At 58.9% G+C, this 56,282-nt stretch carries 57 protein-coding genes and 1 tRNA gene (1 of these 58 running past the window's edge); 27 read left to right on the forward strand and 31 right to left on the reverse strand.

What is annotated here, in order from left to right; all coding sequences use genetic code 11:
- Nucleotides 1-120 precede the first annotated feature (120 nt).
- The 3 genes from ACRER8_RS16585 to cmoB all read left to right on the forward strand — a co-directional run bounded on the left by ACRER8_RS16585 (nt 121) and on the right by cmoB (nt 2,321).
- Nucleotides 121-513, forward strand: a complete 393-nt coding sequence (locus ACRER8_RS16585; protein WP_431747311.1) for a protease inhibitor I42 family protein — start codon at nt 121-123, stop codon at nt 511-513.
- 108 nt (nt 514-621) lie between these two features.
- On the forward strand, nt 622-1,365 hold the full coding sequence (gene cmoA, locus ACRER8_RS16590) for a carboxy-S-adenosyl-L-methionine synthase CmoA (RefSeq protein WP_431747312.1): 744 nt from the start codon (nt 622-624) through the stop codon (nt 1,363-1,365).
- Entirely contained in the window at nt 1,362-2,321 is a 960-nt protein-coding gene (cmoB, locus tag ACRER8_RS16595; RefSeq protein WP_431747313.1) for a tRNA 5-methoxyuridine(34)/uridine 5-oxyacetic acid(34) synthase CmoB, read from the forward strand. Before cmoA ends, cmoB begins: the two co-directional genes overlap by 4 nt.
- Before the next feature lie 140 nt (nt 2,322-2,461).
- Here the strand turns inward: cmoB and pdxJ are convergent, their stop codons facing one another.
- The 12 genes from pdxJ to rpoE all read right to left on the reverse strand — a co-directional run bounded on the left by pdxJ (nt 2,462) and on the right by rpoE (nt 12,980).
- Entirely contained in the window at nt 2,462-3,208 is a 747-nt protein-coding gene (pdxJ, locus tag ACRER8_RS16600; RefSeq protein WP_431747314.1) for a pyridoxine 5'-phosphate synthase, read from the reverse strand.
- A gap of 70 nt (nt 3,209-3,278) precedes the next feature.
- On the reverse strand, nt 3,279-3,968 hold the full coding sequence (recO, locus tag ACRER8_RS16605) for a DNA repair protein RecO (protein WP_431747315.1): 690 nt from the start codon (nt 3,966-3,968) through the stop codon (nt 3,279-3,281).
- Between the two features lie 178 nt (nt 3,969-4,146).
- Complete coding sequence (gene era, locus ACRER8_RS16610) at nt 4,147-5,049, reverse strand: GTPase Era (RefSeq protein ID WP_431747316.1); 903 nt, start codon at nt 5,047-5,049, stop codon at nt 4,147-4,149.
- Nucleotides 5,042-5,731 (reverse strand): ribonuclease III, encoded by a 690-nt coding sequence (gene rnc, locus ACRER8_RS16615; protein WP_431747317.1) that lies wholly within the window; start codon nt 5,729-5,731, stop codon nt 5,042-5,044. The genes era and rnc overlap by 8 nt, the downstream gene beginning before the upstream one ends.
- Nucleotides 5,728-6,105: a DUF4845 domain-containing protein gene (locus tag ACRER8_RS16620; RefSeq protein ID WP_431747318.1), complete on the reverse strand. Its 378-nt coding sequence runs from the start codon at nt 6,103-6,105 to the stop codon at nt 5,728-5,730. Before ACRER8_RS16620 ends, rnc begins: the two co-directional genes overlap by 4 nt.
- 105 nt (nt 6,106-6,210) lie before the next feature.
- Nucleotides 6,211-7,065: a signal peptidase I gene (lepB, locus tag ACRER8_RS16625; protein ID WP_431747319.1), complete on the reverse strand. Its 855-nt coding sequence runs from the start codon at nt 7,063-7,065 to the stop codon at nt 6,211-6,213.
- Nucleotides 7,066-7,074: 9 nt separating this feature from the next.
- Entirely contained in the window at nt 7,075-8,871 is a 1,797-nt protein-coding gene (gene lepA, locus ACRER8_RS16630) for a translation elongation factor 4 (protein WP_431747320.1), read from the reverse strand.
- A 156-nt stretch (nt 8,872-9,027) separates the two neighbouring features.
- Nucleotides 9,028-10,428: a DegQ family serine endoprotease gene (locus ACRER8_RS16635; protein WP_431747452.1), complete on the reverse strand. Its 1,401-nt coding sequence runs from the start codon at nt 10,426-10,428 to the stop codon at nt 9,028-9,030.
- A gap of 149 nt (nt 10,429-10,577) precedes the next feature.
- Nucleotides 10,578-10,760, reverse strand: coding sequence for a hypothetical protein (locus tag ACRER8_RS16640; protein WP_431747321.1), 183 nt, complete (start codon nt 10,758-10,760; stop codon nt 10,578-10,580).
- A gap of 16 nt (nt 10,761-10,776) precedes the next feature.
- Nucleotides 10,777-11,766: a MucB/RseB C-terminal domain-containing protein gene (locus ACRER8_RS16645; protein WP_431747322.1), complete on the reverse strand. Its 990-nt coding sequence runs from the start codon at nt 11,764-11,766 to the stop codon at nt 10,777-10,779.
- Between the two features lie 8 nt (nt 11,767-11,774).
- Nucleotides 11,775-12,365, reverse strand: a complete 591-nt coding sequence (locus ACRER8_RS16650) for an anti sigma-E factor RseA C-terminal domain-containing protein (protein WP_431747323.1) — start codon at nt 12,363-12,365, stop codon at nt 11,775-11,777.
- A gap of 33 nt (nt 12,366-12,398) precedes the next feature.
- A complete protein-coding gene (gene rpoE / locus ACRER8_RS16655; RefSeq protein WP_037014368.1) occupies nt 12,399-12,980 on the reverse strand; it encodes an RNA polymerase sigma factor RpoE in 582 nt (193 codons plus the stop codon).
- A gap of 500 nt (nt 12,981-13,480) precedes the next feature.
- Here rpoE and nadB point away from each other — a divergent pair, with 500 nt between their 5' ends.
- Entirely contained in the window at nt 13,481-15,097 is a 1,617-nt protein-coding gene (gene nadB, locus ACRER8_RS16660) for an L-aspartate oxidase (RefSeq protein WP_431747324.1), read from the forward strand.
- On the opposite strand, the gene ACRER8_RS16665 is transcribed toward nadB, so the two are convergent.
- Complete coding sequence (locus tag ACRER8_RS16665; protein ID WP_431747325.1) at nt 15,066-15,533, reverse strand: protein YgfX; 468 nt, start codon at nt 15,531-15,533, stop codon at nt 15,066-15,068. The two genes, nadB and ACRER8_RS16665, sit on opposite strands and share 32 nt — an antisense overlap.
- Nucleotides 15,517-15,771 (reverse strand): succinate dehydrogenase assembly factor 2, encoded by a 255-nt coding sequence (locus ACRER8_RS16670; protein ID WP_431747326.1) that lies wholly within the window; start codon nt 15,769-15,771, stop codon nt 15,517-15,519. The genes ACRER8_RS16665 and ACRER8_RS16670 overlap by 17 nt, the downstream gene beginning before the upstream one ends.
- Nucleotides 15,772-15,937: 166 nt before the next feature.
- On the opposite strand from ACRER8_RS16670, the gene ACRER8_RS16675 reads away from it, so the two are divergent.
- Entirely contained in the window at nt 15,938-16,879 is a 942-nt protein-coding gene (locus tag ACRER8_RS16675; protein WP_431747327.1) for a YgfZ/GcvT domain-containing protein, read from the forward strand.
- Nucleotides 16,880-16,950: 71 nt separating this feature from the next.
- Nucleotides 16,951-17,772: an HDOD domain-containing protein gene (locus ACRER8_RS16680; RefSeq protein WP_431747328.1), complete on the forward strand. Its 822-nt coding sequence runs from the start codon at nt 16,951-16,953 to the stop codon at nt 17,770-17,772.
- 42 nt (nt 17,773-17,814) lie between these two features.
- On the opposite strand, the gene ACRER8_RS16685 is transcribed toward ACRER8_RS16680, so the two are convergent.
- Together ACRER8_RS16685 and ACRER8_RS16690 are read right to left on the reverse strand one after the other, a co-directional pair.
- Entirely contained in the window at nt 17,815-19,230 is a 1,416-nt protein-coding gene (locus ACRER8_RS16685) for a sensor histidine kinase (protein WP_431747329.1), read from the reverse strand.
- On the reverse strand, nt 19,223-19,894 hold the full coding sequence (locus ACRER8_RS16690) for a response regulator (protein WP_431747330.1): 672 nt from the start codon (nt 19,892-19,894) through the stop codon (nt 19,223-19,225). The genes ACRER8_RS16685 and ACRER8_RS16690 overlap by 8 nt, the downstream gene beginning before the upstream one ends.
- Before the next feature lie 465 nt (nt 19,895-20,359).
- Between ACRER8_RS16690 and ACRER8_RS16695 the strand changes: the two genes are divergently transcribed.
- From ACRER8_RS16695 to ACRER8_RS16710, 4 genes are all read left to right on the forward strand, one after another.
- Nucleotides 20,360-21,346 (forward strand): Bug family tripartite tricarboxylate transporter substrate binding protein, encoded by a 987-nt coding sequence (locus ACRER8_RS16695; protein ID WP_431747453.1) that lies wholly within the window; start codon nt 20,360-20,362, stop codon nt 21,344-21,346.
- Nucleotides 21,347-21,440: 94 nt separating this feature from the next.
- Nucleotides 21,441-21,899: a tripartite tricarboxylate transporter TctB family protein gene (locus tag ACRER8_RS16700; RefSeq protein ID WP_431747331.1), complete on the forward strand. Its 459-nt coding sequence runs from the start codon at nt 21,441-21,443 to the stop codon at nt 21,897-21,899.
- A 1-nt stretch (nt 21,900) separates the two neighbouring features.
- Entirely contained in the window at nt 21,901-23,415 is a 1,515-nt protein-coding gene (locus ACRER8_RS16705; protein WP_431747332.1) for a tripartite tricarboxylate transporter permease, read from the forward strand.
- Nucleotides 23,408-24,442, forward strand: a complete 1,035-nt coding sequence (locus tag ACRER8_RS16710; protein WP_431747454.1) for an AbrB family transcriptional regulator — start codon at nt 23,408-23,410, stop codon at nt 24,440-24,442. The genes ACRER8_RS16705 and ACRER8_RS16710 overlap by 8 nt, the downstream gene beginning before the upstream one ends.
- Nucleotides 24,443-24,734: 292 nt before the next feature.
- Here ACRER8_RS16710 and ung read toward each other — a convergent pair whose 3' ends face one another.
- Entirely contained in the window at nt 24,735-25,430 is a 696-nt protein-coding gene (gene ung / locus ACRER8_RS16715; RefSeq protein WP_431747333.1) for a uracil-DNA glycosylase, read from the reverse strand.
- Between the two features lie 169 nt (nt 25,431-25,599).
- Here ung and ACRER8_RS16720 point away from each other — a divergent pair, with 169 nt between their 5' ends.
- Nucleotides 25,600-26,712 (forward strand): enoyl-CoA hydratase/isomerase family protein, encoded by a 1,113-nt coding sequence (locus ACRER8_RS16720; RefSeq protein ID WP_431747334.1) that lies wholly within the window; start codon nt 25,600-25,602, stop codon nt 26,710-26,712.
- Between the two features lie 97 nt (nt 26,713-26,809).
- Here the strand turns inward: ACRER8_RS16720 and ACRER8_RS16725 are convergent, their stop codons facing one another.
- Nucleotides 26,810-27,331, reverse strand: a complete 522-nt coding sequence (locus tag ACRER8_RS16725; protein WP_431747335.1) for a hypothetical protein — start codon at nt 27,329-27,331, stop codon at nt 26,810-26,812.
- A gap of 469 nt (nt 27,332-27,800) precedes the next feature.
- Here ACRER8_RS16725 and ACRER8_RS16730 point away from each other — a divergent pair, with 469 nt between their 5' ends.
- The 6 genes from ACRER8_RS16730 (at nt 27,801) to ACRER8_RS16755 (ending at nt 33,480) form a co-directional block, all read left to right on the forward strand.
- Entirely contained in the window at nt 27,801-29,282 is a 1,482-nt protein-coding gene (locus tag ACRER8_RS16730) for a sensor domain-containing diguanylate cyclase (protein WP_431747336.1), read from the forward strand.
- Nucleotides 29,279-29,506 carry a cysteine-rich CWC family protein gene (locus ACRER8_RS16735; protein ID WP_431747337.1) on the forward strand — a complete coding sequence of 76 codons (228 nt, stop codon included), beginning with the start codon at nt 29,279-29,281 and terminating at the stop codon, nt 29,504-29,506. The genes ACRER8_RS16730 and ACRER8_RS16735 overlap by 4 nt, the downstream gene beginning before the upstream one ends.
- A gap of 188 nt (nt 29,507-29,694) precedes the next feature.
- Entirely contained in the window at nt 29,695-30,387 is a 693-nt protein-coding gene (locus ACRER8_RS16740) for a pseudouridine synthase (RefSeq protein WP_431747455.1), read from the forward strand.
- A 310-nt stretch (nt 30,388-30,697) separates the two neighbouring features.
- Entirely contained in the window at nt 30,698-31,582 is an 885-nt protein-coding gene (locus ACRER8_RS16745) for an alpha/beta fold hydrolase (protein ID WP_431747338.1), read from the forward strand.
- A gap of 166 nt (nt 31,583-31,748) precedes the next feature.
- A tRNA-Gly gene (locus ACRER8_RS16750) sits at nt 31,749-31,822 on the forward strand.
- 440 nt (nt 31,823-32,262) lie between these two features.
- Complete coding sequence (locus ACRER8_RS16755) at nt 32,263-33,480, forward strand: YbfB/YjiJ family MFS transporter (protein ID WP_431747339.1); 1,218 nt, start codon at nt 32,263-32,265, stop codon at nt 33,478-33,480.
- 1 nt (nt 33,481) lies between these two features.
- Here the strand turns inward: ACRER8_RS16755 and ACRER8_RS16760 are convergent, their stop codons facing one another.
- Both ACRER8_RS16760 and ACRER8_RS16765 read right to left on the reverse strand, forming a co-directional pair.
- Nucleotides 33,482-34,381 (reverse strand): LysR substrate-binding domain-containing protein, encoded by a 900-nt coding sequence (locus tag ACRER8_RS16760; RefSeq protein ID WP_431747340.1) that lies wholly within the window; start codon nt 34,379-34,381, stop codon nt 33,482-33,484.
- Between the two features lie 267 nt (nt 34,382-34,648).
- Nucleotides 34,649-34,891 carry a DUF2188 domain-containing protein gene (locus tag ACRER8_RS16765; RefSeq protein ID WP_431747341.1) on the reverse strand — a complete coding sequence of 81 codons (243 nt, stop codon included), beginning with the start codon at nt 34,889-34,891 and terminating at the stop codon, nt 34,649-34,651.
- A gap of 511 nt (nt 34,892-35,402) precedes the next feature.
- Here ACRER8_RS16765 and ACRER8_RS16770 point away from each other — a divergent pair.
- Complete coding sequence (locus tag ACRER8_RS16770; protein ID WP_431747342.1) at nt 35,403-36,434, forward strand: DUF4917 family protein; 1,032 nt, start codon at nt 35,403-35,405, stop codon at nt 36,432-36,434.
- Between the two features lie 216 nt (nt 36,435-36,650).
- On the opposite strand, the gene ACRER8_RS16775 is transcribed toward ACRER8_RS16770, so the two are convergent.
- Together ACRER8_RS16775 and ACRER8_RS16780 are read right to left on the reverse strand one after the other, a co-directional pair.
- Nucleotides 36,651-36,848, reverse strand: coding sequence for a type II toxin-antitoxin system PemK/MazF family toxin (locus tag ACRER8_RS16775; RefSeq protein ID WP_431747343.1), 198 nt, complete (start codon nt 36,846-36,848; stop codon nt 36,651-36,653).
- A gap of 355 nt (nt 36,849-37,203) precedes the next feature.
- Entirely contained in the window at nt 37,204-37,407 is a 204-nt protein-coding gene (locus tag ACRER8_RS16780) for a hypothetical protein (RefSeq protein WP_431747344.1), read from the reverse strand.
- Between ACRER8_RS16780 and ACRER8_RS16785 the strand changes: the two genes are divergently transcribed.
- The gene (locus ACRER8_RS16785; RefSeq protein ID WP_431747345.1) at nt 37,406-38,305 is read left to right on the forward strand and encodes a DMT family transporter; all 900 of its coding nucleotides are present in this window, start codon (nt 37,406-37,408) and stop codon (nt 38,303-38,305) included. The two genes, ACRER8_RS16780 and ACRER8_RS16785, sit on opposite strands and share 2 nt — an antisense overlap.
- Here the strand turns inward: ACRER8_RS16785 and ACRER8_RS16790 are convergent.
- From ACRER8_RS16790 to ACRER8_RS16810, 5 genes are all read right to left on the reverse strand, one after another.
- Entirely contained in the window at nt 38,302-39,519 is a 1,218-nt protein-coding gene (locus ACRER8_RS16790) for a class I SAM-dependent methyltransferase (RefSeq protein WP_431747346.1), read from the reverse strand. The genes ACRER8_RS16785 and ACRER8_RS16790 overlap by 4 nt on opposite strands.
- A 107-nt stretch (nt 39,520-39,626) precedes the next feature.
- Nucleotides 39,627-40,244 (reverse strand): TPM domain-containing protein, encoded by a 618-nt coding sequence (locus ACRER8_RS16795; protein ID WP_431747347.1) that lies wholly within the window; start codon nt 40,242-40,244, stop codon nt 39,627-39,629.
- Between the two features lie 27 nt (nt 40,245-40,271).
- Nucleotides 40,272-41,024 (reverse strand): TPM domain-containing protein, encoded by a 753-nt coding sequence (locus ACRER8_RS16800; RefSeq protein ID WP_431747348.1) that lies wholly within the window; start codon nt 41,022-41,024, stop codon nt 40,272-40,274.
- On the reverse strand, nt 41,024-41,647 hold the full coding sequence (locus ACRER8_RS16805; RefSeq protein ID WP_431747349.1) for a LemA family protein: 624 nt from the start codon (nt 41,645-41,647) through the stop codon (nt 41,024-41,026). Before ACRER8_RS16805 ends, ACRER8_RS16800 begins: the two co-directional genes overlap by 1 nt.
- A gap of 31 nt (nt 41,648-41,678) precedes the next feature.
- A complete protein-coding gene (locus tag ACRER8_RS16810) occupies nt 41,679-41,930 on the reverse strand; it encodes a hypothetical protein (protein ID WP_431747350.1) in 252 nt (83 codons plus the stop codon).
- Here ACRER8_RS16810 and bglX point away from each other — a divergent pair.
- From bglX to ACRER8_RS16845, 7 genes are all read left to right on the forward strand, one after another.
- The gene (gene bglX / locus ACRER8_RS16815; RefSeq protein WP_431747351.1) at nt 41,929-44,229 is read left to right on the forward strand and encodes a beta-glucosidase BglX; all 2,301 of its coding nucleotides are present in this window, start codon (nt 41,929-41,931) and stop codon (nt 44,227-44,229) included. The two genes, ACRER8_RS16810 and bglX, sit on opposite strands and share 2 nt — an antisense overlap.
- Before the next feature lie 161 nt (nt 44,230-44,390).
- Nucleotides 44,391-46,127, forward strand: coding sequence for a sensor histidine kinase (locus ACRER8_RS16820; protein WP_431747352.1), 1,737 nt, complete (start codon nt 44,391-44,393; stop codon nt 46,125-46,127).
- A 13-nt stretch (nt 46,128-46,140) separates the two neighbouring features.
- Nucleotides 46,141-47,481: a sigma-54-dependent transcriptional regulator gene (locus tag ACRER8_RS16825; RefSeq protein WP_431747353.1), complete on the forward strand. Its 1,341-nt coding sequence runs from the start codon at nt 46,141-46,143 to the stop codon at nt 47,479-47,481.
- 316 nt (nt 47,482-47,797) lie between these two features.
- Entirely contained in the window at nt 47,798-49,120 is a 1,323-nt protein-coding gene (locus ACRER8_RS16830) for an MFS transporter (protein ID WP_431747354.1), read from the forward strand.
- 239 nt (nt 49,121-49,359) lie between these two features.
- Complete coding sequence (locus tag ACRER8_RS16835) at nt 49,360-49,824, forward strand: hypothetical protein (RefSeq protein WP_431747355.1); 465 nt, start codon at nt 49,360-49,362, stop codon at nt 49,822-49,824.
- Between the two features lie 422 nt (nt 49,825-50,246).
- Entirely contained in the window at nt 50,247-50,648 is a 402-nt protein-coding gene (locus ACRER8_RS16840; protein ID WP_431747356.1) for a hypothetical protein, read from the forward strand.
- A gap of 261 nt (nt 50,649-50,909) precedes the next feature.
- The gene (locus tag ACRER8_RS16845) at nt 50,910-51,533 is read left to right on the forward strand and encodes a flavin reductase family protein (RefSeq protein ID WP_431747357.1); all 624 of its coding nucleotides are present in this window, start codon (nt 50,910-50,912) and stop codon (nt 51,531-51,533) included.
- On the opposite strand, the gene ACRER8_RS16850 is transcribed toward ACRER8_RS16845, so the two are convergent.
- Together ACRER8_RS16850 and ACRER8_RS16855 are read right to left on the reverse strand one after the other, a co-directional pair.
- Nucleotides 51,534-51,773: a hypothetical protein gene (locus tag ACRER8_RS16850; protein WP_431747358.1), complete on the reverse strand. Its 240-nt coding sequence runs from the start codon at nt 51,771-51,773 to the stop codon at nt 51,534-51,536.
- A 218-nt stretch (nt 51,774-51,991) separates the two neighbouring features.
- Complete coding sequence (locus ACRER8_RS16855; RefSeq protein ID WP_431747359.1) at nt 51,992-52,345, reverse strand: antibiotic biosynthesis monooxygenase family protein; 354 nt, start codon at nt 52,343-52,345, stop codon at nt 51,992-51,994.
- A 359-nt stretch (nt 52,346-52,704) separates the two neighbouring features.
- Here ACRER8_RS16855 and ACRER8_RS16860 point away from each other — a divergent pair, with 359 nt between their 5' ends.
- A complete protein-coding gene (locus ACRER8_RS16860; RefSeq protein WP_431747456.1) occupies nt 52,705-53,643 on the forward strand; it encodes an AraC family transcriptional regulator in 939 nt (312 codons plus the stop codon).
- Here the strand turns inward: ACRER8_RS16860 and ACRER8_RS16865 are convergent, their stop codons facing one another.
- Both ACRER8_RS16865 and ACRER8_RS16870 read right to left on the reverse strand, forming a co-directional pair.
- Nucleotides 53,644-55,104 carry an aldehyde dehydrogenase family protein gene (locus ACRER8_RS16865; RefSeq protein ID WP_431747360.1) on the reverse strand — a complete coding sequence of 487 codons (1,461 nt, stop codon included), beginning with the start codon at nt 55,102-55,104 and terminating at the stop codon, nt 53,644-53,646. It lies immediately after the preceding gene.
- On the reverse strand, nt 55,101-56,282 hold the 3' portion of the coding sequence (locus tag ACRER8_RS16870; protein ID WP_431747361.1) for a 5-guanidino-2-oxopentanoate decarboxylase. 456 nt of this gene lie beyond the right edge of the window; 1,182 of the gene's 1,638 nt are visible here — the last part of the coding sequence; its start codon lies off the right edge, out of view; its stop codon occupies nt 55,101-55,103. The genes ACRER8_RS16865 and ACRER8_RS16870 overlap by 4 nt, the downstream gene beginning before the upstream one ends.

Consider the following 56,282-nt stretch of genomic DNA (forward strand, 5'->3'; position numbering starts at 1 on the left):
ACTGACACACCGCATTCGCCAGCAAGCCGGCTCCTACAGCTGCTCGTGCAATCCACATGATTAGCATCCACCCCATCTTCGGTTATGCTCGCCCTCAAGTTGCCCATGACCGGAGCCTCCATGACCCCTGCCCGTCTGCTTGTCCCGCTGAGCATTGCCCTGCTGGCCGCCTGCGCCCAGCAACCGAAACAGATCGTATCCCTGGAAGACCAGAAGGACTGCCCGATCACCCTCAAGACTGGTCAAACCCTGATGCTCATGCTCCCCAGCAATCCCACCACGGGGCACCGCTGGCTGATGCAGAACCCCGCGCCCTCGATCCTCAACGCCCTCGGCCCGGAAGTATTCAATACTCCGGAAGACGTTGGCATGGTCGGGACTTCGGGTCAGTCGGTCTGGCGCTATAAGGCTGCCAACGCAGGCAGCGGCCATTTGATGATGGTCTATCAGCAGCCGTGGGCGCCGGAAGTGCGGCCCGAGCGTACGTTCGACTGCGAAATCACCGTGCAATGACCCCGATTGACCGAACGATGAGATGAGGTTTCGGCATCGCGGCACAATTGGCTAAAATGCCGCACTTTTTGTTTCATCCCCCTCCTCGTCCTATCCATCGGAATCGCCGTGAGCCAAGAACCCGACCGCATATTCGCCCAGCCCCTGTCACAGGTGCCCGACTTCGCCTTCAACGAGGACGTGGTGCGGGTGTTCCCGGACATGATCAAGCGTTCGGTGCCGGGTTATCCGACCATCGTCGAGAACCTCGGCGTGCTGGCGGCGCAGTTCGCGCAACCCCACAGCGTCCTCTATGACCTGGGCAGTTCGCTGGGCGCCGTCACTCAGGCGCTGCGTCGCCATGTGCGCACCGAAGATTGCCGGGTGATCGCCATCGACAACTCCGCAGCGATGGTCGAGCGTTGCCGCGAGTACCTGAACGGGCAGGATTCGATGTTTCAGGAGTTGCTGCCGGTTGAAGTCATCGAAGGCGATATTCTTGCACTCGAGTTCCAGCCCGCCTCGGTGGTGGCGCTGAATTTCACCCTGCAATTCATCGCTCCCGAGCAACGTCTTGCCCTGCTGGGTCGTATTCGTCAGTCGCTGCTGCCGGGTGGCGCGCTGATCCTGTCCGAAAAGCTGCGTTTCGACGACGCTGAAGAGCACGCTCTGCTGACTGACCTGCATGTGGCCTTCAAGCGCGCCAACGGCTACAGCGAACTGGAAATCGCTCAGAAGCGCAGCGCCATCGAAAACGTCATGAAGCCCGACAGTCTGGAGCAGCACCGCGAACGCCTGCTGGCCGCCGGTTTCTCCAAAGTCGTGCCCTGGTTCCAGTGCCTTAATTTCGCCTCTCTGATTGCCCTGCCATGATCGATCTCGCTCCTCTGGTCCGCCGCCTGGCGGGCACACCTCTTTATGCCTGGGCCCAGGGTCTGCAGGCGCAACTCGACGCAAAAATGGAAAAAGGCCATGGTGATCTGGAGCGCTGGCAAGGCGCCCTGAACGCGTTGCCCGAGCTGACGCCGAGTCGTGTCGAACTCAAGGATGATTTCATCCTCGATGCCAATTGCGACGATGCCACCCGCGAACAAACCCGCGCGGCGCTGATGGGCCTGTCACCCTGGCGCAAGGGGCCGTTCGACGTGTTCGGCGTGCACATCGACACCGAATGGCGCTCGGACTGGAAATGGTCGCGGGTATCAAAGCATCTGGATCTGGTCGGCAAGCGCGTGCTGGATGTGGGCTGCGGCAACGGTTATTACCAGTGGCGCATGCTCGGTGCCGGTGCCGACAGCGTGATCGGCGTCGACCCCAACTGGCTGTTCTTCTGCCAGTTCCAGGCGATGCAGCGTTATTTGCCCGATTTGCCTGCGTGGCATCTGCCGTTTGCGCTGGAAGACTTGCCCGCGCGGCTGGAAGGCTTTGATACGGTGTTTTCCATGGGCGTGCTGTATCACCGCAAATCACCGATCGATCACTTGCTGGCACTCAAAGACTGCCTGGTAAAGGGCGGCGAACTGGTCCTGGAGACCATGGTGGTCGAAGGCGACGCGCAGCAGGTGCTGGTGCCCGAAGATCGTTACTCGCAGATGCGCAATGTCTGGTTCTTGCCGTCAGTGCCAGCGCTGGAACTGTGGTTGCGCCGCGCCGGGTTCGTCGACGTGCGCTGCGTGGATGTCAGTACCACGACGATCGAAGAACAACGCAGCACCGAGTGGATGCGTTATCAGTCCCTGAGCGACTTCCTCGATCCGAACGACCCCGGCAAGACCGTGGAAGGTCTCCCCGCACCGAGGCGCGCGGTCATCGTAGGGCGCAAGGCCTGACAGAAAATCGCCAGCGCCAGGAAACCACTGTGGGAGCGAATTCATTTGCGAAGAGACGGCACATCCGAGGCATCTCCGTCAGTCGTCACGCCATCGCGAATAAATTCGCTCCCACAGGTTGATCCCGGTCGCCCGCCAGATCAAGCCTTGTGAGCCGCGGCCAGAATCAACGCCTTCATTTCCGAAACCGCCGACTTGAAACCTACGAACAAGGCATGCGCCACCAGCGCGTGGCCGATGTTCAGTTCGTTGATGCCCTTGATCGCGGCGACCGCCTCGACGTTGTGGTAATGCAGACCATGACCGGCATTGACGATCAGGCCCTGTCCCAGACCGAACGCGACACCATCGGCAATCCGTTTGAGTTCTTCGGCCAGTTCGGTCGGCGTTTGAGCATCGGCATAACGCCCTGTATGCAACTCGATGGCAGGTGCACCGACGCGCGCCGACGCTTCGATCTGACGCTCGTCGGCATCGATAAACAGCGACACTTCACTGCCAATCGCGGACAGCCGCTCGACCGCGGCCTTGATCCGCGCTTCCTGACCAGCGACATCGAGGCCGCCTTCGGTGGTCAGTTCCTGACGGGTCTCCGGGACCAGGCAGATGTGCGCCGGACGAATGCGCTCGGCGAAAGCCATCATCTCGTCCGTAACGCCCATTTCGAAGTTCATGCGGGTTTGCAGCACATCCTTGAGCAGCAGCACATCGCGCTCCTGAATGTGACGGCGATCTTCGCGCAGGTGCACGGTAATGCCGTCGGCGCCCGCTTCTTCAGCGTCCAGCGCGGCCTTCACCGGATCGGGATAGCGGGTACCACGGGCCTGACGCAGCGTCGCCACGTGGTCGATGTTCACGCCGAGCAAAATGCGGGTGCTGTGGGTCACGTTGTTCTCCTGAATACTTGATCTCAACAGGCGACTCGCGCCCATTGCTGACTGACAAACAAGGCCTTCATCAAGGCTTGCGAAACAATTCGCGGCTCACCAGCGGCCGACCGCCCAGATGCACCGCCAGCGCCTGACGCATCAGCCGCTTGGCTGCCGACAAAGCTCCCGGCGCGCTCCAGTCCGCCTCCGACATGGCCAATAGCTCGGCGCCTTGAAACAGACCGGGCTGCAACAGATAGACGCGCTCAAGCCCAGCGTCCACTTGCAAGCGATACATGCCGTCAGCCGCCAAGGGGTCGCCGTTGATGTCCGCATCGAGGACAAAACCGTAACCCAGGTCGTCCAGCAGGCGCCACTCGAAAGATCGCAACAAGGGTTCCAGGGCGCGTCCTTCGGCCAACGCCATCAAGGTCGCGGCGTAATGCTCGAACACACCGGGATGCGGGTCTTCGGCGGGGAGTAGGCGAATCAGCAGTTCATTGAGGTACAGACCGCTGAACAATGCCTCGCCTTCGAGCCATGCCGCGATGCCGGCGCTTTCCATCCGGCCGACGTTCTTCAGCTCCCCTTTGCCACGAAACTCGACTTCCAGCGGCACGAACGGTCGAGCCAGCGAACCCGCCTTGCCACGCGCACTGCGCAGCACGGCACGCAAGCGGCCCTGAGGAGTGAGGAAGTCGACGAGCGCGCTGTTCTCGCGATAGGCCCGGGAGTGGAGGACATAGGCAAGTTGACCAGCAGGCGGGGTTTGGGACATGGGTTTCTCAATCCACGAACGTGGATGTCAGAGCGCTGAATACCGCTGTGGGAGCGAATTCATTCGCGATACGGTGCTCCAAACGACAAATGTATATCGACTGAAACGACCTATCGCGAATAAATTCGCTCCCACAGATTTTGTACCTGCGCCAGAAACGGTTGATCAACTCCAACCGTTACAGGTCGCCATAACCCAGCGAACGCAGGGCGCGTTCGTCGTCGGACCAGCCGCCCTTGACCTTGACCCAGAGGTTGAGCATCACCTTGGAGTCGAACAGCACTTCCATGTCACGGCGGGCATCGGAACCGATGCGCTTGATGCGCTCGCCCTTGTCGCCAATGATGATTTTCTTCTGGCCATCGCGCTCGACGAGGATCAGAGCATGAATGTGCAAGGTCTTGCCCTGCTGCTTGAATTCTTCGATTTCGACGGTGATCTGATACGGAAGCTCGGCGCCCAGCTGACGCATGATTTTCTCGCGCACCAGCTCGGCGGCGAGGAAGCGGCTGCTGCGGTCGGTGATCTGGTCTTCCGGGAAAAAGTGATCGTTCTCCGGCAGATGCTGGGCAATCACCTTCTCCAGCGCTTCGAGGTTATGGCCCTGCTGCGCCGAAATCGGAATGATCTGCGCGTTCGGCAGCTGTTCCTGCAACCAGGACAAATGCGGCATCAGCTCGGCCTTGTCCTCGATGCGGTCGGTCTTGTTCAGCGCAACGATCAACGGACCGGTCACATACTGCACACGCTCCAGCACCATCTGGTCCTCTTCGGTCCATTTGGTGCGATCCACCACGAAGATCACTACGTCGACATCTTTCAATGCCGCCGACGCGGTCTTGTTCATGTAGCGGTTAAGCGCTTTGTCACTGTTCTTGTGCATGCCGGGCGTGTCGACGTAGATGGCCTGCACGTCGCCTTCGGTCTTGATGCCCAGCATGTTGTGGCGAGTGGTCTGCGGCTTGCGCGAAGTGATCGCCAGTTTCTGGCCGAGGATGTGGTTCAACAGCGTCGACTTGCCCACGTTTGGCCGGCCAACGATGGCGACATAGCCACAGCGTGTTGCAGTTGAATCAGTCATTGCCGTTCTCCACACCCAGGGCGATAAGGGCTGCGGCCGCGGCTACCTGTTCGGCAATCCGACGGCTGACACCTTGTCCCCGGCTTTTTTCGTTCAGTAAGGTGATCTCGCATTCGACGAAGAACGTCCGGCAATGCGGTTCGCCCTGAATATCCACCACTTCGTAGCGCGGTAAATCACAGGCGCGAGACTGAAGGAATTCCTGCAGTCGGGTTTTCGGATCCTTGTTGGTGTCCACCAGCGTCAGGCTGTCGAACTCGGTGGCCAGCCAGGACAACACGCGATCACGGGCGACTTCCATGCCGGAATCCAGATAGATCGCGCCAATCAACGCTTCCAGGGCATCGGCCAGAATCGACTCGCGGCGGAAACCGCCACTCTTCAACTCACCGGAACCCAGTCGCAGGTATTCACCCAGATCGAATCCACGGGCCAGCAGGGCCAGGGTTTCACCCTTCACCAGACGTGCGCGTAGGCGTGACAACTGACCTTCGCGGGCCTGCGGAAAACGCTCGAACAGCGCCTCACCGGCCACGAAGTTGAGGATGGCATCACCGAGAAATTCCAGACGCTCGTTATTGCGCCCGGCGAAACTGCGGTGGGTCAAGGCCAGAACCATCAGTTCCTGATCCTTGAAGGTATAGCCGAGCTGACGCTCGAGGCGACTCAATGACACGCTCACGGTTTATCCACGCTGAATTCGCGGTCGAACTTGACCACCAGATCGATGTTCTGGATCAATGGCTCACGTTGTTCGTATTTCAAATGGGCGAGGAACCTATTGTTCTCCGTCGTCACGCTTAACGCCTTGTTCAAATCTACATCCCGAATGTTATTGATCTGCATGCCCTTGGCCACATAGGCATGAAACTCGCCACTGTCGCTGATATCAGCGTTCCGGTCGGTACCTGCGGCTTCGATGATCTTCTTGAGCGACATATAATCGAGGTAGTGCGGCACCACTTTGGCTGCGGTACTCACGGCAAATGCCACGACGGCCAGCGCTACCAGCCATCCAATGAACGACAAGCCTTTTTGCGAACCGGCAGCTCTCATGTGTGCCCTCAAGAATAGTTCTTCCCTACTGTCCGCAAGCTGAGCCTTGCAGCATAGTCCGCCGAAATGACATACGGCGCTGTGTCAGACAGCGCCGCATCGGTATTACTTGATCAAGCCCACTCGCGAGAAGTTGGGCAGATGACTCAACTTCGGCTCCGGCCAGCTCATCCATACCGCGAAGGCCTTGCCGACGATATTCCTGTCGGGAACCATTCCCAGCTCGTCCTTGGGAATATTGGGGTCATCCCAATAACGACTGTCGTTGGAGTTATCGCGGTTGTCGCCCATCATGAAATAGTGACCGGCCGGGACTGTCCACTCATGGTCGGGCGGCGCGCGGTAGCGGCTCATTTCCTGGCGAATCTGATGCTCGACTTCACCCAGCTTTTCGTCATAAAGCTCGGCGCTGCCCAAGGTTCCTGGTTCCGAGCCGATCAGTTGCTTGGCGACCAGTTGTCCATTGACGAACAGCTGCTTGTCATTGGTGTAACGAATGACATCACCCGGCAAACCGATGACACGCTTGATGTAGTTGACGCTAGGGTCGCTTGGGTAGCGAAACACCATCACATCGCCCCGCTGCGGGTCGCTGACCGGAATGACCTTGAGGTCGATCACCGGCAGGCGAATGCCGTAGGAGAACTTGTTGACCAGGATGAAATCACCCACATCCAGCGTCGGCTTCATCGAACCCGACGGAATCTGGAACGGCTCAACCAGAAACGAGCGCAACACCAGCACGATGAACAGCACCGGAAAGAACGACTTGCCGTACTCAACGAGCAACGGCTCCTTGTTCAATTGCTCGACGACAGCAACATCCGGCTGGCTTACGCTGCCCTGATATGTCGCTATCGCAGTCCGCCGACGCGGCGCCAGTATGATCAGATCGAACAAGGCCAGCAGACCGCACACGAATACGGCGATGACCAACAACAGCGGGAAATTTAGTGACATAGGGCCTGACTATTCCAACCTGAGCACTGCAAGGAAGGCTTCCTGTGGAATTTCCACGTTGCCGACCTGCTTCATGCGTTTCTTACCGGCCTTCTGCTTTTCAAGCAGTTTGCGTTTACGGCTGACGTCACCACCGTAACATTTGGCCAGTACGTTCTTTCTGAGCGCCTTGACGGTTGTACGCGCGATAATCTGGCCACCGATCGCAGCCTGGATTGCCACGTCGAACATCTGACGAGGAATCAGTTCTTTCATCTTTTCAGTCAACGCCCGGCCTTTATAGGCCGCGTTGTCACGGTGCACGATCAGCGCCAGGGCATCGACCTTGTCACCGTTGATCAGAACATCCAGCTTCACCAGGTTCGCCGACTGGTAGCGATCGAAATGATAGTCCAGCGACGCATAGCCGCGACTGGTGGACTTCAGACGATCGAAGAAGTCCAGAACCACTTCGTTCATCGGCAAGTCGTAGGTCACTTGGACCTGAGTGCCGAGGAACAGCATGTCGTGCTGAATGCCGCGCTTCTCGATGCACAGCGTTATGACGTTGCCCAGGTGCTCTTGAGGCACAAGGATATTCGCCCGCACGATCGGTTCGCGCATGTCTTCGATAGTCGAGAGGTCTGGCAGCTTCGACGGGTTGTCGACGTAAATGGTTTCACCGGTCTTGAGCAGTAGCTCGAAGATTACCGTAGGCGCGGTGGTGATCAGGTCCAGGTCGTACTCGCGCTCAAGGCGCTCCTGAATGATCTCCATGTGCAGCATGCCGAGGAAGCCACAACGGAAGCCGAAGCCCAATGCGTCGGAGCTTTCCGGCGTGTACTGCAGCGACGAGTCATTGAGGGTGAGCTTCTGCAACGCTTCGCGGAAATCTTCGAAGTCGTCGGAGCTGACCGGGAACAGACCGGCGTAGACCTGCGGCTGAATGCGTTTGAAACCGGGCAGTACTTCCACGTCCGGGGTCGAACTCAAGGTCAGCGTGTCACCTACCGGAGCACCGTGAATGTCCTTGATGCCGGCGATGATGAAGCCCACTTCGCCCGCTTTCAGGTCCGCCGTCGCGGTGTGCTTGGGGTTGAATACGCCGACGCTGTCCACCAGGTGGATCTTGCCGGTGGACTTGACGAGGATCTTGTCGCCCTTCTTCACGCGGCCGTGACGCACGCGCACCAGGGAGACAACGCCCAGATAGTTATCAAACCAGGAGTCGATAATCAGCGCTTGCAGCGGATCTTCGATGTTTCCGGTTGGCGCAGGAATGGTCTTGACCAGACGCTCCAGCACCTCGTCGACGCCCATGCCACTCTTGGCACTACAGGCCACGGCGTCGGTGGCATCGATGCCGATGATCTTTTCGATCTCTTCCTTGACGCGGTCCGGATCGGCCTGCGGCAAGTCCATCTTGTTCAGGACCGGCATGACCTCCAGGCCCTGCTCGATGGCGGTGTAGCAGTTGGCGACGGACTGCGCTTCCACGCCCTGACCGGCATCGACCACCAGCAGCGCACCTTCACAGGCGGCCAGCGAACGGCTGACCTCGTAGGTGAAGTCCACGTGGCCTGGGGTATCGATGAAGTTCAGCTGATAGGTTATGCCGTCGCTGGCCTTGTAATACAAGGTGACGCTGTGGGCCTTGATCGTGATCCCGCGCTCACGCTCCAGGTCCATGGAGTCAAGCACCTGAGCTTCCATTTCACGCTCGGTAAGGCCACCGCACATCTGAATGAAACGGTCTGCCAGCGTTGACTTGCCATGGTCAATGTGGGCGATGATGGAGAAATTGCGGATATGACTCAAATCACTCACGGATCAACACTCGAAAAAGGTTGCAGGCAGACTGCCCGCCGAAAAATAGCCGGGAATTGTACCTGAAGGAAGGCTGGGGCGTCACGTTCACACGCGAGGACAGACAACCGGATACAAAAAGGAGCGGCCTGGCCGCTCCTTTTCCCTGTCTGGCTATTATTCCGCCAGTTTGAAGGTGATGAACGTCGCGCGTCCCTGACGCAGAACCCGCATCGATACCGAGCGATCCTTCGGCAGGCCCTTGGCCACTTCGGTGAACTGTTTGGCCGAGGCGATTGGCTGGTTGTTCAGATGAGTGATCACGTCACCCGCCTGCAGCCCGATCAGCGACGCCGGACCCTCTTGCACATCCTTGATGATCACGCCGCCTTTGAGGTCGAGCGACTTCATCTGCTCAGCGGTCAGATCGGTGACCGAAACGCCCAGCCGATTGCTGTTGCGCTCGACGCCGGCGTCCGGGGCGCCCATTTCTTCGCCTTCGGCGGGCAATGCACCTACCGTCACGGTCAGTTTCTGACGCTTGCCATTGCGGATTACTTCCAGCTCGGCCTTGCTGCCGTCCTTGAGGTTGCCGATCAGATGCGGCAGATCAGCAGACATGATGACAGGCGTGCCGTTGGCGCTGAGGATCACGTCACCGACCTGCAAGCCGCCCTTGGCTGCCGGGCCATCTTCCAAAACCTGTGCGACCAGGGCGCCGGCTGGTTTATCCAGCCCGAACGACTCCGCCAGATCCTTGTTCACTTCCTGAATCACGACACCCAGCCAGCCCCGGTTGACTTTGCCGTTGGCCTTGAGTTGATTGGCGACATCCATCGCAACGTCGATTGGAATGGCGAACGACAGCCCCATAAAGCCACCGGAACGGGTGAAGATCTGCGAGTTGATACCCACGACTTCGCCGGCCATGTTGAACAGCGGCCCACCGGAGTTGCCCGGGTTGATCGCCACATCGGTCTGAATGAACGGTACGTAAGTATCGTTCGGCAGGCTGCGCCCCTTGGCGCTGACAATACCTTTGGTCACCGAATGATCGAAGCCGAACGGCGAGCCAATGGCCAAGACCCACTCGCCTACTTTCAGCTTGTCGGAGTTACCCAGCTTGACGGTGGGCAAGTCCTTGCCGTCGATCTTCAAGACCGCGACGTCGGTGCGCGGGTCGGTGCCGATCAGTTTCGCCTTCATTTCACTACGATCGGAAAGGCGCACGAGGATCTCGTCTGCACCGTCGATCACGTGGTTATTGGTCAGGATGAAACCGTCAGCAGAAATGATGAAGCCCGAACCCAGAGATTGCGCTTCACGCTGGCGATCACCCTTGCCCGACCCGGGCGGACGGGAGCCCGGCGGTGTGCTGCGTTCGAGGAATTCGCGCAGCATCGGTGGCAAACCTTCAAGGTCAGGCATCTGTCCCCGAGCCACCGAACGATCCGGCATTTTCTGGCGCGTACTGATATTGACGACGGCAGGCGATGCCTGCTCCACCAGTGAAGTGAAGTCCGGCAGGGCTTCAGCCTGCGCAGTGAGGACCTGACCGAGCATCAGCACGGCGGCCATCCAGGACAGATAAGTTTTCAAGCGTGGTATCGACATACGGCTCCCGTTCACAACGAGCATGGTTAAGCGGTACGAACCGACAGGTTCGAGAAGCATCTACACATTGCAGTCTTGCTCAGTGCAGCGCTCTCAGCCAGTTTTACTCTATGTCAGCTTTCTGGAAGCTGAAAACGACAAAAGGCCAGAGCTGCGAGGCTGTGACCTATAGAAAAAAAAGAATGTGTTTGCAACCTGCAAAGCTGACCAAACATTTCAGCGTCTCGATCAAAGCCAGCATTTGCTTGGCTGATGGCTTGAAATGCCCAATATGAAACCTTTTTCATAGTGGGCATTCACTCGTTCGTCAGGTTAGTTGTTGCTGGTGGTAGCAGGCGCTTTGTTGGTACCCGCAGGCGATGCAGCATCGGTACGCATGGACAGCGCAATACGCTCGGCAGTCCCAATCGGGATTTCACCCACCACCGTCACCATCGCGTCGCCCTTGGGCGTGGTCAGCCGGCGGGAAACTGCGACCGTTGGGCCAAGCTGGGTACGAATATCCGTAACCGCAGCGCCACCCACTGGCTCGACGAAGACCGAGAAACGGGCCAGGCCATCGTCATACATGAGGCTGGTAACCAGAGTTTTGGACTCCGGATCCTTGCGCGCGGCAGCACTGCTGAGTTCGAAGCCTGGCGGCAACCAGTCCGAGTGCCAGGCAACCTGCTTCTGAGGCTCAGCCTTGGCCTTGGCCACTTCCACCTGCTTGCAATCGGCGCTGGGTTGCAGCATCTGATCGGTAAGCGGGTCGGCAGTGTTGAGCTCAGTGAACTGGAAGCGCTCCAGCAACTGCCCCTTGTCACTGAGTAGCAGTGACTTCAACGGCAGACCGGTCTCATTATCCAGATGCAATTCAATGCCATAACGATGCTGATCGCGCGGCGTCAATGTGACTACCGTCGCCGCGCGCCCAGCCACGCGTGAACTCCCCGCGACTTTCATGTCGTACCACGCCGCCAGTCTGGCAGCGTCGAACGCATGGGCGGGGGAGTCGGGGATGTTCGATACCCCGGCCTCAAGAGTACCGCTGACGCATTGGGTCGCCCCATTGACGCGCAATACTTCCTGAGCGGAGCCATCAAGCTGAAGCAGATGCTCACGAACCTTGCCATCGACAACGCGATGCCAGATTCGGTGAGTGGAAAAACTTCCATTGCGTTCGTAGACGAAAGTGCCTTGAAAACTTTGCTGCTGTTCTGCCTGCGCAAGACGCTTCAACTGGTCTTGCGCATCATCGGCATGAACTGGAAGGACCAGCCATCCACCAAGCAGAAGCGGCACTAGAGGGATGGCGCGCATGATCCTCCTTAACGGTTTTCCAGGCTGGCAGCGCGAGCGTATGGCAACGCACTTTCAGTACCTTTCAACGCAGCTTGCTGAGCATGTTGGCGCAGATAACCTGGCAGACGCTGGTCGTGCCAGCCGGCCTGATTCTGCAACACGCCGCTGGCCATAGGACCTGGCGCTGGCTCGCTCTCTGTGTAACCGGCCAGTACCGCTGGGCCTTTAACCTGAGGCATGGCGACGTTGGCAGGCTGAGCCGATTGCTGGGCCAATTGGGCACCGGCGATTTCATCCTGGTTATACAGGCGAACACCCGCCAACACAGCCACGGTGACCGAAGCAGCTACAGCCAGACGGCCCAACGTACGCCAAGGACCGCGACCGGCCTTGAGCGGACTGACTTCGTCGGCGATCGCGGCAGATACGGCAGCCGAGATGTCCAGATGTGGCATCAGCAGTTCTTTATGCATTGCTGCACGAGCAATTTGATAACGCGACCATGTGGCACGTGTATCCGCATCGTCGATTGCATTGAGCACTCGACGTAATTCCAATTCGTCCGCTTCGTTATCCATCACCGCGGACAGCGATTCCTGCAGGGCTTCACGACTCATGGCGGTTCCTCTCATATGGCTGTCGCCGCTGTCTCAGGTTTCCTGCAACAAAGGCTGCAGGGCTTTATCAATGGCTTCCCGAGCGCGGAAAATGCGAGAGCGCACGGTACCAACCGGACACTGCATGACGCTCGCAATGTCTTCGTAACTCAGACCGTCAAACTCACGCAAAGTTAGAGCTGTACGCAAATCTTCTGGCAGTAGCTGGATGGTGCGATGGACGGTGCCTTCGATTTCATCCCTCAACAATGCACGTTCCGGCGACTCGATGTCCTTGAGGCCATGATCGCCGTCGTAGAACTCCGCGTCTTCAGATCTGACATCGCTGTCCGGCGGCCGCCGACCTCGCGACACCAGATAGTTTTTCGCCGTGTTGATGGCGATGCGGTACAGCCACGTATAAAACGCACTGTCGCCGCGGAAGTTCCCAAGCGCTCGGTAGGCCTTGATAAAAGCCTCTTGCGCGACATCCTGGGCTTCATGGGTGTCGTGGACGAATCTCACGATCAACCCAAGAATCTTGTGCTGATATTTCACCACTAGCAGATCAAACGCTCGCTTGTCGCCGCGCTGTACGCGCTCGACCAGTTGCTGATCCTCTTCCTGGGTTAGCATGAACACTCCTCATAGAGCTCAAGGGAGTGTCGCAGAGGTTGCTTCACAAGCTTGCAAACATAGACTCGGGCTTTTCGCAAAAGTTCTCCCCCCTTCAAGCAAGTTTCCGGCGAGCGTCGGTGGCCCGCACGAAAAACGCAGCTCGAACCGGGTCGGCTGCGTGAATAATCTTGTCGTCGAAAGCGCTTGCGCGGATGTTTGAACCACCTTCGCACAGCGCCGACGCTGTCCCTTTATCGGCAACCCTCTATTGAACGTAGGGCTTAATGAAAAGTTCCCACATTTCGTTGTAGAGCGTAAGACACGCACCATGCCGCTTGGAGGATCCAATTCGAACTGCTCTTCGACACTGAAATTGCCCGCCAAACGGTATGCATGATGCTGCGGAGTAGCGCACAATCCGCCCCCGCCGTGATTCACAATCGCCATAAAATCCCGGCCATTGTGCCGTTACCACTCCTTACATACTAGTGGCCATATAGAAGCTGAGATCACAACAAATGAGCCGACACATTCAGCACGACGTTTTGGTGATCGGCAGCGGCGCCGCCGGCTTGAGCCTGGCGCTCACGTTGCCCAGCCATTTGCGCATCGCGGTCCTGAGCAAGGGCGATCTGGCCAATGGCTCGACCTTCTGGGCGCAAGGTGGCGTAGCAGCCGTGCTGGACAATACCGACACCGTTCAGTCCCACGTCGAAGATACGCTCAATGCCGGTGGCGGTTTGTGTAACGAAGAAGCTGTGCGCTTCACCGTCGAGCATAGCCGCGAAGCGATCCAGTGGCTTATCGACATGGGCGTGCCCTTTACTCGCGATGATCGCTCGACGGTCGAAGACGGCGGATTCGAATTTCACCTGACGCGCGAGGGCGGCCATAGCCATCGTCGCATCATCCACGCTGCCGACGCGACCGGCGCGGCGATTTTCCGCACGTTGCTGGCGCAAGCCAAGGCACGGCCGAACATCGAGCTGCTGGAACAGCGGGTCGCTGTCGATCTGATCACCGAGCGCCGGCTGGGTCTTGCCGGCGAGCGCTGTCTGGGCGCCTACGTGCTCGACCGCTGCACCGGCGAAGTCGACACCCACAGCGCGCGCTTCACGATCCTGGCTTCGGGCGGCGCAGCCAAGGTTTATCTCTACACCAGCAACCCCGACGGTGCATGCGGTGACGGCATTGCCATGGCCTGGCGTTCGGGCTGTCGCGTCGGGAATCTGGAATTCAATCAGTTCCACCCCACTTGCCTGTATCACCCGCAAGCCAAGAGCTTTCTGGTGACCGAAGCGCTGCGTGGCGAAGGTGCTTATTTAAAGCTGCCCGGTGGCGAACGCTTCATGCAGCGCTTCGACGAGCGGGCCGAGCTGGCACCGCGCGACATCGTCGCTCGGGCCATCGACCATGAAATGAAGCGCCTGGGCATCGATTGCGTCTATCTGGACATCAGCCACAAGCCGCAAGACTTCATCAAAACCCACTTCCCGACAGTGTATGAGCGCTGCCTGGAATTCGGCATCGACATCACCCGCCAGCCGATCCCTGTCGTCCCCGCCGCGCATTACACCTGCGGCGGCGTGGTCGTCGACCAGCACGGACGCACCGATGTGCCGGGGCTGTATGCCATCGGCGAAACCAGCTTTACCGGCCTGCACGGCGCGAATCGCATGGCCAGCAACTCGCTGCTGGAGTGCTTCGTCTATGCCCGCTCGGCGGCTGCGGATATCGTCACGCAGCTGTCCGAAATTACTCAGCCCACGGATTTGCCGTTCTGGGACGCAAGCCAGGTGACAGACTCGGACGAAGACGTGATCATCGCGCACAACTGGGACGAACTGCGGCGTTTCATGTGGGACTACGTTGGCATCGTGCGCACCAACAAGCGCTTGCAGCGTGCGCAGCATCGGGTGCGGCTGTTGCAGGATGAGATCGACGAGTTCTACAGCAACTATAAGGTCAGTCGCGATCTGATCGAACTGCGCAATCTGGCCCAGGTCGCCGAACTGATGATCGCCTCGGCCATGGCACGCAAGGAAAGCCGCGGATTGCATTACACGCTGGATTACCCGCAAATGCTGCCTGATGCGATCGACACTATTCTGGCGCCGCCCACCTACGTCGGCTGAATTTAAGACGTAGACGCAGACGTCGGTGCAGATCCGGCGTCATGCCGTCGCCTGGAATGCAGACGCTTCTGACCCACCAGCGATTCAGCCAACTACCGCCCGTCAGCCGGAACCTGAGCACCACGATGCGTGGCAAGGCCATGCTGTCAGGCCGCAACTGCACCGGTTGCCAGCCTGCGCGCCGATTCCATAATTGCCAGCCGCAAGCATCCCGCCGCAAGCCGGTAAATGCGCGGTCGTCGTTCAACAGAATCGAGCGTGGCAGAGAATACAGGCCATGGACAAAGCACAACAAAAGGCCGACCGCTTTGGCCCAGAGGGGAATTTCAAGAAAGACAAGCGAGATCAGGGCCAGCGCCTGGGCGCCGAGGTACGCCGTCAGCAGCGTCCGGGAGCGCTGCCAACGGCACTCGAAACGTTCATTTCGGCTGGACACGGTCCAGAATCATGCGAACCATACGCTGCAGCTCCGGATCTTCCGATTCGCTGCGCTCCATAAACCAGCCGAACATGTCTTGGTCTTCACAGGTCAGCAGACGGACATAGAGTGCGCGGTCAACATCGTTGAGCGATGGGTAGACTTCTTTGACAAACGGCACCAGCAGGACATCCAGCTCGAGCATGCCACGTCGGCTATGCCAAAACAGGCGGTTGAGTTCAATTTGTTCGACCATGGAACGCTCCTCGAATTTGGCGGCGAGTATACAGGGGCATCGCCATCGGGCGTACCTGCACTTAGTCGCAGGCTTTTGCACATATCCATTATCGAGACTTGGATATACCCATAAACCAAGCTGGGCACTATGATGGTGCCCCAGACTTTTACCCCTGCGATGACCCATGGCCGATTCAACTTTCTTCTGCCCGCTCTCCCACGAAGGTGTGCTTGCCGTTCGCGGCGTGGACGCCAGCAAATTCCTGCAAGGCCAACTGACCTGCCACATGGATTATCTGAGCGATGCCAAGGCCACGCTCGGCGCCCGTTGCACGCAGAAAGGCCGAATGCAGTCCAGCTTTCGCATCCTGCTCGAAGGCGATGGCGTGCTGCTGGCGATGGCTCATGAGCTGATCGAGCCGCAGTTGCTGGACCTGAGAAAGTACGCCGTTTTCTCCAAATCCAAGCTCACTGACGAAAGTGCGTCCTGGGCGCGCTTCGGCCTGAATGACGCAGACGATGCGCTGGTCAGCCTGGGACTGACGCTGTCGCAGGATACGGATTCAGTGGTACGCGCCAACGATCTGATCGCGATCCGCATCTCCCCTGCCCGCGCCGAACTCTGGGTTCGCGCCGATCAGGCGGCGGATGTGCGCGGTCGTCTGGCCGCACAGTTGCCGGAAGGCTCGTTGAATGACTGGCTGCTGGGACAGATTCGCGCCGGCATCGGTCAGGTCTTTGTACAAACCCGCGAGGAATTCATTCCGCAGATGATCAACCTGCAGGCCGTTGGCGGCGTCAGCTTCAAGAAAGGCTGCTACACCGGTCAGGAAATCGTGGCGCGCATGCAGTATCTGGGCAAGCTCAAACGTCGCCAGTATCGGCTGTCACTGGAAGGCAGCGATGTGCCGGAGCCGGGCGTGGCGCTGTTCTCCCCGGTGCATGCCAGTGCCGTGGGTAATGTGGTGGTTGCCGCCCGTGGCGATTCCGGCGTTGAGCTGCTGGCCGTACTGCAAGCCGATGCCGTGGAAGACGGCAATATTCATCTGGGCACAGCGGATGGCCCTGCCTTGAGGCTGCGCGAACTACCGTACACTTTGGATGCCAAACTCGAAACACAGCGTTAAGCCGTAGTTAGCTGCCCCCAACGGCCGCACGACCAGGGTGTCGATTGGAATGCACTATCCAGGGATTCGATATGAGTAGCATGGCTGATGAGGTGCAGAGAGACCTGATCAAGGCGATCGACAAGGACGCCCTGTTTCTGCCGACACTCCCTGAAGTAGCGATGAGAATTCGTCTGGCTGCCGAAGACGCGGAAATCAGCATCATGGCCCTGAGCAAGGTCATCGGCAGCGACACTGCTCTTTCCGCGCGTCTTATCAAAGTGGTGAATAGCCCGTTGTTGCGGCCGAATTTCGAGGTTAGCGATGTGCTGACCGCAGTTCGTCGTCTGGGGGTGAATTACACCTGCAACCTGGCGATCGGTCTGGTGGTGGAGCAGATGTTTCACGCCAAATCCAAGGTCATCGAAGCCAAGATGCGCGACATCTGGAAGCTGAGCCTGCAAGTGGCGGGGATCTGCAATTTGTTGAGCCATCAGCGCGCTCATCTCAAACCCGACAAGGCGACATTGGCCGGTTTGATCCATCTCATCGGCGTGCTGCCGATCCTGACGTACGCCGAAGACAATTTCGAGTTGCTGGCTGACGCCGTAAGCCTCAATCACGTGATCGAGCGCATTCACCCGATCATTGGCGAACGGCTGTTGCGCTCATGGGATTTTCCGGAAGCGCTGGCGATCGTTCCGCGTCAGTTCCAGAATTTCAGCCGGATTTCCGAACAGGCCGACTATGTGGATCTGGTACAGGTCGCGACCGTTCATGTGCATGAAATGACGAGCCGGCCTTATCCGAATCTCGATGTGCAGGGCATACCCGCGGTCAGCCAGCTGGGGCTGAACATGGCTGATGGCGCATTGATCGGGCAGATGAACGAAGCGATGACGTTGCTGTATTGAAAGGCGATTTACCCGTAGCAGTACGGCTTATCGGCGGTGACGTCAGACGCTCTCGCCCTCTCCCGCAATGAAGCTGACACGGACCATAAGGCCACGCTCGGCGCCATCATGCAGCGTAATTCTGGCCAGATGCGCTCTGCAGATTTCCCCGACGATCGCCAACCCCAGCCCTGCCCCCGAATTCTGCTGATGGCGGCGGTAAAAGCGCTCGAACACCCGGTCGCGTTCATGCAGCGGGATGCCGGGGCCGTCATCTTCGACCTCCAGCACACAGGGCGAATGCACCCGTAGCACCACGTTGCCACCGGGCGGCGTGTGCGCCAGCGCGTTATCGACAAGGTTGCTCAGCAGCTCGTTGAGCAGGGTCGGCTCGCCGCGCATCCACACCGGCTCGTCCGCCTCAAGCGCCAGCGCAACGCCCCTTGCGTGAGCCAGTGGCGCCATAGCCATGCCCAGCTCCCGGGCGAGTTGACTGAGATCCAATGACTGCGCGCCACCTTCGGCAATCGCCCGCGCACCGTTTTCGATGCGTGCCAGTGAGAGCAGCTGGTTGGCCAGATGGGTCAGTTTATCGGTGCCCACTGCCGCGCTTTCCAGCGTGCTGCGCCAAGTCGCAGGATCCTGATCGCGCAGCCCCAGCTCGACCCGCGCTTTCAGCGCCGCCAAGGGGGTGCGCAGTTCGTGGGCCGCATCGGCGATAAATTGAGCCTGACGCTCGAACTGCATGCGCAAACGCTCGGTGAAGTGATTGAGCGAACTTACCAGTGGGCGCAATTCGTGCTGCACTTCCACCAGTGGCAACGAGCGCAGGTCATCGGGTTGGCGCTCTTCCACCGCCGTTCGCAAACGGTCCAGCGGGCGCAAGGCCGCACTGACGGTGAACCACACCAACAGCAACGCGCCGCTGCCCAGCATCCCCAGACGCAGCAGCGTATCGGCCATCAGGCCGCGGGCCATGCTCACCCGCTGTTCCTCGGTTTCGGCCACGCGAATTTCTGCGATGCCGTTCATGTTCGGCTCGCTGACGGCCTTGAGCAGACTCACGACACGCACGTCCTGGCCCTGATAACGGGCGCTGTAGAACTTGGCGAGCGCCGGGTAATCGTCGGTCCGCGGAGTTCCCGGTGGCGGTGCCGGCAGATTTTCGTAGCCGGAAATCAGCTTGTGGTTGATGTCGTTGACCTGGTAATAAATCCGCCCGGCGCTGTCGTAGGCGAAGGTGTCGAGGGCAACATAAGGCACGTCGGCACTGAGGGTGCCATCACGCTCGGACAAGCCTGCGGCGATGGTCCGTGCCGAGGCCAGCAAGGTGCGATCATAGGCGGTATCGGCGGCTTCCCGGCCATTCCAGTAAGCGCTCATGCCGCTGGCGATCATCAACACGACCAGCAGCAAACCCAGGTTCCACAGCAGGCGCCAGCGCAGGCTGTTTTCCGCCGAAGGGAACGGGTTAAGCATCCCGGCTTTCCAGCAGGTAACCCAGCCCCCGGAAGGTCACGATGGCGACCGGATGTCCATCGAGCTTTTTGCGCAGGCGATGTACATAGATCTCGATGGCATCGGCGCTGGCCTCCTCGTCCAGGCCGAAGACTTGCGCCGCCAATTGTTCCTTGCTCATCACCCGGCCCGGCCGAGCGATCAAGGCTTCAAGCACCGATTGCTCGCGAGAGGTCAGGGTGAGGGCCTCGTCGCCGAGGATGAAACGGCGCGTGTCCAGATCGTAGATCAGCACGCCGCAACGTTGCTGACGTTCTCCACCGAGCACACTGCGACGCAACAGCGCCTTGACCCGCGCTTCCAGCTCGGACAACTCGAAAGGTTTTGCCAGGTAATCGTCGGCGCCCAGATTCAGGCCATGGACACGATCCTTGACGTCGCTGCGCGCGGTCAGCATCAGCACAGGTGTGTTCTTGCCCCGCGCACGCAGCTTGGCCAACACTTCGAAACCGTCCATGCGCGGCAGGCCGACATCGAGAATCGCCACGGCATACTCTTCGCTGCTCAGCGCCAGATCAGCCGCTACGCCATCATGCAGGACATCCACGGTCAGGCCGCTGCCCTTGAGCGCCAGTGAGACGCTTTCAGCCAGTTGCAGATGATCTTCGACAAGCAGGACACGCATCGGCTTCTCCCGATTGAGGCGTTTGGTGGAGGCGGAGTTTACAGGCGCGACGCCGCCTGTGAAGGCTGAACAGCTGAAAACCCACCGTCCGACGGCGAAAGTCTTCAATTGAAAGCTTCATGAAAGGTAGTTGAAAGGTTGATGAAAGCTTCGCTGATTAGGATCCAGTCACGACTCGTTACGATTGCGCAACGCGCAGCCTCCGTGACGTTGAGGGTCGTGACGAAAAACGCCTCGATGCGTTTTCAACAATAAAAACAATATCGGAGTCATCGGTGATGTCCTCACTGCAATCATCGGCCGCCGCGCCGTCTGAATCCCATTCTGTTTTCTGTTCGCCTCGCAGACCTGCTGCGCAGGGCATCGTCACGTCCCCTCCCCTGATCGCCATCCGTTCAAGACACCGTGGAACCCCTGCCTGAACCAATATCTGAACGCACTCAAAAACAACAACTCCGTCGGAGACTGACCATGAACCTATCGTTGCGCCAAATCAGCGTCGCCGCCAGCTGCCTGCTGGTCGCTACCCAATTGTGGGCTGCTGAGCCCAATCGCCCTGAATGCATCGCGCCGGCTTCGCCGGGTGGCGGCTTCGACCTGACCTGTAAGCTGGCACAGAGCGCGCTGGTCAACGAGAAGCTCTTGAGTAAACCAATGCGCGTGACCTACATGCCCGGCGGCGTGGGCGCAGTGGCCTACAACGCAGTAGTGGCTCAGCGCCCTGCAGATGCGGGCACTCTGGTGGCTTGGTCTAGCGGTTCGTTGCTTAACCTGGCGCAAGGCAAGTTCGGGCGCTTCGATGAAAACGCCGTGCGTTGGCTGGCGGCCGTCGGCACCAGCTACGGTGCAATCGCGGTGAAGGCCGATTCGCCGTACAAGAACCTCGACGATCTGGTCAAAGCCCTGAAAGCCGACCCGAGCATAGTGGTCATCGGCTCCGGCGGCACCGTCGGCAGCCAGGACTGGATGCAGACCGCTTTGGTCGCCAAAGCCGCCGGTATCAATCCGCGCGACTTGCGTTACGTAGCATTGGAAGGCGGCGGTGAAATCGCTACGGCCCTGCTCGGCGGCCACATCCAGGTCGGCTCGACCGACATTGCCGACTCCATGCCTCATATCCTCAGCGGCGACATGCGCCTGTTGGCGGTGTTCTCCGACAAGCGTCTGGACGAGCCGGAAATGAAGAACATTCCGACTGCCAAGGAACAGGGTTATGACATCCTCTGGCCGGTGGTGCGTGGTTTCTATCTTGGCCCGAAAGTGACCGACGAGCAGTACGCCTGGTGGAAAGACGCGTTCGACAAGCTGCTGGCATCGGAAGATTTCGCCAAGTTGCGCGATCAGCGTGAGCTGTTCCCGTTCGCCATGACCGGGCCGGAGCTGGACACGTACGTGAAGAAACAGGTCGCTGATTACAAAATGCTGGCCAAGGAATTCGGCCTGATTCAGTGATTGAGCTCGATTAACTGAAGCTCGGTTGACTGACTCTCGATTGACTGACTAAGGGTTGCGCTGCCTGCACGGTGGCGTGGCCCGGGAGTTTTCCATGGTCCTGCAACGACTTTTCGCCTTTGTGCTGCTGTTGGTCTGTATCGGCCTGGCGCTGATGGCATGGCCTTATCAGGCCCCTTTTTCCTACGAGCCCGTCGGCCCGCGCGCCTTTCCGTTACTGATGCTGGCGCTGATGGGCATCTCGCTGCTGTATATGCTGTTTCGTCCGACGCCGATCAAGCACTCCGAAGACGAGCCGCCGCTGGACCGTCCGACCCTGATCAAGATCGGCACATGCACCCTGCTGCTGCTGGTGTTCGCCGGCCTGTTCGAGCCGCTGGGCTTCGTGCTCAGCAGTATCGTGATCGGCATCCCCATGGCCCGACTGTATGGCGGTCGCTGGCTGCCGAGCATCGTCATCACGATCGTAATGAGCATCCTGCTGTACGTGCTCTTCGACAAAGTGATGGATGTGCCTCTGCCCCTCGGCCTGCTCGACGTTCTGGAGAACTGATATGGATACTCTCGGCTATCTCGGCCAGGGCTTCGGCGTCGCGCTGACCCCGTACAACCTGGTCACCGCCCTTTCCGGCACCTTGATCGGCACCGTCGTTGGCCTGCTACCGGGCCTGGGTCCGATCAACGGCGTGGCGTTATTGATTCCGATCGCCTTCGCCCTTGGCTTGCCACCGGAATCGGCACTGATCCTGCTGGCGGCTGTTTATTTGGGCTGCGAATACGGCGGACGCATCAGCTCGATTCTGCTCAACATTCCCGGCGAAGCGTCCACTGTGATGACTGCCCTGGATGGCTATCCGATGGCTCGCCAAGGACTGGCGGGCGTGGCGTTGTCGCTGTCGGCATGGAGTTCGTTCATCGGCGCCTTCATCGCCACCTGCGGCATGGTGATGTTCGCCCCGCTGCTGGCCAAATGGGCGATCGCCTTTGGGCCCGCGGAATATTTTGTATTGATGGTCTTCGCGATTGTCTGTCTGGGCGGCATGGCAGGTGATCGGCCGCTGAAGACTTTCGTGGCGGCGCTGATCGGTCTGTTCCTGTCGAGCATCGGCATTGACGCCAACAGCGGCGTGTATCGCTTCACTGGAGACAACATCCATCTGGCCGATGGCATTCAGTTCGTCGTGCTGGTATTGGGTCTGTTCTCCATCAGCGAGATTCTGCTGTTGCTGGAGAAAACCCACCGCGGCCAGGAAGCAGTCAAGGCCACCGGGCGCATGATGTTCAACTTCAAGGAAGCCAGTTCGGTGTTCCTGGTCAACATTCGCTGCGGTCTGATGGGCTTCATCATGGGAGTGTTGCCGGGCGCCGGTGCGACACTGGCGAGCGCCGTAACCTACATGACCGAGAAACGTATCGCCGGTACGAGCGGCAAATTTGGACAAGGCGACATGCGCGGTCTCGCAGCGCCGGAAACCGCTATCGGCGCCACTGCCTGCGGCGCGCTGGTGCCGATGCTGACATTGGGCGTTCCAGGTTCGGGCACCACGGCGGTGATGATCGGCGCCCTGTCGCTGTACAACATCACCCCCGGCCCGCTGTTATTCCAACAGCAACCGGATATCGTCTGGGGTCTGATCGCGTCGTTGTTCATCGCCAACATCATGCTGGTGATCCTCAACATCCCGATGATCCGCATCTTCACTCGTATCCTGGCCGTGCCGAACTGGGCGCTGGTGCCGGTGATCGCGATCATTACCGGGATCGGCGTCTACGCGGTCCACGCCACCACCTTCGACCTGTTCCTGATGGTCGGCATCGGCATCTTCGGCTACATCCTGCGCAAGCTGGACTTCCCGCTGTCGCCGATTCTGCTGGGCTTCATCCTCGGCGGGCTGATGGAACAGAACCTGCGGCGCGCGCTGTCGATTTCCAACGGTTCGATGGACATTCTCTGGTCCAGCCCGATCACCCTTGGCGTCTGGGTAGTGACCGCGTTCATGCTGGTGCTGCCGCTGATTCGCATCTGGCGCAAACGTGCCGTTCAGCGTCGCGCACTGGCCGATGTCTGACCGGCCCTTCAGGACTTGGTGGGGAACACCGCTGGTCGGCCTGCTGGGGGGTTACCTCGCCAGTCAGGTCGGCTGGCCCCTGCCCTGGATGGTCGGCTCGTTGCTGGCAATCATCCTGGTCCGCTGCCTGACCCCATGGCAGCTGGCTGAAATCCCCGGCGGCCGCAAATGCGGCCAATGGGTGGTCGGCATCGGTATCGGCCTGCACTTCACGCCTGTGGTCATTGAGCAAGTTCTTTCGCATTTCGGCTTGATCTTCGTTGGCGCGCTGGTGACCAGCGTTTCCAGCGTAGTCGGCGTGTGGCTGATGCTGCGCACTGGCGAAGACCGCGCCACGGCGTTCTTCTCCAGCATGCCGGGCGGCTCGGGAGAGATGGTCAACCTCGGCGCGCGCAATGGCGCGATCCTCAGCAACGTGGCGGCGGGTCAAAGCCTGCGTGTGCTGACGGTGGTGCTCTGCATTCCAGCGATCTTCAAATACTTGATGGGCAGTGGTGGCCCGGCAGTTCATGGGACGGTGGTGAACTGGTTGTGGTTGGCACTGTTGTTTCCACTCGGGGGATTGATCGCTTGGGGCTGGCAGCGGCTGAAGCAACCCAACCCGTGGCTGTTCGGGCCTTTGCTGGTCAGTGCAGCCATCAGCATCAGCTTCGATTTGCACATCGGTCTGCCTAACGGTGGCAGTCAGATGGGGCAATGGTTGATCGGCAGCGGGCTGGGGTGTCATTTCAACCGCGCCTTCTTCCGCCGCGCGCCTTCCTTTATAGGGCGCACCTTGGTGGGGACCGCATTGACCATGAGTATCGCCGCGCTTTGCGCGCTGGCCTTGAGCGCAGCGACGCATCTGGATCTGCGCTCGTTGACCTTGGGCATGATGCCTGGTGGCATCGCGGAGATGAGCCTGACCGCAGAAGTATTGCAGCTATCGGTGCCGCTGGTGACGGCGATGCAGGTGATGCGATTGCTGTTTGTGCTGTTTCTGGCCGAGCCGTTGTTTCGGTATTGGAACCGGCAGTCCGGCAACTGACGCGACCCCTTGCAGCAGCCGGCTTGCTTGCGAATGTGGCGTGTCAGTCAACAGTTGCGTGTCTGACATTCAGGTTCGCCAGCAAGCCGGCTCCTACAGGGGTGCGCGGTGTGTCAGTGGCTTTTGCGTTGTTGAGACGTCGGGTTCGCCAGCAGGCCGGCTCCTACAGGGATACGCGGTGTGTCAGTGGCTTTTGCGTTGCTGATACACCGCGTTCGTCAAATCGCAGTCCGCAGCAAGCCGGCCCCGACAGTAGGATATGCGGTGCGGCAGGTGTTTCGGTGTGTATATGTCACACCACCGCAGGCAATCGCCAATCGATCGGCGTAAGACCGTTCTGCTGCAGATATTTGTTCGCCAGGCCAAAATGCCCGCAGCCCAGAAAGCCTTTATAAGCTGACAGCGGCGAGGGGTGAACGGAGGTCAGGATGAGGTGCTTGGACGCATCGATCAGCTTTTTCTTGCTCTGGGCGTGCGATCCCCAGAGCAGGAACACCAGATGCGGCTGATGGGCGCTGACGGTTTCGATGATCTTGTCTGTGAAATGCTGCCAGCCCCTGCCGGCGTGGGACGCAGCGTTGCCCCGTTCGACGGTCAAAGTGGTGTTGAGCATCAGCACGCCTTGATCGGCCCACGACTGTAGATAACCATGATTTGGAATGTCGATGTTGAGGTCGCGTTTGAGCTCTTTATAGATGTTGACCAGCGACGGAGGCGCAGGCACGCCCGGCTGTACGGAAAAGCACAGGCCATGCGCCTGGTTCGGGCCGTGGTAAGGGTCCTGGCCGAGAATGACCACTTTCACGTTATCCAGCGGCGTCGAATTCAGCGCATTGAAGATCAGCGGCCCTGGCGGATAGATTTCCTTGCCCGCCGCATGTTCCTGGCGCAGAAACTCACGCAGTTCGCCCATGTAGGGTTTTTCAAACTCCTCGCGAAGGGCCTGTTTCCAGCTGGGCTCAAGTTTGATGCGATCGTCGTCAGTCATGGTCATATCCGGGAAAACAATGCGCGGACTTTAGGGGCTGCGGCCAATTATTTCCAGCGCAGCGCATCGCGGATTTCCTACACTCCTGTGCATCAGCCGATTGCAACTTCCCGACATCCAGAGGACTCACAGCCTTGATGGATGCCTGTACCACGCACACGAGGTCACGATGAATCTGCAATTCGAAGAGCTCACAGCAACCGATGGTGCCCGCCTGGGCATAGCTACGCTGGATGCGGAAAAATCCCTGAATGCGTTATCCCTGCCGATGATCCTGGCGTTGCAGGATCGCCTCGATGCCTGGGCCAGTGATCCACAGATCGCCTGTGTGCTGCTGCGGGGCAATGGCGAGAAAGCCTTTTGTGCAGGGGGCGACGTCCGGGCGCTGGTGGAGGCCGGGCGCGACAAACCCGGATACGTACCGCCTCTGGCAGCGCAGTTTTTCGCCGCAGAATATCGCCTGGACTACACGCTGCACACCTACCCAAAACCCCTGATCTGCTGGGGCCACGGCTACGTGCTCGGCGGCGGAATGGGGCTCCTGCAAGCAGCCGGCATTCGCGTGGTCACACCGAGCAGTCGGCTGGCGATGCCGGAAATCAATATCGGGCTGTATCCGGATGTCGGGGCCAGTTGGTTTCTTTCGCGATTGCCAGGCAAGTTGGGGTTGTTTCTCGGACTGACCGGGTCCCATATCAACGGCCGTGACGCACTGGACCTGGATCTGGCCGACCGTTTTTTGCTGGACCATCAGCAGGAAGAACTGATCGACCGCCTGCTGCAACTGAATTGGCAGGAACAGACCGCCGTGCAGCTCAACAGTCTGTTCAAGGCATTGCAACACGAAGCGCTCGCGCAGTTGCCTGAGGCGCAGTGGCTCCCCCGTCGTCAGCAGATCGATGAGCTGCTGGATGTCGCGGATGCAGCCTGTGCGTGGAATGCGCTCAGGCATCAACTTCACTCGCAGGATGCACTGCTCGCCACAGCCGCGAAGACCCTCACCGAAGGCTGCCCGCTAACGGCGCTGCTGGTCTGGGAGCAGATCACCCGCGCGCGACATATGTCGTTGGCTGAAGTATTCCAGATGGAATACAGCATGAGCCTCAATTGCTGTCGTCATCCCGAGTTTGCAGAGGGCGTGCGTGCGCGACTTATCGACAAGGATCACAAACCGCATTGGCACTGGCAGGACATCGCGACGATTCCGCCCGCAGTGGTCGACGCGCACTTCGAGAAGGCGTGGGAAGGGCGGCACCCGTTGGCGGATTTGTCGGAATATTGAAATGAAGCAGCGCCAAGCTGCGATCTTCAAGCTGCAAGAGCAGCGTGAAATGCATGATCGAGCTTGACGCTTGCAACTCGCCACTTATGGCTGGTTCTCAGCGATTTCCGCCACCCGGTCCACCATGACCGCCGCGTCCGAAACCGCCGCCACGATGAAAATTGCCACCCGACGGCCTGCCCGGACCTGGGCCGCCTCCATGGTTGCCGTTCCAGCCTGGGCCATGGCCTGCACCACCCGGCCTTGGCCCAGGCGGCAGTGGCCGGTAACCCGAGCCGCCACTGTGGTAGCCGCCCCCGCCATTCCAGTGGCCAGCGCCATAGCCTGGACGTCCGCCATAGCCTGGACCTGGTCCGTAGTAACGAGGCGGCGGTGCGTAATACCTGGGCGGCGAATAGTAGCGCGGGCCTGGGTAATAGCCCGGCGAGGAGTAGTAACGCGGCGACGAGTAGTAAACCGCTGAGCCATAGACAGCCGCCGGTGCGTAAGGGCGATAGCCGTCATCCACATAGCCGCCACTGTAGACAGGCTGTGTGTAGGTCTGTTGTTCGTAATAACCTCCATAGCAACCTGCCAAAGACAACATCATCAAAACGGTAAGCAAGCTTCGTCGATACATGGCGGCCTCCTGAACCGCGATAGAGCTCGAACCAGCGGCGCTGGTCGGCGCTCCCGCAATTTCCGAGAACATAAGGTCAGACTGCAATATCCCGGCCCAGTGCCCTAACCCAAGCCTCGACCGCTGGATGGTGCCCTCCGATGGTGCAGGATGCAGCAGTGTCGACGTACTCCTGATCATCCTTTTCGTCACTGGAGATCGTATGCAGAAGTTCTTCTGCCCACTCTGCTCGCCGCAGGCCTGATCGCCGCTCCAAGCCTCTCGGCCGCCAGAAGCGCTGCAAGTCGACAACACCTGCGATTTGGAGCTGCGCGCCTGCTGGCCGTGTCGGCAAGAGCAACGCCTGCGTGCCCTTGCCTCAGGTCTGCGTTAACCGGTCAGCCGCAAAATGCAGACGCTCATGGCGCAATTGGGTGGCATCAGGCTAGCATGTCTCGATCAATGGATTATTCATTCAAGCGGACTGGTCATGCCCCTTCGTTTCACGCTCCATTCACAACGCTCCCTGCTGTTGACGTTGGTGATTCTCCTCGGGAGCGGCTTTCTTGCGACATCCTTGCTCAGCTACTTTGCGTCGCGCGATGCCATTCGCGACAGCATCGTCAATACCGAACTGCCGCTGACGTCAGACACGGTCTACTCGGAAATCCAGAAAGATCTGGTCCGCCCGGTACTGATCGCTTCGATGATGGCCCGCGACACTTTTGTGCGGGATTGGGTGGTGACCGGGGAAAACGACCCACAGCAGATGACCCGATACCTCAAGGAGGTCATGGATCACTACGGGGCCTATACCTCATTCTTCGTTTCCAACCAGACCCTGACCTATTACCAGGCCAAAGGCGTGCTGAAAAAGATCCGCCCCCACGAGACACGGGATACCTGGTACTACCGCGTGCGCGACATGGCCGATCCGTACGAAATCAACGTCGATCCGGACCTGGCCAACAAGGACAACCTGACCTTCTTCATCAACTACAAAGTCTTTGACTACGCCGATAACTTCATCGGCGCTACGGGCGTCGGGCTGACCGTGGACGCGGTGATCAAACTGATGGACCGCTATCAGGAGCGTTATCAACGCAGCGTGTATTTCGTCGACGCGTTCGGGCGACTGGTGCTGACCGGTGCCGGAGGTGGACCGCAAGGCGCGAAGATAGGCCAGGTGCTGCGCGAGCTGCCCAATCTGAAAGACTTACAGGCGCAAATGCCCAAACCGCAGAGCGGCAGCTATCAATACGAGTCCTTGGACAAGGCACACTTTCTCAACGTGCGTTACATCCCGGAGTTGAACTGGTATCTGTTCGTCGACAAGCGCGAGGACGGTGCCCTGAGCGAGATTCGTCGGTCACTGTACGTCAACCTGTCGATCTGCCTGGCGGTGATGGTGCTGGTGTTGGTCCTGCTCAACCGGGTGATCCGGCGCTTCCAGTTGCGCATTGAAACCCAGGCGATGGTCGACAGCCTGACCGGTCTGCCCAATCGTCGCGGCTTTGACCGGATCGCGATGAATGCCATCGCCGAGTCACGTCGCGAACATAAAGCCTTGTCGGCGATGCTGCTGGACCTGGATCATTTCAAACGCCTGAACGATACCCATGGCCATCTCGCGGGCGATGAAGTGCTCACGGGGTTTGCCGACGACGTCAAGCGTTGCCTGCGGGACAGCGACATCATTTGCCGATGGGGCGGCGAGGAGTTCATCATCCTTCTTCAGGACACCAACGGTAGCGGTGCCCGACGCGTCGCCGAGAAAATTCGCCTGCTGGCGGAGCAGCACACCTACGTGTTCACAGGCTCTGCCCTGCAGGTCACCGTCAGCCTGGGTCTGACCGAACTGCATCCCGACGACACCCTGCAAAGCCTGATCGCCCGTGCCGACCAGGCGCTCTATAGCGCCAAGCAGAACGGCCGCAACCGAGTCTGTACGGAAATGGCGGAACCAGCATGACTACTTCTTCGACCCGCCCCGACATCTGTCCGGTCTGCGGCCAGAGCAATCGCTGCACCCTGGCCGATCCACGCACCGTCGATCGGCCTTGCTGGTGCTTCACAGAAACGATCGATCCAGCGGTGCTCGCCGCGTTGCCGGAAGCGTTGCGGGACAAAGCGTGTCTGTGCCCGCGTTGTGCGGGATTGGTGGACGACGCTGAAACGACACACCATCAACCTTGATGGCTCTGCGCTGATCAATCAAACGCGATCAAGAACCGTGGGCGGGAATTCATTCGCGAAACATCGTTCAGTCGATGGAGATGCGTCGGCTGTACCGCCCTCTCGTCAGGATGCCGCCAAGAACGAATTCGCTCCCACAGGCTGAGCGCCGTAACATGCCGCCTCCCACTCAAAGGCCAACCACCGCCATGCGCCTCGACCGCTTCCTCAGTAACCTGCCGCGCTTCAGCCGCAAGGACGTGCGTCTGGCCCTGCTCGCGGGCCGCGTCAGCGTCGACGGGCAGACGATCAAAGACCCGCTGCATGAAGTCCGCGAGTTCAGCCAGATCTTGCTGGACGACGAGACCCTGCAAGCCGGCAAACTCCCCCGGTATTTCATGCTGCACAAACCGCCCGGCTGCGTCAGCGCGACAACCGACCCGCAACATGCCACTGTCCTGGATCTGTTGCAGGAGCCAGACAAGCACGAACTGCACATTGCCGGACGTCTGGATTTCAACACCTCGGGCCTGATGCTGATCACCAACGACGGTCAGTGGTCACGCCGCCTGACTCAGCCAACCACCAAACTGGCAAAGGTCTACCACGTCGAAACAGAGCAGAAAATCGGCGAGCATTACCTCGAAAAGTTCACCGAAGGGTTCTACTTCGCCTTCGAAGATCTCACCACCCTGCCCGCGCAACTGACTATCCTCGACAGTCATCACGCGCGTCTGAGCATCGTCGAAGGCCGCTATCATCAGGTCAAACGCATGTTCGGTTTCTTCGACAACAAAGTCCTGCGCCTGCACCGCGAAAGCATGGGGCCACTGGTCCTGGATCCTGCGCTTGAACCTGGGCAGTACCGTCCGCTGACACCTGAAGAAATCCAGCTTATCTGACGTCTTCTGACCGCCCGGCAGATCATGTAGGACAATTCACGAGCGGCACTTGCGGGTTCCCGGATCGCCTGCTTGAATCCAAACGTCGGTCCACAAGTGACCGGAGAGTCACGTTCGCATTTCAAGAAATCTTCTGTCGCTCCCAGGCGCCTCTGGCGGTGGGGCGGTAGAGCGCCCGCCAATAACAATACCTGTCGGACAGATCGTCCCGGACCGACATGGGCCCCCTTTCAAGGCATTGCCTACCTGTCACGAAACTCGTGCAACGTGGTTGCGCGCACACCTGTTTTAACGTCAGGAGACATGGAATATGAGGCCAGAAATCGCTGTGCTTGATATACAGGGTCAGTTCCGGGTTTACACGGAGTTCTACCGCGCAGATGCCGCAGAAAAGACCATCGTCCTGGTCAACGGCTCACTGGCCACTACGGCATCTTTCGCCCAGACCGTCCGTAACTTGCACCCGCATTTCAACGTGGTGCTTTACGACCAGCCCTACGCGGGCAAATCCAAACCCCACAACATTCACGAAAAACCGCTGACCAAGGAAGTCGAGGGCCAGATCCTGCTGGAGCTGATCGACCACTTCAACGCCGAACACATCATGTCGTTTTCATGGGGTGGCGCGGCGGCGCTGGTCGCGCTGGCACACCGGCCAAAGCGTATCGAAAAAGCCGTGATCAGCTCGTTCTCCCCCGTCATCAATGAGCACATGCACGACTACCTCATCCGAGGCCAGCAGCACCTTGGGGCTTTTGATCGTTACGAAGTCGGAACGCTGATCAACAACACCATCGGCAAACACCTGCCGTCGCTGTTCAAGCGCTTCAACTACAAACACGTCAGCTCCCTGGACCTGCACGAATACGCGCAGATGCACCACCACATCAACCATGTGCTGGACATCACTACGCAGAACCAGCTGAAGGCTGCCAAACGCATCAACGTGCCGGTCATGTTCATGAACGGCGAATGGGACGAGTACACCGCCGCCCCCGACGCCAGGCTGTTCAGCAACCACATTCGTGATTGCCACTTCACCACCATCAAAAGCGCCGGACACTTCCTGGACATGGAACACAAGACCGCGTGCCTGGACTCCCGAAACGCCCTGATGAACTTCCTCACCCCGGCGCCCGAAACCAGCCGAACCCACTACCGACAGGCCCAGACGCACCATGCATTTGCAATCTGACCGTGCAGGTCTCAAGGAACGGATTCATTCGCCATCAGCCCGTTAACAGCCATCGGCGAATGAATCCCGTACCTTCCTGTGACACACCAGATTCCCCGCGCAACATTTAACGCTTCATTTAACCGTCCGCATCTGGTACAAAGTCAGCCGCTGAAAGCGTCAAAAAGCGGGTGTCGTATAATGGCATTACTCCAGCTTCCCAAGCTGATAACGAGGGTTCGATTCCCTTCACCCGCTCCAGCCCCTCCCTCCTGAACAAATCCCTTCCGATCGATAAAAGCCAAGCCTGTTGCGTGCATGGATTTTCTCGGGCGTTTTCCGCTCATTTATCCTCTTTCATTCAATCGACAAATGCCGCGGCCACGTCCTTCATGGGCAGTCAGGCTGGTTGGGTGGGTCCATCGAGCAGTTGAAATCCGGCCCGGTTTTCACCGGTCGATAGGGGCCGGGCTGCGAATAGGCGCTGCAGCCGACGAGGCAGAGTATCCCTACGAGTGCGATGAGTTTCATGATCTGTCCGTGACCGAAAGACTGGCTTTTGAACAGTACAAGAAATCAGATCGATAACGAGCTACCGGCTTGCTAGCTTTTATCGAGATACCCCCGATCACTTCTTTTCGCTTCTTCAGATACCCCCAAGCACGTAGCGTTGTCACATCTGAAATCACCAGGCGATGAAGATGGATAACGCACAGTCACCCCCTCACCACCCTACCCTTCATAGCCCATCCCACAACACCAAATGGGGTATCGCGTCGGGATTTTCCGCGAGTCTGGTGGGCATTGGGCTGGCCCGGTTTGCATACACGCCGTTGCTGCCAGCGATCATTGATGCAGGCTGGTTCGATTCGTCAAAAGCGGCTTATCTAGGCGCGGCCAATCTGGCGGGTTATCTGATTGGAGCGCTGGCAGGGCGTGTAATGGCCGGGAAGTCGTCCACTGCGTTCACGTTGAGAGCCATGATGTTGCTGGCGAGCGTCGCATTTCTGGCCTGTGCGTTTCCGGTTTCCTACCTGTGGTTCTTTGTCTGGCGTCTGCTCTCGGGGATTTCGGGGGGCGCGTTGATGGTGCTCGCTGCGCCTGCGGTGCTGGCATACGTCTCAGCTTCGAAAAGGGGCTTGGCGGGCGGGGTGATTTTCATGGGGGTGGGGGTTGGGATCGCGGCGTCGGGCACGCTGGTGCCCTTATTGTTGCAGCAGGGTTTGCAGCAGACATGGTTGGGGTTGGGGGTGATTTCCCTGCTGTTTACCGCGATTGCCTGGAAGGGTTGGCCGGTACAGGAAGCTGCGCCGGTGAAGGCGAGTCAGCATCCGCACAAATCGAAGAATCACACGCTCAAGGCCTTGTATGCCGAGTACGCGCTGAACGCAGCTGGCTGGGTGCCGCATATGATTTTTCTTGTGGCGTTTGTCGCTCATGGCTTGGGTAAAGGGCTTGAGGTCGGAGCTCAGTATTGGGTGCTATTCGGTATCGGTGCGACGTTGGGGCCGTTGCTGGCCGGGGTATTGGCAGATCGGGTGGGCTTTGGTCTTGCACTGCGCCTGTCGTTCATTCTGGAAGGGCTGTGCGTGTGCATTCCAGCGCTGAACATTGGCACGCCTTGGCTGATGGCGTCGAGCATTGTCGTCGGGGCGTTCGTGACCGGTACGGTGCCGCTGGTGCTGGGTCGGGTTCAGGAGTTGCTGACCCATCACCCGGCACAGCAAAGTGTCGCCTGGCGCACGGCAACGGTGGGCTTTGCGCTGTTCCAGGCGGTGGCGGCGTACGGATTTTCGTATCTGTTCACGCTCAGCGGCGGCAATTATGGGCTGTTGTTCGTGATCGGGACCGGGGCAATCGCGCTTGCGCTTTTGATCGATCTGGTGGCAGCCAAGCAATCGAACAATACAGCCACGTGACTCAAGCCAATCGTCTGACGTTGAGTGAACGGGCCTCACTATCTGCATGCACGCTGTCGAGAAAAATGGTCAGCGCGCTGGAGAAATGGCCGTCGATGCGTCGGATGAACACCGTTTCGACCTGAGAAAATGCCTGGGGAATTTCGTGAACAGCGACCAGCCCATCCTTCCAGGCATTGGCGACGACACCTCTGGGCAGCAGCGTCACGCCCACCCCGGCAGAGGCACAGCCGATGATTGCTTCGATGGACCCGAACTCCAGCGGCTCGGGTGCGAGCGTACCTATGCTGGCCAACAGCCCATCCAGACGCTGCCGATACGAACAGCCCACGCGAAAAACCACAGTCTTGAGTTGAGCAATCGCCTTGAGCGCTTCCAGAGAATGAACAGCACGTGAGGTCACCAGCACCAGTTCTTCATGGAACACGGTTTCGACTTGCAACTCGGGATGGTTGACCGGCCCGGCGACGAACGCGCCTTCGAGCTTACAGTCGATAACATCCTTGATAAGGCTATGGGTGGTGCCGGTGCGTATCAATGGCCGGACCTCGGGATATGCCTTGGCGAAGCGCGCGATCAGCAATGGCAGGCGAAGTGCAAGGGTGGTTTCCAGGGTGCCGATCTCCAGCACGCCGCTGGGTTTGCCATCGTCACGAGCTGCGGCTGATGCATCTGAAAGGAGTTTGGAGAGCTTGGCGGCGTACGGCAAAACGCGCCGTCCGGCAGGGGTGATCTGCACGCCCTTGGCGCTGCGCTGAAACAACAAGACACCCAGTTCATCTTCCAGTGAGCGGATTCTCGTCGAAACGTTCGACTGCACCGTATTCAACTCGGCGGCGGCCTTGTTCATGCTGCCGTGCCGGGCTACGGCGTCGACGACTTTCAGATCGATCACGTCCACCGATTTACCTGTTATCTCAAATAGCAAGAACTGGGCTGATTAGTCATGAGTTTTTGAGGTTAAACCCGAAGCCGGTCAATGACAAGACGGCGCACAAGTAAGGAAGACTGAGGAATATCGGCAGGATCCCCTTCATAATTCGCAGGGCATCAGAACGAATAATCAGGGCAAAGTATGAGAGCGGTCTGTTACCCGAGGCCGGTGTATAGCAGGCTGAAAGCAGCAGAAAGCCCCGACGGTGTCGAGGCTTCAAATCACAACAAAGAGTTAATGCTTCGTTTCGTTTCCCGCTTCACGCGCTTGTTTTGCCGTCCTTGCGTCAGCATCTTCAGCCCTCATCGCCGTGCGCTCTTTATAAGCGGGAAGTGAAGCAGCAAACGCCATCGCCTCCTCCCGCGTCTGAAACGAACCGAGTCGGTCATGATGGGTGCAGACGCGCCATGGACCATTGTTGACGTTAATGACATCGTAGCCATTGAGATGCGTTTTGCTGAGCATCGCATTGTGCATGGGTACCTCCCCTCTCATTCAGAGAGTGTTATGGACTGATTCCTAAAAACCTTACACCCGATACGAGTCGTGTAAACGACCGTTGGACAAATGGCATTCAGGGTTTCAGGGGTATTTCTTCGTCTTTCTCCGACAGACTTTTACCGTCGTCCGGATGTTTCCACGTCTGCGGCGGTGGTGTTTCGGGCTGTTCGTCCGCTGTATCTTCGAGCGGCGCGGATTCTGGAACCTCCCGCTTGGTATCGTTGCTGCGGGTAGTTTCCATGGGGTTTGGATTGGGCCCGGGGCTTTGCGCGGCGGGGGTATTCACTGGCTCGGTTGTCATATGCACCTCTCAGCGAACCGGGTTGGGGGTTCATGCGTTAGAGAAGCGGGTATCGGGCAGGTTCGGAATATCTGCCAGGCGGTGGATCGCAGCATGCATCGTTGACAAGCCCGGCCTGTGTTTCTATAAGTCCACTCCGTTCTGGCCCAGGGTCAGTGCCTGCTCACCTGAAAGCGAAGCGAGACGATGGAATTCACAGATTTTGATGCCGAACTTGCCGACTGGAACCAGTTGCAGACAACCCATCCCTGCTCCGGGTTGCTGCTGGGCAATGGCGCGAGCCTCGCGGTCTGGAAGAACTTCGCCTACGACTCGCTGTTCGAGCTGGCGCAAACTACCCGCAACAAGCCGCTAAGTCCGACCGAGCTTGCGCTGTTCAAGTCGATGGAAACCGAGAACTTCGAGCCGGTGCTAAGCGGCTTGAAGGTTGCGATGCGGGTCAACGCGGCGCTGACTATCAGCTCGTCGTCACCGCGCAATCGCTATTTCGCCATCAAGGAAGCCCTGATTCATGGCATCCGCTCGGCGCACATTCCCTGGCGGTTGATGCAACCGTCGAGCATCGCCCACATCAGCAATGCGCTGAGCCAGTATGAGACGGTCTATTCGACCAATTACGACCTGCTCGCCTATTGGGCCGTGATGCACGGTGCGCAGCCTTTCGACGATCTGTTCGACGACGACGCCGAATTCAACTTGCACCGAACCGACAGTCACGCCACACGCATCCTCTATCTGCACGGCGGCATGCATCTGGTGAAGAACTTCGATGGCACAGCGCGAAAGTTGCAGTCATCGGAAAGCACCCTGCTGGGCAGCTTTGCTGTCAACGCGCTGGATGATGTTCCGCTGTTCGTCTGCGAAGGCCGCAGCGAGGACAAGATGAAGATCATCCGCGGTTCGGACTATCTGTCGTTCTGCCATGCGCAGTTGGCTCAACACCAGGGCGCACTGTGTGTCTTCGGCCACGCGCTGGGCAGACAGGATCGGCATATTCTGAACGCCGTGCTTCAAGCCCGCCCCAAGACGCTGGCCATCTCGATCCTGCCGCGCAGCGAAGCCTTCATCCAGCATCGGAAGCGACACTACAGCGCGCTGTTCGAGGGGCAGAATATCGAGCTTAAGTTCTTTGATGCCACGACCCATCCGTTGGGGGACGCGGGGTTGTCAGTGCCGCTGGCGCGGTTGAAGGAGACGGCGGAGCAGAAAAAGGGTTGATACCAAGGCGGATGGGCTCAACCTACGGTGGAAGATAAGCTTTGATCCCGTTGATCACAGCGTCAATGTCACTTGGGCAGAGACGCGGAACGAAATATTCCCTGCCCCTACGCGTTTTACAATGCACCTTATCGAGCCGGTCGAAGCTGACCGTGTAGATCATGTGGCATTTGACCCAAAGCTTCTTTGAGCCATCTGAAACCAGCGGGTTCTCCCTCAAGAGATGATGCTAGTCGAGCTCGATTCAGGAGATGTCGAAGATATGGGGACAACGGTGCAAAGACGCCGACGATGTCTGGATGCTTGAGAAACCACAACGACCTTGCGAACCTTGACCCTCTCGGGAGGCACAAAACCCCTCGTGAAATCACAGACCAGCACATCGCCCTGCTTAGGCAAATAATAGAGAGGCATCCCGAGAACGAAACCGGACCATTTAAGGTCCGGCCATCATCAACTCAGAAGACATCGATCCCAATCTTCCCAACCCAGCGTTTTTACTCGTTACTTTCCGCCAACTCTCCCACCACGACTTTGTTGCCTCGGGCTGCCTTGTTGATGCCGGAAGCCCCTGACTCAGTCGATAGCCGCACGCTGCTGAGGGAGGCCAGGCGGTCGCTGCTCGTGGACCTGACGACGCTCGTGGACCACTGAGCCGCTAAGGTTGCCATCCATGCGAAGACGAACACCACGACACCTTGCAACGCCCATTTTCCGATGACCGACACGATGATTCTCCCGGCTGAATACGATGGCAGCAATTTGACCTTCAAACTGTTGCAGGAAGATGGCATTCAAGTTCTGCACCAATATTCATCAATGAGCGGCTCGCTGCGAAAAAACTCAGAAACGGCGTTTCCTCGAACGCAAGTGTACGGCTCTTTCTGTCGGCAGCTGTTAAGGGGAATGTCCACCAATCTGTGGCTGAATGAATGCCTCTTTTCACCCATAACAACAAGGCACGATTCAACATGTCCTCTCGCGAAAACACCGGCATGGTCCTCGGACTGATCGGGGTGGTGATCTTCAGCCTGACCCTGCCCATGACACGCATCGTCGTTCAGGAAATCCACCCAATGCTCAACGGCCTGGGGCGGGCATTGTTCGCGGCGGTTCCGGCAGCGGCATTGTTGCTGTGGCGTCGCGAGAAGTGGCCGACCCGCGCGCAGTTCAAGGCGCTGATGGTCGTTGCATTGGGCGTGATCATAGGCTTTCCAGTGCTCTCGGCCTGGGCGATGAAAACGTTGCCGGCCTCCCACGGCGCACTGGTCAACGGCCTGCAGCCCCTGCTCGTGGCGATCTATGCGGCATGGCTGTCCCACGAGCGTCCATCCAAAGCGTTCTGGGTCTGTGCGGCGATGGGCAGTGTGTTGGTCCTGGGTTATGCGCTGATCAGCGGCGCGGGCAATCTGCAGGCCGGTGATCTGCTGATGGTCGCTGCGGTGGCGATCGGTGGTCTGGGCTATGCCGAGGGCGGCAGGCTGGCGAAGCAGATGGGCGGCTGGCAGGTAATCTGCTGGGCGTTGGTGATTTCGATTCCAGTGCTGATTTTCCCGGTCGGTTATCTGGCTTCACAACACCAAGGGCCGATTTCAACGGGCGCCTGGTGGGCATTCGGTTACGTATCGCTGTTTTCTCAGTTCATCGGATTCTTCGCCTGGTATGCCGGACTGGCCATGGGCGGGATCGCGCGGGTCAGTCAGATCCAGCTGGTCCAGTTGTTCTTCACCATGGCGTTCTCGGCGCTGTTCTTTGGCGAGCATATCGACCCGACCACCTGGATTTTCGCCGCAGGCGTTGTGGTGACGCTGGCCATCGGACGCAAGACCGCGATCATCGCCCCGAAGCCAGTTGCCGCAACCCGGCTCTAACCAAGAAGGCCATCCGCCTGGAGCAGCGTCTCCAGGCATTGTTCCTGAATGTTGTAGAAGGCCTTGAGTTCCTGAATCTTTGCCAGCAGCTCGGCAGCATCGATGGGCGTAGCTCGCTTCACCGCCAGGATCATTTTGTTCTTGTTGGTGTGCTCCAGCGAGATGAACTCGAACACCTTTGTCTCGTAACCGCAGGCTTCCAGAAGCAGCGCACGCAAGGCATCGGTGACCATTTCCGCCTGCTGGCCCATGTGCAGACCGTATTGCAGCATCGGCTTGAGCAACGTCGGGCTCTGGATCTGCAAACGAATCTGTTTGTGGCAGCAAGGCGAGCACATGATGATCGACGCACCAGACCGGATGCCGGTGTGGATGGCGTAATCCGTGGCGATATCGCAGGCATGCAGGGCGATCATCACATCGAGTTCACTCGGCGCCACCGAACGCACATCGCCACATTTGAATACCAGCCCTGGATGCTCCAGCCGGCTCGCCGCATCGTTGCAGAGGGTGACCATGTCATCGCGCAGCTCGACGCCGGTCACATTGCCTTCGGCCTGTAAGGTGTTGCGCAGGTAATCGTGAATGGCGAAGGTCAGATAGCCTTTGCCCGAGCCGAAGTCCGCCACGGTTACCGGCTTGTCGAGCTTGATCGGCGAAGTCGTCAGGGCGTGGGAAAACACCTCGATGAACTTGTTGATCTGCTTCCATTTACGCGACATGGCCGGGATCAGCTCATGTTGCTTGTTGGTTACGCCCAGATCGGTGAGAAACGGCCGACTCAGTTCCAAATAGCGTTTCTTCTCACGATCATGTTCGGCCGATGGTGATTCACGCTCCTGCTGCGATTTATTACGAAACAACGTGCTCTTGCCCTTCTTGCTGAACTCCAGCTGCACCTCGTCGTTGAGCGAGAGCAAGTGGGCGTTCTTGAAGGATTCGGGCAACAGACTGGCGATCAGCTCCTGTGCCTGAATGAGCGGGTGGTTCTTGGTGATGTCGCGGGTCTTGTAGCGGTACACGAACGACAGGCACTGCTGATTCTTGATCGTGGCGGGCTTGATGATGATCCGTTGCAGTTCCATCTCGCTACCGACGTACTTGGCCAGCACCAGCTTGATCAGCGAATTCTGCGTCAGGCAGGTGTCGAGCAGGCTCAGGAATTGGACGCGGTGATCCGGCGCTGACAGGGCGGTGGGTGCGGTGGCGGACATCGGGTGGAGCCTCGGGCAGCGGAAAATGCGAGGGCGGTATTTTAGGCGGTTGAGAGGGCGTGGTGGACATAAATATTTACCACCACAATCCCGTAGATCGGATTCCTTTACTTCAACACCACTAACCGATTCGGCAGTTCATTGCGCGGCTGCGTCAGGGGCACCTGATCGCCCAGTACCTCGCCGCAGGACTGGATGCAACCGAGAAACCCTTCGAGAATCTTGCCCTCGCTGACTTGTCGGATGAACACATCGACCATCGATCGCCACACCATGTCGTCCACATTACGGGCGATGCCGTCGTCGACGATGATTTCGACGTAGCGTTCGGCCTCGCTGACAAAGATCAATACCCCGGTGCCGTTCACTGTCGCGTGCAGGTTCTGCTCCAGAAACTGCCGTCGCGCCAGGCTCCCCGCTCGCCAGTGCCGAACCGAAGCCGGGACCAGACGGGTACTGATCGCCGGGAGCCTGCACAACAGCGCCACCACAATGAACGTCGCAATCTGGGTGAGCAGCAATTCATTGGCGTTGAGCCAGCCGGGATAGAAGTTGATCAGCCCTGGCAGCAACAGCGCTACCAGCCCCGCCCAGATCAGCGGCGCATAAGCGTAGTCATCGGCGCTGGCAGCCAGCACCGTCACCAGCTCGGCATCGGTCCTGCGCTCGACGGCTTCGATGGCCTGGGCGACCTGTCGCTGTTCGTCTTCTGTGAGTAATGCCATGCGTAACAACCCTTATTGAGCTATCGACTACCAGCCACCGGAGGCACCGCCACCGCCAAAACTGCCGCCACCACCGCGCATCCCGCCCGACCCCGAACCGCGGCCGGAGCCGAATCCACCACCGCCTCCAGAGCCGATATAACCGCCGCCCAAAGCCCCAAGGCCGCGCCCCCAGCGGGCGTTGATATAAATGAAGACCACGAACAGCACGAAATACAGCAGGCTCATTCGCCAGTCGGTGACATCATCCCCTCCCGAGGCCCCCACCACTGGCTCAGCCAGCGGGTCGCCACCAAGCACCTGGACGATGGCCTCGGTGCCTTTGTTGATGCCGCCGACGAAATCGCCCTGCTTGAATGACGGAATGATGATCTGGTTGACGATCACCGAGGACTGCGCGTCCGTGAGGCGATCTTCCAGGCCGTACCCCACTTCGATACGCACCTTTCGCTCTTCCTTGGCGACGATCAGCAGTGCGCCGTTGTCCTTGCCCTGCTGACCAATGCCCCAATAGCGCCCGAGTTGGTAGCCATAGTCCTCGATGGTGCTGCCTTGCAGATTGGGCACCGTGACCACCACGACCTGCTCGGTGGTCAGTTCCTCATGCGCACGAAGCATCTGCGACAGATGCTCCCGGCTTGGGTTGTCGATCATGTCGGCGGTATCGACAACCCGACCGCTCAGCGCCGGAAACTTAAGCTCGGCGAAGGCCATCTGCGCGAACACAGCGATCCACATCGCCAAAAACGCGACCGGCATGCCCCGCCGTGCGTTGCGCATTAGAATTTCACTTCCGGCGCCTTGTCGGCGTCAGCGGCGGTGGCTTCGAAGTTGGGGCGAATCGGCAGATCGCTGTACATCACCGAATGCCACAGGCGGCCGGGGAAGGTGCGGATTTCGGTGTTGTATTTCTCCACTGCGGCAATGAAGTCACGCCGGGCGACGGCAATCCTGTTTTCCGTGCCCTCGAGCTGCGACTGCAATGAAAGGAAGTTCTGATTGGATTTCAGATCCGGGTAGCGCTCCGACACCACCATCAAGCGGCTCAAGGCACCGGTAAGCTGGCCTTGCGCGTCCTGGAACTGTTTGAGCTTGGCGGCATCGTTCAAGGTGCTGGCATCGACCTGAATCGACGTAGCCTTGGCGCGCGCCTCGATCACCGCAGTCAGGGTCTCCTGCTCCTGTTTGGCGTAGCCCTTCACCGTTTCCACCAGATTGGGAATCAGGTCGGCGCGACGCTGATACTGGTTCTGCACCTGCGCCCAGGCCGCCTTGACCTGCTCGTCGTAGGTCGGGATGTTGTTGATCCCGCAGCCGGACAGCAACGTGCTCAGCAGCATCAGCAGCGTCAGTGACAAATTGTAACGACTGCCCCGAATGTGCCCATAACGCTCTATTTGCATGGTTTGCCCACTCCTTTGTGTTCTTTATCGATCATCCCGTCAGACATGACTTTAGCCAAATCGAACGATCCCCGGCATAATCTTGGCCCATTGCGTCACCAGGCTCTGGATTGCCCAGCCGCAATCGGATAAAACTCGCTGCGCTACTGATGCCTGGATGCGTCGGGAGTTCAGCGACCACCTCGTCCTGATGACAATAAAAACCAAAGGTTTCACACCAAAAACAAAGGCCGCCCGGTATTTCGCGCGAGTTGCCGGCCAACGCCTTGAGAAAATCATTCATGAATAAGCTGTGTTTGCTGAGTCTTGTCATCGGATTGGCCAGTCAGTCCGCCTGGGCTGAAACCGTCGCTAGCCCCGCCAATAATGTCTCCACGCTACAAGCCAAGAATGCATTCATCTCCGACCTGATGAAGCAGATGACTCTCGACGAAAAGATCGGGCAGCTGCGCCTCATCAGCATCGGTCCGGAGATGTCAAGATCGGAAATCGTCAAGGAAATCGCAGCCGGCCGAATCGGGGGCACTTTCAACTCGGTCGTGTTGCCTGACAACCGCGCCATGCAGGATGCCGCCGTCGCTCACAGCCGCACCAAGATTCCGATGTTCTTCGCCTACGACGTGGTGCACGGCCAACGCACTATTTTCCCCATCAGCCTGGGTCTGGCATCGACCTGGGACATGGACGCCGTCACCCGCGCGGGCCGCGTTTGCGCGATCGAAGCCGCTGCCGATGGCGTGGACATGACGTTCGCGCCGATGGTCGATATCACCCGTGATGCCCGATGGGGCCGCAGCTCCGAGGGCTTCGGCGAAGACACTTATCTGGTTTCGCGACTCTCGGCCACCATGACCCGCGCCTTTCAGGGCACCAGTACCCAGGCGCCGAACAGCGTCATGGCCGCGGTCAAACATTTTGCGCTGTATGGCGCAGTCGAAGGCGGTCGGGACTACAACACCGTCGACATGAGCCCGGTGCGGATGCAGCAGGATTATCTGCCGCCTTACCGCGCTGCTATCGACGCTGGCGCAGGCGGTGTAATGATCGCGCTGAATTCCATCAATGGTGTACCTTCCACGTCCAACGCGTGGCTGCTGCAGGATGTACTGCGCAAGGATTGGGGCTTCAAGGGCGTCACCGTCAGCGACCACGGCGCGATCAAGGAACTGATCGACCACGGCGTCGCCAAGGATTTCCGCGAAGCGGCGAAGCTGGCGATCAAGGCTGGCATAGATCTGAGCATGAACGACAAGGCTTACGGCGAAGAACTCCCGGCGCTGGTCAAGAGCGGCGAAGTGTCGGTCAAGGAAGTCGACAACGCCGTGCGTGAAGTACTCGGCGCCAAGTGGGACATGGGTCTGTTTGCCAACCCATACCTGCGTATCGGCGCAGCCGTGGACGACCCCGCCGATCGCGATGCTGAAAACCGCCTGCATCGCGCCGAGGCCCGGGACGTCGCGCGACGCAGCATGGTGCTGCTGAAGAATGAACACGACACCCTGCCGCTGAAAAAACAAGGCACCATCGCCGTGATCGGTCCGCTGGCGAAAAGCTCGCTGGACATGATGGGCAGCTGGTCCGGGGCCGGGCTGGCGCGTCAGACTGTCAGCGCTTACGACGGCCTGGCCAGCGCGGTCGGTGACAAGGCGAAAATCCTTTATGCCGCGGGCTCCAATATTACCGATAACCAACGAGCCATCGCTTATCTGGACAAGATGGACGATCAGCTCCACATCGATGGACGTCCAGAGCAGGAAATGATCGACGAAGCGGTCAAGGTCGCTCAACAGTCGGATGTGGTCGTTGCGGTCGTCGGTGAGTCGCGCAACATGTCCCACGAGGCGGCAAGCCGGGTGGATCTGGTACTCCCGGGCCGTCAGCGTGATCTGATCAAGGCGCTCAAGGCCACTGGCAAGCCGCTGGTCATCGTGCTGATGAACGGTCGGCCACTGGCGCTGGGCGAGGAAAACAAGCAGGCCGATGCAATGGTCGAAACCTGGTTCCTTGGCACCGAGGGCGGCAACGCGTTGGCTGACGTCCTGTTCGGCGACTACAACCCTTCGGGCAAACTGCCAATGACCTTCCCGCGCTCGGTGGGTCAGGTGCCTGCGTACTACAACCACCTGAACACTGGCCGCCCGTATCGCCCGGACGATTCGAACTACACCTCGAACTATTTCGAAGAGCCGACCAGCCCGCTGTTCCCGTTTGGTTATGGCCTGAGTTATACCCAGTTCAGCGTCTCGGACATCGTACTCTCGATCAACAAGATGACCCGCAAGGACAAGCTCACCGCCACCGTTCAGGTCAAGAACACTGGCAAAATGGCTGGCGAAACCGTGGTTCAGCTGTATCTGCGCGACGTGGCGGCGTCGCTGAGTCGTCCGGTGAAAGAGCTGAAGAACTTCCAGAAAATCATGCTCAAGCCAGGCGAAGAGAAAGCCGTGAGCTTTACTGTGACCGAGGAAGACCTGAAGTTTTTCAACCCGTCGCTCAAGTACGCGGCCGAAGCGGGCGAGTTCAAGTTGATGATCGGCCTGGATTCCGAGGATGTGAAAGAGGCCACGTTCAATCTGTTGTAAGCCAGTCGGTAAGGCGCGCCATGTTGCTGCCGACGACATCTCATCTCTAGAAGCCGGCTTGCTGGCGAATGCGTTGGGCCAGTCACTGTTGATGTGCCTGATCTGACGCCTTCGCCAGCATGCCGGTTGCTACAGTGAAGCGATACCTACAGGCCATCCGCATGCCCCGCTCCGCCCGCCTTCTTTTATACGTACTGCTGATCCTCGCCGGCACGGTCATTGTCGCTACGCTGGCGATGCATCAGGCTCAGCGACATTCCCTGGAAGACGACGCAGCACGGGCCCAGGCCCAACTCTCGCTGTACGCCAATACGCTACAAACCCTGATCGAACGCTATCGCGCCCTGCCAGCGGTGCTGGCCCTGGACCCGCAATTGCGAGATGCACTCAAAGGCCCGGTCAGTGCCGAGACTACTCAGATCCTCAACTTGAAGCTGGAGCAGATCAACGGCGCCGCGCAGTCCTCGACACTGGAGCTACTCGATCGCAATGGTCTGGCGATCGGTGCCAGCAACTGGCGGCTGCCCAGCAGCTACGTCGGTCACAACTACGGCTTTCGTCCCTATTTCACTCAGACCAAAGCCAACGGCATCGGACGCTTCTATGCCGTTGGCGTGACCAGCGGCATTCCCGGTTATTTCCTGTCCAACGCTGTGCGCGATGACGCCGGGCAGTTCATTGGCGCGATGGTGGTCAAGCTCGAATTTCCCGACCTTGAGCATACCTGGGCGCAAGGCGATGACCTTCTGCTGGTCAGCGACGCAAAAGGCATCGTGTTCATCGCCAATCAGCCTGGCTGGCGATATCGCACGCTGCGGTCGCTCTCAGAACAAGACCGCGCAGAGTTGAGCAGCACGCGGCAATACGACAAGCAGCCGCTGACTCCCCTGACCCAACAGCCGCTGCGCACCTTCAACGACAACAGTCGCTTGAGCCGGGTCGTGGCGCCTGATGGCCCGGCCGATTACCTCTGGCAGTCGCTGCCGCTTCAACCGGAAGGCTGGACGCTGCATCTTTTGCGCAAACCCCAGCCCGCCGCCGAAGACATCCGCAACGCCGCGCTGGCGGCAGCAGGCACTTGGCTGACACTGGTATTCCTCGGGTTGTTTCTCTATCAACGCTGGCGTCTGGCGCGTTTGCGCCAGCGCAGCCGCGAAGAGCTGGAACAACTGGTGGAAGAGCGCACCCGCGACCTGCAAACAGCGCAGGAGGGCTTGGTGCAATCGACCAAACTGGCGGCATTGGGGCAGATGTCCGCCGCGCTGGCCCACGAAATCAACCAGCCGCTGACCGCGCAACGCATGCAGCTGGCGACCTTGCGCCTGTTGCTCGATCATGGCCGCGTCGATGATGCCTACAAAGCCCTGACTCTGCTCGACCAGCAACTGACCCGCATGGCCGCTCTCACCGGCCACCTCAAGACGTTCGCCCGAAAGAGCCCCAGCGGGCTGCGCGAACGTCTGGATCTGGCCTGCGTCGTCGATCAGGCGCTGTTGCTGCTGGACGCGCGCATTCGCGACGAGCGCGTCAGCTGCGTGCTGAACCTGGCGCGTCCGGCCTGGGTGCGTGGCGACGCCATTCGCCTTGAACAGGTGCTGATCAACCTGCTGCGCAATGCGCTGGACGCCATGAGCGATAAACCGCTCAAGCGCCTCGAGATTCGCATCGAAGACGGGGGCGGCAATTGGCGTCTTTGTGTTACGGACAGCGGTGGAGGGATTGCCGAGGAGCATCTGGCAAATATCTTCGATCCGTTTTTCACCACCAAACCAGTCGGAGACGGCCTTGGATTGGGGCTGGCGGTGTCCTACGCCATCGTTCATGAACTGGGGAGCCGTCTGAAAGCCGAAAATCTGAACGACGGCGCGCAGTTCTTCTTTTGTCTGACCAAGGCTTAGGAGGCCCACCCCCATGCTGAACTCGGTGATCGTGGTCGATGACGAAGCCCCCATTCGTGAAGCTGTCGAACAATGGCTTTCACTGTCCGGCTTCGTCGTGCAGCTCTATAGCCGCGCTGAGGATTGCCTGGCGAAACTGCCCGAGCACTTTGCCGGCGTGATTCTCACGGATGTGCGCATGCCCGGGATGAGCGGTCTGGAGCTGCTTGCTGAATTGCAGACCCGAGACGCCGATCTACCGGTCATTCTGCTCACCGGCCATGGTGACGTACCGATGGCGGTCGAAGCCATGCGTGACGGCGCCTATGATTTTCTGGAAAAACCTTTCACCCCAGAGACCCTGCTGAACAGCCTGCGCCGTGCTCTGGAGAAACGTGCGCTGGTTTTGGAAAACCGCCGCCTGCATCAGCAGACCGACACCCGGACCCGACTCGAGACAACACTGTTGGGGCTGTCGCCGACGATGCATACACTGCGACGTCAGGTGCTGGATCTAGCGCAATTGCCGGTCAACGTATTGATTCGGGGCGAAACCGGGAGCGGCAAGGAAATGGTTGCCCGCTGCCTGCACGACTTTGGTCCTCGGGCCAAAAAGCCGTTTGTGGCGGTCAACTGCGCAGCCATCCCCGAGCAGCTATTCGAGGCGGAGCTTTTTGGCCATGAAAGCGGCGCGTTCACGGGTGCTCAGGGCAAACGCATCGGCAAGCTGGAATTCGCTGATGGCGGCACGCTGTTTCTCGACGAAATCGAAAGTATGCCGCTGGCCCAGCAAGTGAAGCTGTTGCGCGTGATTCAGGAGCGGCGTCTGGAGCGGCTGGGCTCTAATCAGAGCATCAAGGTCGACTTGCGGATCATCGCCGCCACCAAGCCGGATCTGCTTGACGAAGCCCGCGCAGGCCGCTTTCGCGAAGACTTGGCCTATCGCCTGAACATCGCTGAACTGCGCCTGGCCCCGTTGCGTGAACGTCGCGAAGATATCCCGTTGTTGTTCGCGCATTTCTCCCATCAGGCCGCAGAACGCCTGGCCCGCAAGGCGCCGGTCCTCAGCGGGGCGCAGCTGGGCCATCTGTTGAGTCAGGACTGGCCCGGCAACGTGCGCGAGCTGGCCAACGCGGCAGAGCGGCAGGTGCTTGGACTGGAAAATCCTGCCTCTGTGGACATGCCAGCGGGTCAATCGCTGGTCGCGCAGCAGGAAGCGTTCGAGGCCCATTGCCTGCGTTCGGCGCTGAGTCGGCACAAGGGGGATATCAAGGCGGTACTCAACGAATTGCAGCTACCGCGCCGGACTTTGAACGAGAAAATGCAGCGGCATGGGTTGGTGCGCGAGGCATTCGTTTCTGAGAACAACACATAACAATCGTGGGAGCCGGCTTGCTGGCGAAAGCCATGGATCAGACCAAGATACGTGCCTGATACATCATTCGCCCAGCAAGCCGGCTCCTACAATGTATCTATCATGTCGCTGGCAACTACGCAGAGCCTGAGCCCCGAGCAAGGGCAATCAGCGATTTTCGGCCTACTGCTTTTCAAGCCATGAGCGGATTTCCGCTCATCCAAACCAGAAAACCCCTCTAAATCGGGCATCTCAGGCTTGGCACAGCTCCTGCTATCACTGTCAGCAGATCGCATTGCTGCGCTCTCTCTAACAACAATGACTTGCAGGAAAACCAATGGCTATCCCCAACTCTGTGTCAAACGGATCGGCTGCCGCGCCTGTCGCCGAAAAAACCACTGGAAGTCGCCTGAAATCCATTTTCAGCGGTTCGGTCGGCAACATGGTCGAGTGGTATGACTGGTACGTCTATGCCGCATTCTCCCTCTACTTCGCCAAAGTCTTCTTCCCCAAAGGCGACACCACCGCACAATTGCTGAACACGGCCGCGATCTTCGCCGTGGGCTTCCTGATGCGCCCGATCGGCGGCTGGCTGATGGGCCTCTATGCTGACCGCAAAGGCCGCAAGGCCGCGCTGATGGCGTCGGTCCTGCTGATGTGCTTCGGTTCGCTGATCATCGCTCTGACGCCGGGCTATGAAACCATCGGTGTCGGTGCGCCGATCCTGCTGGTGCTCGCGCGCTTGTTGCAAGGGCTGTCCGTAGGGGGCGAGTACGGCACCTCCGCCACCTACCTCAGTGAGATGGCGACCAAAAAGAGCCGCGGTTTCTACTCCAGCTTTCAGTATGTGACTCTGATCTCCGGACAACTCATCGCGCTGGCCGTGTTGATCGTGCTGCAACAAACCCTCACCACCGAGCAGCTGAATCAATGGGGCTGGCGCATTCCATTCGCCATCGGCGCGTTGTGCGCCGTGGTCGCGCTGTTCCTGCGTCGCGGCATGGAAGAAACCGAATCGTTCACCAGGAAGAAGCAAGCGCCGAAAGAAAGTCTGATGCGCACCTTGATGCGTCATCCAAAGGAACTGATGACCGTGGTCGGGCTGACCATGGGTGGCACCCTGGCCTTCTATACCTACACCACCTACATGCAGAAATACCTGGTCAATACCGTCGGCATGAGCATCACCGACTCGACGACCATTTCCGCAGCCACGCTGTTCCTGTTCATGGTGCTGCAACCAATGGTCGGAGCGTTGTCGGACAAGATCGGTCGCCGGCCGATCCTGATCGCCTTTGGCGTGTTGGGAACGCTATGCACGGTGCCGATCCTGACCACGTTGCACACCGTCCAGACCTGGTGGGGCGCGTTCTTCCTGATCATGGCGGCGCTGATCATCGTCAGCGGTTACACTTCGATCAACGCCGTGGTGAAGGCCGAACTGTTCCCGACTGAAATCCGCGCACTGGGCGTCGGTCTGCCTTATGCTCTGACCGTTTCGATCTTCGGCGGTACCGCCGAGTACATCGCGCTGTGGTTCAAGAGCATCGGCATGGAGACCGGTTACTACTGGTATGTCACGGCTTGCATCGCGTGTTCGCTGCTGGTCTACGTGTTCATGAAAGACACCCGCAAGCACTCGCGAATCGAGACTGACTGAGCAAATCAGAAAGACTGCCCTGCGCAATCGGGCAGAAAAAAGGGGGGCAATCATGCGAATGACTGCCCCTTTTCTTCGCTGCCATGGCAGCTAAGTACCTGAATCATTGACGGCTTTTCGCAATATCAATTTCAGCAATGATCGCTACTAATGCGATTGACTTCTTAATAATCCAGCGCCGAGTAGAGTTAACTCCATACCGAGTTACCAACTAACTGAATCGATCTGGAGCAACTACCATGAAAACCAACAAACTGATCTTCGGCCTCGCTTTCTCTATCGTGGCAACTAGCGCTTTCGCACTTCCAAGTGTGAATGCCCACTACCAAGTAAATGCACCTGTAGTTGCCGAAAACGGCTCCTCGCATACTAATATCGGCCGCCTCGCTGCTGACGGTGCGGACCACGTAGGTGCCAACCGTGTTGCCGCTGATGGCGCAGACCATGTTGGTGCCAACCGTGTTGCCGCTGACGGTGCCGACCATGTTGGTGCCAACCGTGTTGCTGCTGACGGCGCTGATCATGTTGGCGCGAATCGTGTTGCTGCTGATGGCGCTGATCATGTTGGCGCGAATCGTGTTGCTGCTGATGGCGCAGACCATGTTGGTGCAAATCGTGTTGCTGCTGATGGCGCAGACCATGTTGGTGCAAATCGTCTCGCCGCTGATGGCGCCGATCACGTCGGTGCAAATCGCCTCAGCTGAGGTCTCTAACAGTCTCCTCTCCAGCCCGGCATACGCCGGGCTTAGTTTTCTTTGCTGAAACAAATTGTCATAGCCCCGGATTCACTGGGCGCCACCTCGTTCGTCAGCCATTCCACTCCCTGCACTCGGAAAATCCGGCACGACTCGGACGAATCATCCAATATCACGCTAGCTCGCCCCGCATAAAACAAAGATCATACAAAAATTAATTTGTCAAGAGGCAAATCTGTTTGATCTGCAAAAATTTGCCCCACTCTGGGTCAAAACCCGCTGAAGAGCCTTAAAACCGGGCGCTTTCACCCACTATCATTTTTGGCGATGGTAATTAGCAATCTTGTTAACTTCTACTTAATCTATGCGCGCGTAAACTTAGCCCCATACCCAAGTTAAGAAAATTATTGAACTTCTGTGGAGCTAACATCATGAAAACTTCGAATCTTGTATTTGCCTTTAGTCTGTCGATTCTGGCGTCGAGCGCATTCGCTCTGCCTGTTTCCGATAACCATACTGCGTTGACTGGCACTGTTGTTGCCGAGGGCGGTTCTTCCCACACCAATGCTTCGCACACTGGTACCTATCGCCAGGCTTCCGACGGTTCTGACCATGTCGGCGCAAATCGCCTGGCCTCTGACGGCGCCGATCATGTAGGCAACAATCGTCAGGCGGCCGATGGTGCTGACCATGTCGGTGCAAACCGACTGGCCTCTGACGGCGCCGATCATGTAGGCAACAATCGCCAGGCGGCCGATGGTGCGGACCATGTCGGTGCAAATCGCCTGGCTTCTGATGGCGCTGATCGTGTAGGCAACAATCGCGTCAGCTGATACCTGCCTTACATGTTCCACCTCCGAACTCCCTTTGTGGCCCGACTGATGTCGGGCTTTTTTTTGGCGTTTTTCCGCGACGCTGGTTTCAGGCAGACACAAATTCAGGAATCCCCAGCCCCTCAAAAATCCATGACCACGTTTTTTATCCGCCGAGCCGCGCAAGGTCTGGCATCCATTTCCAATGCCTTGCACTATGGCGGCCTCGATATCCGACAGGCAGCTGCCCCCTGTCGACTCAACCTCTCAGGAAACGCCGCCATGTCAGATGAGATTCATTTCTACGAACCTTCCAAGGGCCACGGTCTGCCCCATGACCCATTCAACGCCATCGTCGGCCCGCGCCCTATCGGCTGGATCTCATCCCATGACGCCGAGGGCAAACTCAACCTCGCCCCTTATAGCTTTTTCAACGCCTTCAACTACGTCCCGCCGATCGTCGGCTTCTGCAGCGTTGGTCGCAAAGACAGTCTAAACAACATCGAACAGACCGGAGAATTCGTCTGGAACCTGGCCACCCGCCCGCTCGCCGAACAAATGAACATGAGTTGCGCCCCGGTAGCAGCGGACGTGAACGAGTTCGAACTGGCTAATCTCACAGCTGAACCCTCGCGCATCATCTCGGTTCCACGGGTGAAAGAGACGCCGGTGGCATTCGAGTGCAAGGTGACGCAGATCATCCAGCTGCAGCGCGCCGACAAAGAGGTGGTGCCGAGCTGGTTGATTCTGGGGGAAGTGGTAGCGATTCATATCGCCAAACGGCTGCTCAAAGATGGCATCTACGACACCGCAGCGGGGGAACCGATCCTGCGCGGCGGTGGCCCGGCTGATTATTTCCAGTTGAGCCCTGAGTCGCTGTTCAAGATGTACCGGCCAAAAGCCTGATCAATCCTGAGCGAACATCAGTTCGCCTTCGGACGTCACGTCGATCAGCCGCTCCAGCTCATCGACGGCGGCTTGATCGGCGGCCAGCGCCGTCTTGAATGTCTGATCGTGGAGCACTCGATGGAAAGTTGGCGCACCGCCCGCCCCCAGGCCCTTGACCGCAATCGCGGCGCTGTAGCCTTCATCACCGGGAACAGCAGCGGAAACGGCTTCGTAATGCTGGAATTCTTTGCGTGCCATATAGGAAAGGTCCTGCCTTGAAAGGAAAGGCGAGGATTTTAAACCTGAGGGATGGAAACAGCCGCTGATTTTTCGGTATGTGCTCGAACTTCGAGCGGCGAAGGTCACTGTGGGAGCGAATTCATTCGCGAAAACCACGACAGATGCCAAGGGGGCGACGATGGAGCTCCTATGTATTACGAATCAATTCGTTCCCGGAGAAGAGCGCCAAAAGCCACTCAACCCGCCATCCGCGCACACGGACCCTCATACGCTGCCTCAGCTTGGGCTGCGGTCACACTGGCGAATGTCTGAAAATCCAGGCTGCTCACCAGCCTGGCGGTCACCAACTCGGAAAAGATCTTGAGTTCCGGCGCGGCAAACCAGTCAGTCATCGCCGATTTATCCGCCCATACCCCGCTGAGCAACCATACATCGTTTTCGGTCATGGACTTCTGCAGCGCGAAGTGCAGGCAACCCGCGGCCCTGGAAGATGTGCCGATCAGAGTGCTCAAGCGCGCGCCCAGATGCGCACTGTTTCCGGCGCTGGCGCGAAGGGATACGAGATGGGTCACGACGGAAGTGCTGTGCATGATCTGTGCTCCTTTTGATCGGCCGCAATTGAAGAAGGCGCTGCGGCCAGGAGTGAAGATTAGTGGCCAGGACGCAACGCCCGATAGCCGATTACTGCCCGGTTATTGCCTGATTCTGCGCAACTTTCATTTCGACCGCCCTCCTTTGCATGGCGAGCTCACCGTATTGCAGATCGGACTTTCAAGCAATCTGCACCGCCGAACAGCGCGTTTCGTCGCCCACCGAGTGACGTTGCTGCAGAATCAGGCAATCATCCGACAGGATTCGCCTACCACTTGCGCTTGCACAAAAATAAGCTGTGTCGCATCGATGCTTCGCTAGAGGAATTCCCATGTTGCCAACCGCTGCGGCTGCCGCCATGCCGGACGTCTTGCCAGTCATCCTGCCCAGGCCCGAACTTAGCGCTCACATGGAGCAACAGCGTGCCGAACTCGCAGAGCTGATCCGTCGTCATGCGCCCGCCGATGGCAGTTTCCAGACCGTGATCAAGTCGCTGTTCATGGTTCGGCATGACCGCCCGCTGCAGTCGGTACCGGGATTAGTACAGCCTGCACTTTGCATCATGGCCCAAGGCCGCAAGGACGTAACCCTGGGTGGCGAATTGTTTACCTATGATCCACTCAATTATCTGGTGCTGTCGGTGGCAATGCCGATCAGCGGCAAGGTCGTCTATGCCACGCCCGAAGACCCGCACCTGGCCATGCGTCTCGATATTGATCCGGCCGACATCAACGCTCTGATCGCGGAAGCCGGTCCTATGAGCGTGCCGACCCGTCCCAGCGGCCGCGGGATGTATGTCGAGCGCATCGACTCGCAGTTACTGGACGCGGTCATCCGCCTGATTCGCCTGCTGGACAGTCCGAAGGACATACCCATGCTGGCGCCGCTGATCACTCGGGAAATCCTTTACCGTCTGCTGCGTGGGAGTGAAGGCTACCGTTTGTACGAAATCGCCATCGCCAATTGCCAGACTCATCGCGTTACCCAGGCGATCAAGTGGCTGAACGAAAATTTTCAGCAACCGTTGCGCATTGAAGAACTGGCTCGCGAAGTGAACCTCAGCGTTTCCACGCTGCACCACCGTTTCAAGGCGGTGACGGCCATGAGCCCGTTGCAGTATCAGAAACAGCTGAGGCTCCAGGAGGCGCGGCGTCTGATGCTGGCTGACGGAATTGAGGCGTCGGCAGCCGGTTATCGGGTGGGCTATGAAAGCCCCTCTCAATTCAGCCGCGAATACAGTCGCCTGTTCGGCGCGCCACCCTTGCGGGACCTGGCGCGCCTGCGCAAGACGGTCTGATCAGAGCGCGCGCACCACGTGCTTGATCTCCTGAAATGCCTGCATGCCCCACGGCCCTAGCTCGCGTCCCAGGCTGCTCTGCTTGTAGCCGCCCCAGGCGGTCTGCGGGAAAATCACCTGCGGCGCGTTGATCCACACCAGCCCTGCATGCAAGGCATTGGCGATGCGATCGGCTGTTTCGCTGTCGCCGCTGACCACACTGGCCACCAATCCAAACTGGGTGTCGTTGGCCAGCGCAATGGCCTCGGCTTCGCTGCTGAATCCGCGCACGCATAGAACCGGCCCGAAGATTTCCTCTCGCCAAAGCGCGCTGTCCAAGGGCACTTGACTGAATACGGCAGGCTCAAGAAAGTAACCACGAGGCTGTGCCGTCGGGCGTTTGCCACCGCACAGCAGATGCGCGCCGGCTTCTTTCCCGGCCTCGATGTGATTGATCACCCGCTGATATTGCGCATGATTGACCAATGGCCCCATTTCGCTGCCTTCTTCCAAGGGGCCTGAGACCTTGATCGACTGCGCCTTGGCGACGATGCGCTGCAGAAACGGCTCCAACAGATCCTGCGCCACCAGCACCCGACTGGTGGCCGAGCACATTTGCCCGGCGTTGAAATAACCGCCGCCACTGGCAAGCTCCACCGCCAGATCCAGATCGGCATCAGCCATGACCAGCAACGATGACTTGCCGCCCAATTCCAGACTCACGCCTTTTATCGTTTCTGCCGCGCGCTGCATCACTTGTACCCCGACCGCGTTGCTGCCGGTGAAGGACACCTTGGCGATACCGGGATGCGCGGACATGGGCGCGCCGACCGCCAGACCCGTGCCGCAGATCAGGTTGAACACACCCGTCGGCAGGCCGCTGCCAGCAATGATTTGCGCCAGTTCCAGTTCCGCCAACGGTGTGACTTCCGAAGGTTTGAGCAGCACGCAGCAACCGGCGGCCAGTGCCGGCGCGAGCTTCCATGCGGTGGTGACCATCGGGAAGTTCCATGGCACGATCAACCCGACCACACCACAAGGCTCACGCCGCAGCCGCGCGCTGAACGCTTCGCTCGGCAACTCGACTGCACGATTCTGCTGGCCGTCGGCTGCCTCCGCCAGATCGGCGTAGTAGTTGAAGGTGGCGATCACGTCATCAACATCGATAGCGGCTTCGAAACCTGGCTTGCCGTTATTGCTTGACTGCAGGGCCATCAGGTGTTCGCGGCGCGCCGCCACACCACTGGCAATCTTGCGAAGAATCATCGCCCGTGCGGCCCCCGTAGTTTTCGACCAGGCGCCAAATGCGGCTTGCGCGGCTTGCACCGCCTCATCCACCGTACGGGCATCGCCACCTGTGACAATCGCCAGCTGTTCTTCAGTCGATGGATTGGTTACCGTCAGCCGCTCGCCACCGGCACGCCATTGTCCGTCGATGTACAGACCTGCCAAAACCGTACTCAACACAGTCGCCTCATTCATGATGCTTTCAATCCATTCATCCAACCGCGCTGATCGATTTCGATGACGCTCGGCCCCTGACGCTCCTTCGCCGCATTCAAGGCCGCTTTCAATTGCTCGACGCCGCTGACCGCTTCAGCTGCGCAGCCCAGTGACTTGGCGACACCAATGAAATCCGGGGTATAGATGTCCACCCCGACCGGTTCGATGGCGCGGTTGACCATGTATTTCTTGATCTCTTCGTAACCCTGGTTATTCCACAAAAGAACGATGATCGGCGTGTGCGCTTCCACTGCGCTCGCCAGTTCCGACAGGGTGAACTGCAGACCGCCGTCACCGATCAGACAGGCCACGGGGTTACGCTGCCCCGCATCCTGACTGCCGAGCCAGGCACCGATCGCAGCAGGCAAGGCATAGCCGAGGGTGCCGTAGCCGGTGGAGGAATTGAACCAGCGCCGAGGCTCGTCCAGATCCAGCGTCAGATTGCCGGTGTAGACCGGTTGAGTCGAGTCGCCAACGATGACGATCTCGGGAAGAACTTCCAACACGGTTTGCAGGAAAAGTGTCTGCCCGCGCGTAGCTTCATCCCAGGAGGCGCCCAGCGTGGCTTTCAGCGCAGCGGCGCGTTTGTGGCCCCAGTCATTGTCACGCTCGGCTAGATCGCGCTCGTTCAATGCAGCCAGCAATGCTTCAGCGGCGGTTTGCGCGTCAGACACCAGCGCTACTTTCGGCGGGAAATTGCGCACCGTCTGGTCCGGGTCGATGTCGATGCGCAGTAGCGCACCGGGAATCTTGAAGTGCCCCTGAAAAGTGATGTCGTAATCGGTTTCCGCCAGCTCGGTGCCAATGGCCAGCACCACATCGGCGCCTTCGATGATCTCCCGCGTTGGATCAAGGGACTGCGTCGAGCCGATCAGTAGTGGATGGCTGGACGACAGCATGCCTTTGGCATTGATCGTGAGCGCTACGGGCGCGTCCAGTTTCTCTGCCAACCGCGTTAGCGCCGCGGCGGCATCGATGGCGCCGCCACCGGCCAGGATCAATGGACGCTTGGCGCTGGCCAGGAGGTTGGCCATCTGTGCGATCGCGGCAGGCGCAGGGCCGGCGCGGGAGACGAACACCGGCTGGCTGTCGAGCAGGTCGTCCGCATTTTCCACCAGTACGTCCAGTGGAATTTCGATATGAACCGGACGCGGACG

Origin of the sequence: Pseudomonas sp. (assembly GCF_050739935.1) — a bacterium.
Classification (GTDB): domain Bacteria; phylum Pseudomonadota; class Gammaproteobacteria; order Pseudomonadales; family Pseudomonadaceae; genus Aquipseudomonas.

Bases quoted from the DNA above. Each gene is read 5' to 3' on its own strand.
- ACRER8_RS16585 (WP_431747311.1), top strand. From the start codon at position 121: ATGACCCCTGCCCGTCTGCTTGTCCCGCTGAGCATTGCCCTGCTGGCC.
- cmoB (WP_431747313.1), top strand. From the start codon at position 1,362: ATGATCGATCTCGCTCCTCTGGTCCGCCGCCTGGCGGGCACACCTCTT.
- recO (WP_431747315.1), bottom strand. From the start codon at position 3,968: ATGTCCCAAACCCCGCCTGCTGGTCAACTTGCCTATGTCCTCCACTCC.
- era (WP_431747316.1), bottom strand. From the start codon at position 5,049: ATGACTGATTCAACTGCAACACGCTGTGGCTATGTCGCCATCGTTGGC.
- ACRER8_RS16620 (WP_431747318.1), bottom strand. From the start codon at position 6,105: ATGAGAGCTGCCGGTTCGCAAAAAGGCTTGTCGTTCATTGGATGGCTG.
- lepB (WP_431747319.1), bottom strand. From the start codon at position 7,065: ATGTCACTAAATTTCCCGCTGTTGTTGGTCATCGCCGTATTCGTGTGC.
- ACRER8_RS16635 (WP_431747452.1), bottom strand. From the start codon at position 10,428: ATGGCCGCCGTGCTGATGCTCGGTCAGGTCCTCACTGCGCAGGCTGAA.
- ACRER8_RS16640 (WP_431747321.1), bottom strand. From the start codon at position 10,760: ATGCCCACTATGAAAAAGGTTTCATATTGGGCATTTCAAGCCATCAGC.
- ACRER8_RS16645 (WP_431747322.1), bottom strand. From the start codon at position 11,766: ATGCGCGCCATCCCTCTAGTGCCGCTTCTGCTTGGTGGATGGCTGGTC.
- ACRER8_RS16650 (WP_431747323.1), bottom strand. From the start codon at position 12,365: ATGAGTCGTGAAGCCCTGCAGGAATCGCTGTCCGCGGTGATGGATAAC.
- rpoE (WP_037014368.1), bottom strand. From the start codon at position 12,980: ATGCTAACCCAGGAAGAGGATCAGCAACTGGTCGAGCGCGTACAGCGC.
- nadB (WP_431747324.1), top strand. From the start codon at position 13,481: ATGAGCCGACACATTCAGCACGACGTTTTGGTGATCGGCAGCGGCGCC.
- ACRER8_RS16670 (WP_431747326.1), bottom strand. From the start codon at position 15,771: ATGGTCGAACAAATTGAACTCAACCGCCTGTTTTGGCATAGCCGACGT.
- ACRER8_RS16675 (WP_431747327.1), top strand. From the start codon at position 15,938: ATGGCCGATTCAACTTTCTTCTGCCCGCTCTCCCACGAAGGTGTGCTT.
- ACRER8_RS16680 (WP_431747328.1), top strand. From the start codon at position 16,951: ATGAGTAGCATGGCTGATGAGGTGCAGAGAGACCTGATCAAGGCGATC.
- ACRER8_RS16685 (WP_431747329.1), bottom strand. From the start codon at position 19,230: ATGCTTAACCCGTTCCCTTCGGCGGAAAACAGCCTGCGCTGGCGCCTG.
- ACRER8_RS16690 (WP_431747330.1), bottom strand. From the start codon at position 19,894: ATGCGTGTCCTGCTTGTCGAAGATCATCTGCAACTGGCTGAAAGCGTC.
- ACRER8_RS16700 (WP_431747331.1), top strand. From the start codon at position 21,441: ATGGTCCTGCAACGACTTTTCGCCTTTGTGCTGCTGTTGGTCTGTATC.
- ACRER8_RS16705 (WP_431747332.1), top strand. From the start codon at position 21,901: ATGGATACTCTCGGCTATCTCGGCCAGGGCTTCGGCGTCGCGCTGACC.
- ACRER8_RS16710 (WP_431747454.1), top strand. From the start codon at position 23,408: ATGTCTGACCGGCCCTTCAGGACTTGGTGGGGAACACCGCTGGTCGGC.
- ung (WP_431747333.1), bottom strand. From the start codon at position 25,430: ATGACTGACGACGATCGCATCAAACTTGAGCCCAGCTGGAAACAGGCC.
- ACRER8_RS16720 (WP_431747334.1), top strand. From the start codon at position 25,600: ATGAATCTGCAATTCGAAGAGCTCACAGCAACCGATGGTGCCCGCCTG.
- ACRER8_RS16725 (WP_431747335.1), bottom strand. From the start codon at position 27,331: ATGTATCGACGAAGCTTGCTTACCGTTTTGATGATGTTGTCTTTGGCA.
- ACRER8_RS16730 (WP_431747336.1), top strand. From the start codon at position 27,801: ATGCCCCTTCGTTTCACGCTCCATTCACAACGCTCCCTGCTGTTGACG.
- ACRER8_RS16735 (WP_431747337.1), top strand. From the start codon at position 29,279: ATGACTACTTCTTCGACCCGCCCCGACATCTGTCCGGTCTGCGGCCAG.
- ACRER8_RS16740 (WP_431747455.1), top strand. From the start codon at position 29,695: ATGCGCCTCGACCGCTTCCTCAGTAACCTGCCGCGCTTCAGCCGCAAG.
- ACRER8_RS16745 (WP_431747338.1), top strand. From the start codon at position 30,698: ATGAGGCCAGAAATCGCTGTGCTTGATATACAGGGTCAGTTCCGGGTT.
- ACRER8_RS16755 (WP_431747339.1), top strand. From the start codon at position 32,263: ATGGATAACGCACAGTCACCCCCTCACCACCCTACCCTTCATAGCCCA.
- ACRER8_RS16765 (WP_431747341.1), bottom strand. From the start codon at position 34,891: ATGCACAATGCGATGCTCAGCAAAACGCATCTCAATGGCTACGATGTC.
- ACRER8_RS16770 (WP_431747342.1), top strand. From the start codon at position 35,403: ATGGAATTCACAGATTTTGATGCCGAACTTGCCGACTGGAACCAGTTG.
- ACRER8_RS16775 (WP_431747343.1), bottom strand. From the start codon at position 36,848: ATGCCTCTCTATTATTTGCCTAAGCAGGGCGATGTGCTGGTCTGTGAT.
- ACRER8_RS16785 (WP_431747345.1), top strand. From the start codon at position 37,406: ATGTCCTCTCGCGAAAACACCGGCATGGTCCTCGGACTGATCGGGGTG.
- ACRER8_RS16780 (WP_431747344.1), bottom strand. From the start codon at position 37,407: ATGTTGAATCGTGCCTTGTTGTTATGGGTGAAAAGAGGCATTCATTCA.
- ACRER8_RS16790 (WP_431747346.1), bottom strand. From the start codon at position 39,519: ATGTCCGCCACCGCACCCACCGCCCTGTCAGCGCCGGATCACCGCGTC.
- ACRER8_RS16795 (WP_431747347.1), bottom strand. From the start codon at position 40,244: ATGGCATTACTCACAGAAGACGAACAGCGACAGGTCGCCCAGGCCATC.
- ACRER8_RS16800 (WP_431747348.1), bottom strand. From the start codon at position 41,024: ATGCGCAACGCACGGCGGGGCATGCCGGTCGCGTTTTTGGCGATGTGG.
- ACRER8_RS16805 (WP_431747349.1), bottom strand. From the start codon at position 41,647: ATGCAAATAGAGCGTTATGGGCACATTCGGGGCAGTCGTTACAATTTG.
- bglX (WP_431747351.1), top strand. From the start codon at position 41,929: ATGAATAAGCTGTGTTTGCTGAGTCTTGTCATCGGATTGGCCAGTCAG.
- ACRER8_RS16810 (WP_431747350.1), bottom strand. From the start codon at position 41,930: ATGAATGATTTTCTCAAGGCGTTGGCCGGCAACTCGCGCGAAATACCG.
- ACRER8_RS16820 (WP_431747352.1), top strand. From the start codon at position 44,391: ATGCCCCGCTCCGCCCGCCTTCTTTTATACGTACTGCTGATCCTCGCC.
- ACRER8_RS16825 (WP_431747353.1), top strand. From the start codon at position 46,141: ATGCTGAACTCGGTGATCGTGGTCGATGACGAAGCCCCCATTCGTGAA.
- ACRER8_RS16830 (WP_431747354.1), top strand. From the start codon at position 47,798: ATGGCTATCCCCAACTCTGTGTCAAACGGATCGGCTGCCGCGCCTGTC.
- ACRER8_RS16835 (WP_431747355.1), top strand. From the start codon at position 49,360: ATGAAAACCAACAAACTGATCTTCGGCCTCGCTTTCTCTATCGTGGCA.
- ACRER8_RS16840 (WP_431747356.1), top strand. From the start codon at position 50,247: ATGAAAACTTCGAATCTTGTATTTGCCTTTAGTCTGTCGATTCTGGCG.
- ACRER8_RS16845 (WP_431747357.1), top strand. From the start codon at position 50,910: ATGTCAGATGAGATTCATTTCTACGAACCTTCCAAGGGCCACGGTCTG.
- ACRER8_RS16850 (WP_431747358.1), bottom strand. From the start codon at position 51,773: ATGGCACGCAAAGAATTCCAGCATTACGAAGCCGTTTCCGCTGCTGTT.
- ACRER8_RS16855 (WP_431747359.1), bottom strand. From the start codon at position 52,345: ATGCACAGCACTTCCGTCGTGACCCATCTCGTATCCCTTCGCGCCAGC.
- ACRER8_RS16860 (WP_431747456.1), top strand. From the start codon at position 52,705: ATGCCGGACGTCTTGCCAGTCATCCTGCCCAGGCCCGAACTTAGCGCT.
- ACRER8_RS16865 (WP_431747360.1), bottom strand. From the start codon at position 55,104: ATGAATGAGGCGACTGTGTTGAGTACGGTTTTGGCAGGTCTGTACATC.